The organism is Streptosporangium sp. NPDC053982 (assembly GCF_055585205.1).
In genome coordinates this window covers 1-57,671 of record NZ_JBVJKQ010000003.1, presented here as the reverse complement: position 1 = coordinate 57,671, position 57,671 = coordinate 1, and the positions used below count along the sequence as shown (strand labels likewise).

Below are 57,671 nucleotides of genomic sequence, written 5' to 3'. Positions count from 1 at the left end.
CTCCGGGACCTGCGCCTCCGCCAGCCCGGCGAGCTGCCCGCCGGGACCGCACTCGATCATGATCCACTCGCCGTCGGCGAGCAGGTTCGCCACGCAGTCGCCGAACCGCACCGGCTCCCGCAGGTGCCGCGCCCAGTACGACGGGTCGGTCGCCTCCTCCGCCGTGATCCACGTGCCGGTCACGTTCGACAGGAACGGCAGGCCAGGCGCCGACCGCTCCACCGAGGCCACCAGCTCACGGAACTCCCCCAGAACCGGCTCCATCATCGCCGAGTGGAAGGCGTGGGAGGTGCGCAGCACCACCCCGCCCACCCCCTCTTCCTCCAGCTCGGCCGCCAGCTCCTCGATCGACGCCGACGGCCCCGCCACCACGCACGTCCCCGGCCCGTTGACCCCCGCGACCGACACGTCGTCCGGCAGCAGCGGACCGATCTCCTCCGGCATCAGCCGGACCGCCAGCATCGACCCGCCCGGCAGCCCCTGCACCAGACGCCCCCTGGCCGCCACCAGCCGCAACGCGTCCGGCAGGCTGAACACCCCCGCCAGCGTCGCCGCGACGTACTCCCCGACGCTGTGGCCGATCATCGCCGCCGGCTCCACGCCCAGCGACCGCCACAGCACCGCCAGCGCGTACTCCACCGTGAACAACGCGGGCTGGGTCAGCTCGGTCCGCCGCAGCCGCTCCCCGGCCTCCTCACTCCCGTCGAAGACCAGATCCCGCAGATCCTCGCCCAGCACCGGCAGCAGGATCTCCGCGCACTCGTCCACCGCCTCGGCGAACACCCGCTCCGTGCGGTACAGCTCCGCGCCCATCCCCGCGTACTGCGAGCCCTGCCCGGAGAACAGGAACGCGACCCCCGGGGTGCGCCGCGACGCCGTACCGGAGATCACCCGCCGCGGATCGGCCAGCGCCGCCACCGCGTCCGCCACGTCGGACGCCACCACCGCCAGCCTGCGCGGCAGCTCCCTGCGCCCCACCCGCAACGTGTGCGCCACATCGCCCATCCGCAGGTCCGGATGCTCCGCCAGATGCCCGGCCAGCCGCTCGGCCGCCGCCGCCAGCGCCGTGTCGGTCCGCGCCGACAGACGCAGCAGATGCGCCGCCCGCGCCCCCTCCGGCCCGCCGGAGTCCTCACGCCCGGCGACGACCGGGGCCTCCTCCAGCACGATGTGCGCATTCGTGCCGCCGATCCCGAACGAGCTCACCCCCGCCCGCCGCGGGAAACCGTTGCGCTCCCACTTCGTCGGCGCCGCCGCCACGTAGAACGGGCTCGCCGCGAAATCGATCTTCGGGTTCGGGCTCTCGTAGTGCAACGTCGGCGGGATCAACCCGTTCTCCAGCGCCAGCACCGCCTTGATCAGGCTCGCGATGCCCGCCGACTGCCCCAGATGCCCGATGTTGCTCTTCACCGAGCCGATGCCGCACCACTGCCGGTCGGCCGTGTCCTGCTGGAACACGCTGCTCAGCGCCGCCACCTCGATCGGGTCGCCCAGCGCCGTACCCGTGCCGTGCGCCTCCACGTACGTCACCGTGCGCGGGTCCACCCCGCCCACCCCCAGCGCCTGCGCGACCACGGCCGCCTGACCGTCCATGCTCGGCGCGGAGAACCCGACCTTGCCCGCCCCGTCGTTGTTGATCGCGTTGCCCAGCACCACGGCCCGGACGTTGTCACCGTCGGCCAGCGCCTCCGACAGCCGCTTCAGCACCACCACCCCGCCGCCGCTGCCCCAGATCGTGCCCGCCGCCTTCGCGTCGAACGCCCGGCAGTGACCGTCGGGGGAGACGATGCCGTCCTCGTCGTAGACGTACCCCTGCCCCTGCGGCAGATCCAGCATCGCGCTGCCCGCCAGCGCCATGTCGCACTCGCCGTTGCGCAGCGCCTCCGCCGCGACGTGCACCGCCACCAGCGACGTCGAACACGCCGTGTGCAACGTGTAACTCGGCCCCCGCAGGTCCAGCTTGTACGACGCCAGCGTCGCGCAGTAGTCCACGTGGTTGCCCACCATCACCGCCAGCCAGCCCGCGTTCGCGTGCGCCTGGGCGTTGCTGCGGATGTTGATCCACTGGTAGAAGTCCGAACCCGACCCCGCGTAGACACCGATCTCACCCGGATACCGGAACGGGTCGTAACCCGCGTCCTCCAGCGCCGTGTGCGCCAGCTCCAGGAACAGCCGGTGCTGCGGATCCCGGATCTCCGCCTCCCGGATCGACATGCCGAAGAACGCCGCGTCGAAATCCTGGTGGTCGTCCAGCATCATCGCGGCCGGGACGAAGTTCGGATCCTCCAGCACCCGCTCCGACACGCCCAGCGCCCGCTGCTCCTCCAGGGTGAACCGCGTCAGCGACTCCACCCCGTCCGAGAGGTTGCGCCAGAACCGCCCGGCGTCCCCTGCTCCCGGCACCCGGCACGAAAGACCGATGATCGCGATCGGCTCCACCGTGGGTTCCTCGGCCATGCGTTGGGTCCCTTCCATCTCACTCACGAGCTCTCCTGCGGCCCGGCGGGCCTCACGTTCTCCGGGGCCCGCCGGCCCGGCGGTCCTCTCGGGGGCCCCTTCGGGATCTCTTCCGGGGCCCTGTTCGGGGATGTGGTCTCTCCTCCGGCCTGCTGCTGTGCCTTTCCTCTCCCGCCCCCGCGGCCGGACACGGGGAGCCGGAGGCGGGCGGCCCCGCCGTACGGCATCGGCGTACGGCGGGCCGCCCGGCTCAGTCAGGTCTGCGGGCCCGCCCCCTCATCCGGTCCCGCCGTACGGCCAGCCGCCGCGCGGCCCGGTCCAGGCCCGGACTGTCGCCCCCGCCGTCCAGATGCGCCGCCAGCGCCCGCACGGTCGGATGACGGAACAGGTCCACCACCGGAACCTCCCGGCCGAGCACCCCCGCCAGCCGCACCTGCACCGCCGCGATCGCCAGTGAATGGCCGCCGATCTCGAAGAAGTTGTCCGTCGCCCGCACCCGGGGGACGCCGAGCACGGCCCGCCACACCTCGGCCACCGCCCGCTCCGTCGGCCCCGAAGGCTCGGCGCCCGGACCGCCACCCGCACCGCGCCCCACGACACCGGCCGGACCACCGCCGGAGCCACCGACGGGTCCCTGGGAGCCGCCGGGGCCGCCGGGACCATCGGCCGGGCCGCCACCGGGACCACCGGCAGGACCGCCGGCCGCGCCGTGACCCCGCTGGTGGCCCCGTCCCGCGGACACCGCCGCCGGACCGGGCACCCGCAACCGCAACGCGGCACGGTCCACCTTGCCGTTCGGCGTCAACGGCAACGCCGCCAGCACCTCCACCCCGACCGGCACCGCGTGCTCCGGCAGCACCCCCCGCAGATGCTCCAGCAGCCGGGCGGACGACACCCCCGGCCTGACCGGAACGGCGTAGCCGTACAGCACCGCCTCCCGCCCACCACCGGAACCGGAGCCGCCACCGCCGCCGCCCACCGCCACGACCGCCGCCGACCGCACCGCCGGATGAGCCGCCAGAGCCGCCTCCACCTCGCCCGGCTCCACCCGGAACCCACGCACCTTCACCTGGTCGTCCCGCCGCCCGGCGAGCGTCACCGTCCCGTCCGGGTTCAACCGCCCCAGGTCACCGGTCCGGAAACCCTCCGCCGTGAACCGCGCCCGGGTCAGCTCGGGATCGAGGTAACCGTCCGCGAGGTTGGCGCTGCGCACCACCACCTCGCCCAGCTCACCCACCCCCGCCCGGCCACCGTGCCCGGCCAGCACCAGCAGCTCGCTGCCCTCGACCCCCCGCCCGGCCGGAACCGGCTCCGCGCTCTCCACCGCATCGGGCGGAACCTCGTACCACGCGTGCGCCTGCGGCGTCTCCGTCGTGCCGTAGAACGCCACCACCCGCGCGGAGGGCGCCAGACGGCGCAACCGCACCGCGTCGGCGAAGGTGAGACGATCACCTCCCGTCGCGACCAGCCGCACATCCGGCAGCACCGCGCCCGTCCCGCACAGCATCCGCGCCAGCTGCGGCGTCAGATGCAGCACGGTCACCCGGCGCTCACGCAGCCACCCCGCCAGCCGCAACGGATCACGCACCGTCGCCGTCTCGGGAACGCACAACCGCGCACCCGCCACCAGCGGCACGAACAGGTCCCGCAACGCCGGATCGTGCGCGAGCCCCGACAGCAACGCGAAACGGTCGGCCGGCGACACCGCGAACGTCCCCACGTACCAGTGCGCGAAGTGCGCCAGCGGCCGCTCACCCGTCACCACCGGCTTGGGCTCACCCGTCGTGCCCGACGTCAACGACAGATACCCTCGTGCCGGACCCGGACCCGGACCCGGACCCGGACCCGGACCCGGACCCGGCACGTCCGTCTCCGGTACGTCCCCCTCAGGCGACACCGCCGCCCACCCGGCAGGCGGCACGATCTCCCGCAGACCCGCGGGCATCGGCAGATCCGCGCCGTCCGGCACCCCCGGGCAGCGCAGCACCGCCACCGCACCCGCGGCCTCCGCCTGACGCGCCAGCACCGCCACCGGATACGCCGGATCGAGGACGACCCACCTCGCCCCGCTCACCAGCACGCCCAGCAACACACCCGGCAACTCCGGAACCCGCGACGCCAGCACCGCCACCGCCCGCCCCGGCTCCACACCCGCCTCGCGCACCGCCCCGGCCACCCGGTCCCGCAACGACGCCAGCGCCGCGCCGTCCAGCACCCGCCCCGAACCCTCCACGACCGCGTCCGCGCGCAACGACTCCGGCAGACCGGGCCCGTCCCACACCGGCGGCGATCCCGGCTCTCCAGGCTCCCCGCCCGCCGGATCCTCCGCGCTCTCCAGGCTCTCCGGGGGCTTCAGGGGCCCCCCGCCCTCCTCGTGCTTCCCGTCCTCCGCGTGCGCGGACTCCGTCCGCCCCGTCCGCTTCGAACGCGCCGCGCGCCCCGGGCCCTCCGTCATCCGCGCCAGCCGCACCGGCTCGTCCGGACGCACCAGCAGATCCGCGAGCAGCGACGCGTAGCCCTCCAGCAGGGCCTCCATCCGCGCCGCCGAGAACAGATCCGGGTTGTAGACCAGCTGCAGGGCGTAACCCCCGGCACACCCCGGCCCCGGCCCTGACTCCGGCTCCGGCCCCGGTTCGGGCCTCGACCCCGGCCCCGGCCCCGGCTCCTCCGCGACGTACAGCGTCAGGTCGAACAGCGAACCCGGCAGGCCCGCCGCCAGCGGCTCCGCCGTACATCCCGGCAGGTCCAGCTTCGCCTCCGCGAAGTCGTACATGTTGAACAACACCTGCGTCACCGGGTTCCGCCCCAGATCCCGGGGCACCCGCAACGCCTCCACCACGCGCTCCAGCGGCACGTCCCCCCGCGCCACCACCTCCGCCAGCTCGTCCCGGCACCGCAGCACGGACTCGGCGAAGGAGGCGTCGCCGTCCTGACGCAGCCGCAGCGGCAGCATCCGCACGCACATCCCCACCAGCTCCGCGAACGCCGCGTGCCCCCGATCGGCGTACGGCGTGCCGACCAGCAGATCCCGCTCACCGGTCAACCGGGCCACCAGCTCACCGAACGCCGCCAGCAGCACCGGGTACGGCGTCACCCCCAGCTCCGCCGCCAGCCGCCTGACCCGCCCGCCCAGCCCGCCGTCCAGCCCCGCCCGCCGTACGGCGCCGCGGAACGTCTGCACCGGCGGACGCGGCGCGTCCCTCGGCAGATCCAGCACCGTCGGCGCGCCCTCCAGGTGGGCACGCCACCACTCCAGCCCGCCCCCGGCTGCTCCACCCGCGGAAGCCCCGCTCCCGGCGGCGTCGCTCCCCGAAGCCCCGCTCCCGGCGGCATCGCTCCCGGAAGCCCCACTCCCGGAGGCGTCGCGCTCGGAGTCGCCGCTCCCGGAAGCGCCACCCGCGAGGAGCCCGGCGCCGGAGGCTCCGCCGTCCCGCGCCCGCGCCCACCGCACGTAGTCGCCGAACGAGACCCCCACCGGCTCCAGCGCCCCGCCCCGGTAGGCCACACCCAGATCCCGGAAGAACACATCCTGCGACCAGCCGTCGAACACGATGTGATGCACCGTCACCGCCACCACGTGCTCGTCCGCCGCCAGTCGCACCAGCCTGGCCCGCAACAGCGGCCCCGCCGCCAGGTCGAACCGCTCCCGCGCCTCACGGTCCAGCACCCGCGCCAGCGCCGCCTCCCGCGCGTCCGCCGCGAGACCGGACAGATCCTCCACGGGCAGCGGCACCGGCCCCGCCGGAGCCACCGACACCCGCGGCACACCGTCCTCCGCCGGGACCCGCCACCGCAACGCCTCGTGCCGGGCCGTCACCGCGCCCAGCGCCCGCTCCAGGGCACCCGCGTCCAGCGGCCCCCGCACCCGCTCCGCCATCGCGATGTTGTGCGCGGGAGTGTCCGGCGCCAGCCGCTCCACGAACCACATGCGCCGCTGCGCCGCCGACAGCATCGGCCCCACGGCCGCACCGGCGGCCGGCACGCGCGGCGCATCCGCCACCCTCGCCGCCAGCGCGCCGTACACCCGGGCCGAATGGACGTCCTCGACCGAGATCTCCCGTCCCAGCTCCGCCCTGACCGCCGCCACCAGCCGCATCGCACGCAGCGAATGCCCGCCGGCGGCGAGGAAGTCGTCGTCGGCCTCCGGCGGCGGAGCCTGCAGCACCCGCGACCAGATCGCCGCCAGCCCGTCGTCCCCCGCCGCCCCCGCGCGCTCGTCGGCATCCGCGCGCTCGTCAGAACCCGCGTGTCCGTCGGCATCCGCATACCCGTCGGAACCCGTGCGCCCGTCGGAACCCGTGCGCCCGTCGGAACCCGTGCGTCCGCCGGAGTCCGCGTGTCCGGCGGGTCCCGGAGCGCCGGGGGAGCCGGCCGTACCGTCCGGAAGCCCCGCCGCCGCACCGGCCCCGGCGGACACCGGGCCGTGCGCGGCCCGCAGCGCGCCCAGATCCACCTTCCCCGACGCGTTCAGCGGCAACGCCGCCACCCGCACCACCCTCGTCGGCACCATGTACAGCGGCAGCCTCGACGCGCAGTGCTCCCGCAACGCCACCAGATCCGGCCCGTCCAGCGGCGCCACGTACGCCACCAGCTCCCCGGGCGCGTCCACCACCGCCTGAAGCACCCCCGGGTGAGCCCGCACCACCGACTCGACCTCGCCGATCTCCACCCGCTGCCCCTGGACCTTCACCTGCCGGTCCAGCCGCCCCATGAACGCGATCCGGCCGTCCTCCTGCCAGGCCACCCGGTCACCCGTCCGGTACAGCCGCGCCCCCGGCTCCGCCGAGAACGGATCCGGCACGAACCGCTCGGCCGTCAGCCCCGGCCGGCCGAGGTACCCCCGGCTCACCTGCGGGCCGCCGATGTGCAGCTCACCCGGCACCCCCACCGGGCACTCCCGCATCTCCTCGTCCAGCACGTGCGCCCGGCAACCGGCCAGCGGACGGCCGATCGGCAGCGGCCTGTCCCACACCCCCGACAGTTCCGCCCCCACCACGCACACCGTCGTCTCCGTCGGCCCGTACCAGTTGTGGAACCGCGCGTACGCCGACCACCGCGCCACCTGCTCCGGCCCCGGAGGCTCCCCGGCCGTCACCAGATCCCGGAGACACGGCAGCCGCGCCGGATCCACCAGCGGAAGCAGGGCGGGCGGCACGAACCCCCACGTGACCTCGTGCTCCTCCAGGAACCGCTGCAACCGGCCCGGATCCACCCTGTCCTCGTCCGGCACGAGCTGCACACACCCGCCCGCCGTCAGTGGCGCGAACATGTCGAGCACCGACACGTCGAACCCCAGCGCCGAGAACGCGATCGACCGGCACGAGGCGTCCAGCCCGAAACGCGCCACCGCCGCCGTCACGAACGCCACCGCCGAGGCATGGTCCACTACCACGCCCTTGGGACGGCCCGTCGAACCCGAGGTGTACAGCACGTACGCGGCGTCGCCGGGCCGGGCGTCCCCGGAGACCGGAACCCGATCGAAGACCGGAACCCGATCGAAGACCGGAACCCCGTCGGAGACCGAAACCCCGGAATCGGGAACCCCGGAGGACGCTCCGGCGGGAGGCCGGCCGGCGAGGCTCGATCCGGAGGGAAGCGGACCGGAGGGAAGCGGTTCGGCGGGGAGCGACCCGGCGGGGAACGGTTCGGCGGGAGGAAAGCCGGCGGGGGACGGCTCGATGGGGGAGGACACGATCTCCGGAACGACCAGCGTTCGCCCGCACTCCCGCAACAGGGCACGGCCGTCGTCGTCGGCCACGACCACGCCGATCGCCGCGTCCTCGATCACCTCCTGGAGCCTGCGACGCGGATGCCCCGGATCCAGCGGGACGTAGGCGCCGCCCGCCAGCATCACGCCGAGCGCCGCCACCGGCATGAGCGGGGTGCGCCGCAGGCACAACCCCACCCGGACCTCGGGACCGACCCCGAGGGCCCGCAACCGGGCCGCCAGCGCGGCGGCCGAGGAAAGCAGGTCACGGTAGGGGAGAAGGGCGTCCCACTGGCGGACGGCCGTGGCGCCGGGGGAGCGGGCGGCCTGCGCGGCGACGAGATCGCACAGGGTGGTCCGAGGGGGGACATGGGGTGGTCCCGACGTCCACTCGACGGGAACCGGGGTCGCCGACGGTGCCCCCGCGGGCGTTCCCGCGGGCGTCTCCGCCGGAGACGAGACGTGCCGCGTACCTGGCAACGAGGCGGACGAGGGGTCCTCCCGCATCGCTTCGAGCATCCACCCCCCATAGTCCTAAACAGGGGTTTTGCCCCGTAAAGTATTAATAGCGGTAAGGCACGTTATTCCTACGTTTCCGGGGTAATCCGCGTCAAGAGATGAATCTTCAAGCGTGCTCGAATGCCGGTTTCGGCCCCGCGCGAAGACCCCGGCGCTCGCGAACGGCTTGACATAAGCGCAGGTCACAGCGGAGTAACGTGGAGAGCCGGGCCGGTCGGCCCCGTGGCATCACTCCACGTCTCACCTGTCGGACACCGAGCGCAGTAGTGGGCTACGAAGAGCAAGTGACCGAAACCCATATTTCGGACATAGCCATATTTCGCCATATTTCGGTCTTATGCCCCTGAGGTCCCTCCCGGCCCGCCGACCCCGCCGAACCCCGGATCGCCGGCCGACGGGCAGCCGGGAGCCGGGCAGGCGTAGAGCAGCGGCGAGCGAAGGCGAGGAAGACCCGTCCCGTGCTCGCCGCATACGACACACCGTCCGCCGGGGCGAGTCCCCGCCCCCTTGACGGGACTCGCCCCGGCGGACGCCTGGACCGGCGGCCGGCGGACGCCTAGACCGGCGGACAGCTCTGCGGGCCACCCGAGGCCAGGTCGGCGAGCGAGCAGACCGAGACCTTCGGGTGGTACGGGCCCATCACGGCGGCGGCGGAGGCCGGGTCACCGTCCTCGGGAACGTTCTGGACGGCCTCGGCGAAGTCCTCGTCCACCACCATGTTGCGGAGCAGGACGGTGTGCGCGGCCCTCGGCTGCGTCGTGGAGAACGGCAGGAAGGTCACCCCCGGAATCCTCTCGATCACCGCGCGCTGCGACTCCCTGCCGATCACGTACGTGTAGTGGCCGCTGGAGTCCAGCGCGGTCTCGTCATCGCTGCGGCACCCGTAACTGACCGTCCCGTTCGGCAGCTTGTTCACCACCACCGGGAGCAGCGGGAAGGTCAGGTTCGTGCACATGGACCAGTAGCGCACGTCCTTGTCCGTTCCCGGCCACGGCGAGGGATGGGAACCGGCGGAGGCGCGCGGCGCCCTGCCCCGGACGACGACGACCTCGCGGTCGGCCGGCGGGGGGACGGTTGCGCTGAGGTAGGCGGAGTCCGCGTTCGGGAAGCCGCCGACGCGCCGCGTGTCGAGCTTCACGCGGGCGAACCTCATCGGCTCCGGCTCGGTGAGCGGCGGATCCATACGGAGCCCTTCGAGCAACGCCATCTGCTCGTCCGTGGCGGTGTCGGTGCTCTCACACCGGGGCACCGGCTTGGAGACACCATCGCGCTCGAAGGTGACCGAAGGCAACGGCACCCGCGAGAAGTCACCGCCGGCCGGCAGGTAGGCCCTCAGGAGAACGTAGCCGTCCGCGCCCTCCGCGGTGCCCTCGGGAGCGAGGGGAAGCGTGTTGACCTGGCCAGGAGCCGCGTCGGAGCTCACGGTCACCGTGTAACGCCCGCCGGGCTCCGCCTGCTGCCGCCACGGATTGATACCGCCGGGGTCCGGATCGATGAGATGGTCGGGCAGCGACGAGCCGACACCGTTGAACGTGAACGACCCTCCGCCGTCCTTGTAGACGTTGAACGAGGTGTACCGGCTGTCCGCGTACTCACCCGAGAGCCTGATCCGCAGGCGGTCCTGAACCGTGAACGGCAGGACCCAGTACGACGCCGCGGTGTCGGGAAAGAAGACGTTGACGGTGTCCGCGCTCACCCGGAGCTTCCAGGAACAGTCCGGTGTCACCGGCGGTGCGGCGGTCGCGGCGGCGGCCTGCGGGAGCGGAGAGGCGACGAGTGCGCCGACCCCCAGTGCTGCGAACAGCCCTCGAAAACGAAGAGAGCCCCGAGGGCCGGATTTCGTGCTGGTCATGTGAGATGTCCCCCTGTTTGGCGATAGGTGTGTTCGACGGCACGGGAAAGCCGGAGGCCTGATGCCGGAACCCGGTGCCGGATCTTCGGTCCGGAGCGGGATGAACCGCTCGCGTACGGCGGGGAGCATGACGCACTTTCTTGGCAGATCTCTGGCACGCCCCACGGCGATCTCCGGCACGGTCTACGGCAGGGACCGGCAGGGACCGGCAGGGACCGCCGTGGGGCTCGGCGAGCCCGGAGCCGACATCGGAAGGACGCCCGCCGGGTCGCGTCGGTAAGCGGGCGGAGAGGGGAGCAGAGGCGGGCGGTCGCACCTCGACGCGCGTTTCGTGGCCCATCGACCACGAAGGGTGGGCCGCCCGCTCCCGGGGCGGAGGGCCGGCCGCGCGGCACCGGCCACGTGCGCTCCGGAGCTTCGGTCTTCCAGAGTTCTGGGGCTCCGGCATCTCGAACCACCGGAACCCCGGCCGCCCGGACACCGCCTCAGTGCTTCAGCCTCAGTACTTCGGCCCCACGAACTCGTCCAGTCGCGCGACGGCCTCCCGCCTGGCGACGGAGATGGTGTTTGGCTTCGAATAGCGCCACTTCACATCGAGGAGATCGAGCGCCTCCTCGCACAGCCGGAGGATGTCCCGCGACTCGTTGACGAAGAGGTAGCGGGGGTATTCGTAGTAACGCGTCTCGTTGCCAGACTTCCCCTTCACCCTGTTGACCAGACGGCAGCCATCGGAATGCATGAGGCCCCGGACGAGGCTGCCGGGATTCGCGTCGACGATCTGCTGCTGCCACTCTTCCAGCTTGATCAGCCGATCCTGCTTCTTCCCCGGGCCATGCTGCGGGAAGAGGTGAGGCCAGTGCTTGGAGAAAGAGTTGATCTCCGTGCAGCCCTGACGGGAGAGCCTGCGTACCTTGTTGTCGGGCCTGACGGCGAGAAGCGCCTCGGCGCATTCCTCTTGGAGCCCGGGCCAGGAATCTGCGCATATGATGCGTAACGACCAGACGCCTTTAGTCTTATCGCCGATTGGGCTGATATAGCCGTCCCCAAGGTAAAGGCCCAGAAGATAGGCGTACGCTTCGCGTGGTTCAGGAAGCGTAGGGACCGCCTCGCATCGGGGGCAGGAGGCCACTTTCATAGTGGGGCGGTCTGGATCGTCTCGCCAGCCTTTGACGGTGGAACGTGAGATGCCGGTCTGGCGACTGATCGCGCTGATCGTCTCTCCTGTCTCCAGGAGTTGGCGCACTCTTTCACGTACCGTGATGCTGTACATACCCACAGTGTTCCATCTGGGTACGACAAAACCCTCCGACTGCCTGAGTCGGAGGGTTTTCTGTGCCCCGAGTGGGATTCGAACCCACACTACACGCTGTTTGAGAGCGCTCTCTCTGCCGTTGGAGTACCGGGGCGTCCCGCTATGTCCGGATTGTTTGTGCGGCTCGTCAGCTTACTCGGAAACGAACAAACCGTGAGTACCGGCGTGGTCCCAATCTAGCGGACGTCGGTACCCTCTTGCTCGTGAGTACGCAGCGGCGAGTGGTGATCGCGGAAGACGAGGCCCTGATCCGCCTCGATCTCAAGGAGATGCTGGAAGAGGACGGTTACGCCGTGGTCGCCGAGGCGGCGGACGGTGAGGCCGCGGTGCAGCTGGCGGCTGAGCATCGGCCGGATCTGGTGATCTTGGATGTGAAGATGCCGGTGCTGGACGGTATCTCGGCGGCGGAGCAGATCGTGGCGCGGCGGATCGCGCCGTGTTTGATTCTGACGGCGTTCTCGCAGCGGGATCTGGTGGAGCGTGCGCGGGACGCGGGGGCGATGGCGTATCTGGTGAAGCCGTTCACGAAGTCGGATCTGGTGCCGGCGATCGAGATGGCGGTCAGCCGGCATGAGGAGATCGCGGCGCTGGAGCGTGAGGTCGGGACGCTGTCGGATCGGCTGGAGACGCGGAAGTTGGTGGAGCGGGCGAAGGGGTTGCTGATGGCGCAGCATGGCTGGTCCGAGCCGCAGGCGTTCCGGTGGATTCAGAAGGCGTCGATGGATCGGCGGTTGAGCATGCGTCAGGTGGCGCAGGTCGTGGTCGATGGTGTGTCTCAGGGGGCGGGGGAGGAGTCGGGGGCGTCGGAGGGTTGATCCGCCTGTGGTGGGTTCGCGGGTGGGGTGGTCGTCGTCGCGGGTGCCGGGTGCCGGGTGCGGGTCTGAGCTCGGGTCCGGGTCCGGGTCCGGCTCCAGGCCCGAATCCAGGCCCGAGTCCGGGTGCCGGGTCCGTGTCCTGGTGTGGGTGCCGGGTGCCGGGTGTCGGTTTCGGGGTGTGTTCGTGGGGTGTGGGGTCCGTGTGTCTTCCGGTTTCGGGGGGTGGGCGGGCCTTTCGCGTGCTCGGGGTGATCTTCTGGTGGGGTGGCGAGCCGGGGTGACCTCTGCTTTTGCCTGGTAGCCGTAAAGGATCGGTGTAATAACGAAACGGTTACGGGGGCGCTTCCTGTATCGACCCGTGACATGGGCTGGCTGTACTAACCGTCAACAACCCCCTGGCCACTCCGTCAGGGAGGGCATCTGTGAACCCGGTCCCGACACGGGGGTCCGGGCGAAAGGAAGGCAACTTTGCGGCCTAGGACTGCTCGCCTCGGTGGAGTGCTCGCTGCCGGTCTGGCGCTCTCTCTCGGTCTCGCTGCCTGTGGTGACGGTGGCTCGACCGCGGAGCCTTCGGAGGGCGGCTCCGGCGCGGCCTCCGGCTCGGTCAAGATCGGTTTCATGGGCGACCTGACCGGACCGAACTCCGGCATCGTCATTCCGCCGAAGAACGGCGCGAAGCTCGTGTTCGATGAGTACAACAAGACGAACCCGGCGACGAAGATCGAGCTGGTGGAGTACGACAGCCAGGGTGACGGCTCCAAGGCCGTCGGTCTGGCCCAGCAGGCGATCAAGAACGACAAGGTCGTGGGCATGATCGGCCCGGCCTTCTCGGGTGAGTCGGCGCAGGTGGGCCCGGTGCTGGAGGAGGCTCAGCTGCCCAGCGTCACGGCGTCGGCGACGAACACGAAGCTGGCGGCGAACGGCTGGAAGTACTGGCACCGCATCCTTCCGAACGACAGCGTTCAGGGTCCGGGCATCGCGGACTTCATGGCTGGTGCGGCGGCGTCGAAGAACGCGTTCGTGATCGACGACAAGTCGGACTACGGCAAGCCGCTGGCCGACGCGGTGAAGGCGCAGCTGGAGACCAAGGGTGTGAAGGTCACCACCGACTCGCTGGACCCGCAGGAGAGTGACTTCTCCTCGGTGGTGAACAAGGTCGCGGCGACCAAGCCGGATGCGATCTTCTTCGGTGGTTACTACGCGGCGGGCGGCAACCTGCTGAAGCAGCTGCGTGACAAGGGTGTGAAGGACGCGAAGTTCTTCTCCGGCGACGGTTCGCTGGACAAGGGCCTGATCGACGGCGCCGGTGCGCCGAACGCCGAGGGCGCGCTGGTGGGCTGCCCGTGCTACATCGCCACGGCGGATGTGACGGACGAGAAGGTGAAGAAGTTCGCGGACGCCTACAAGGCGGCTTACAGCGCGGACCCGGCGATCTACGCGGCGGAGGGTTACGACGCGGCGTCGGTCTTCGTGGAGGCGGTGAAGGCGGGCAACACCACCCCGGACAAGATCAACGAGTTCCTCAAGACCGTTGATCTGGCGGGTGTCTCCAAGCAGGTGAAGTTCGGGGACAACGGTGAGGTCGTGGCCAAGGACATCTACATGTACCAGGTGAAGGACGGCGCGATCACGCTGCTGGGCAAGGCGACCGAGGCGAAGCTGGGCTAGCGCCGGCGGACGAGAAGAGTAGGTAGTCGACGTGCGGGGAGCGGGAGCGCCGAAGTGCGGTCCCGCTCCTCTTGTGCGTCCGGCCGGGTTCACGAGGGCCGGGCCGGTGACGTGGGCTACCGGCAGTGCAGGCGACCCCCGCTGGAAGTGGTAACCCCCAAGTGTTCAGTGACTTCATCAATCAGTTCTGGCCGGCGTCGATCGACGGTCTGGCCTTCGGTTCGATTTATGCTTTGATCGCGCTGGGCTACACGATGGTGTACGGCGTGCTGCGGTTGATCAATTTCGCGCACTCCGAAGTGTTCATGATCGGTACGTTCGGTGCGATGTTCGTCCCGTTCACGTTGGGCATCGACTCGGCGCTCACGGGTGTGGCGCTGGTGGGTGTGATCCTGGCGATGATCGTGGCGGGCATGCTGGCGTCGGCGGGTACGGCGATCGCGCTGGAGCAGGTGGCCTACAAGCCGCTGCGTAAGCGTGGTGCGTCGCGGCTGGCGGCGCTCATTTCGGCGATCGGTGCTTCGATCTTTCTCCAGGAGCTGTTCGCCCTGGTGGTGATTCCAGGGGTGTTCGACCGTCCGGAGCGGGGCCGTATCCAGATGGGTCTGCCCCGGTTGATGGAGCGGTCGGAGCTTTTCTCGATCGCGGGTCACACGGTGCGGGTGGACCAGGTGGTGGTGATCGTCGCGGCGGTCGCCATGATGGTCGCGCTGGACTCGCTGGTGAACCGGACGAAGATCGGCCGTGGTATCCGTGCGACCGCGCAGAATCCGGAGGCGGCCACCCTGATGGGGGTGGACATCAACAACGTCGTCCGGATGACGTTCCTGATCGGCGGCGCGATGGCGGGTGTGGCCGGCGCGCTGTATTTGATCTCGTATGAGAACACGAATTACTACATCGGGTTCCTTTTCGGTATCAAGGCGTTCACCGCGGCGGTGCTGGGAGGTATCGGCAACCTGCGTGGTGCGCTGGTCGGCGGGATCGTGCTGGGTCTGGTGGAGAACTACGGTGCGATCCTCGTCGGTTCCGACTGGAAGCACGTGATCTCCTTCACGATCCTGATCCTGGTCCTGATGTTCCGTCCCACCGGAATCCTCGGTGAATCACTCCAGCAGGCGCGCGCATGAACAAGCAGACTTCCTCGGCGGGTTTCCGCCATCAGTTGAGCCATTTCGGTGACGTCGTGCACGACCGCTGGCTGCGGGCGCCGGGCTGGCAGCGGTGGATCGTGTATCTGCTGCTGATCGTCGCCGCGGTGCTGCTGCCGTCGGAGAGCATCGGCGCGTTCATGTCGCCCGGCACGGACTGGGCGACGATCCTGTTCTTCCCGATCGGCACGTACGTGGTGCTGGCGATCGGCCTGAACGTGGTGGTGGGCCAGGCGGGCCTGCTGGACCTGGGTTTCGTCGCGTTCTACGCGGTGGGCGGCTACGCGATGGCGTTGCTGGGCACCAGGATGGGCTGGGACTTCTGGGTGATCCTGGTGGTGGGCATCGGGATCTGTGCCCTGTCGGGCGTCACGCTGGGCGCTCCGACGCTGCGGCTGCGGGGTGACTATCTGGCGATCGTCACGCTGGGCTTCGGTGAGATCATCCGGATCACGGCCCGTAACACCGATTCGATCGGTGGCCCGACGGGCATCAGCGGCATCCCGCATCCGCCGAACCTCAGCGACACCTTCGAGCTGTTCGGCGTCAAGGTCTTCAAGTACGGCGTGCTGGACCCGAGGCCGTACTACTACCTGCTGGTGGCGCTGGCGGTCGTCGTGATCATCCTGGTGAAGCGGTGGGAGAAGAGCCGGGTCGGGCGTGCGTGGGCGGCGATCCGTGAGGACGAGGACGCGGCCGAGGTGATGGGCGTGCCGACGTTCCGGTTCAAGATGCTGGCGTTCGCGATCGGCGCGTCGATCGGCGGTGCGATGGGTGTGCTGTGGGCGGCGAAGTCGGTGTCGCTGAACCCGAACGACTTCCTGTTCCTGCTGTCGGCGACGATTCTGGCGGCGGTGGTCATGGGCGGCGCGGGCAACCTGCCGGGCGTGATGCTGGGGGCGTTCGTGGTGGCGTGGCTGCCGGAGCGTTTCCGGGAGCTGAAGGACTACCGCATGCTGATCTTCGGTGCGGTGCTCGTGGCATTGATGATCTTCCGTCCGGAGGGGCTGCTGCCGTCCCGGCAGCGTAAGGCGGAGCTGAAGGAGGGCTCCGGCGGGATGGGGACGCTCGGCGCCGAGGTGCCCGGGCCGGAGTCGCATGGTGAGGAGGTGGCCTCCAGGTGAGCACCGAGGTGAGCACTGGGGCGAACGCGGAGGCGGGCCGGGAGGGCCGTCGCGCGCTGCTGGAGCTGCGGGGCCTGACGATGCGGTTCGGCGGCGTCACGGCGCTGAAGGACGTGAACCTGACGGTCGGTGAGGGGGAGATCTTCGCCCTGATCGGCCCGAACGGCGCGGGCAAGACGACGGTCTTCAACGTGGTGACCGGGGTGTACCGGCCCACGGAGGGTCAGGTGCTGTTCGGGGGTGAGAGGATCAGCGGCCTCAAGCGCTTCAAGATCACGAAGCGTGGGGTCGCCCGGACGTTCCAGAACATCCGCCTGTTCCACAACATGACGGCGCTGGAGAACGTGATGGTGGGCTCCGACGTCCACCACCGCGCGGGCATGGTCAGTGTGGCGCTGGGCCTGCCGTGGCACCGGCAGGCCGAGCGGGAGGGCCGGGCGCTGGCGATGGAGCTGCTCGACTTCGTCGGGGTCTCCCATCGGGCGCACGACTACGCCAAGAACCTGCCCTACGGTGACCAGCGGCGGCTGGAGATCGCCCGCGCGCTGGCGACGGACCCGAAGCTGCTGCTGCTGGACGAGCCGGCCGCGGGCATGAACCCGGCGGAGAAGATCGCGTTGCAGCAGCTGATCCGGGACATCCGGGACGCCGGCCGGACGATTCTGATCATCGAGCACGACATGAGCCTCATCATGGGCATCAGCGACCGCATCGCGGTGCTGGACTTCGGCCAGAAGATCGCCGACGGGCTGCCGGATGAGGTGCGGAACGACCCTCGGGTCGTCGAGGCGTATTTGGGGGCTCCCGCAGATGCTTCTTGAAGTCAAGGACATCCACGTCCACTACGGCAAGATCGAGGCCCTCAAGGGCATCTCGGTCGAGGTGAACGAGGGCGAGATCGTCACGCTCATCGGGGCGAACGGGGCGGGCAAGACCACGACCCTGAAGACGATCTCGGGCCTGCGGGGCCTGACGTCGGGCAGCGTCGTCTTCGACGGCAAGGACATCTCCAGGATGCCGGGCCACAAGCGGGTCGCGGCGGGCCTGGGGCAGGCCCCCGAGGGCCGCGGCGTCTTCCCCGGCATGACGGTGCACGACAACCTGCTGATGGGCGCCTACACCCGCTCGGGTGACTTCTCCGCGGACCTGAAGGAGGTCTACGAGCTGTTCACCCGGCTGGCGGAGCGCCGCAACCAGATGGCGGGCACGATGTCCGGCGGTGAGCAGCAGATGCTCGCGATCGGCCGCGCGCTGATGGCCAAGCCGAAGGTGCTGCTGCTGGACGAGCCGTCGATGGGCCTGGCGCCGCTGATGGTCCAGCAGATCTTCTCCATCATCGAGGAGATCAACCGCCGGGGCACCACGGTGCTGCTGGTGGAGCAGAACGCCCAGCAGGCGCTGAAGCTGGCGCACCGGGCGTATGTGCTGGAGACCGGAAAGGTGGTCAAGAGCGCGCCCGCGGCCGATCTGCTGAACGACCCGGCGGTGCAGGCCGCCTACCTCGGTGGCGGTCTGGGGCACGACGCGGCGGAGGAGCCGGTCGTGTCCGGGGAGCCGGCGGCGGAGGAGCGGGCCGTGCCCGAGCGGACGTCCGGGGAGCCGGTCGTGCCCGGGGAGCGGCGCGACGCGCCGGAGGCGTGACGTCCCGCCGGGCCCGCGGTGCGGGCCCGGCCGTGGCTCGCTGAACCCCGGAGGTCTTCCGGGGTTCAGCGGAGCGGCACCTCGGCGCCCTCGGTGGTGCCGCCCACGCCGAGCGGCGGGTCGCCGTACAGGCGGATGCCGGTGACCCGGTCGTCCTTGGGGATGTCGAACCAGAGGTCCATCTCGATCCTGACCTCGGCGCCGAGGGGCAGGGTGTCGGGCTGGCGTTTGATGGCCTGGGCGAAGGCGTCGACGGTGTGGGCGGCGCCGTCCGCGGTGAGGAGCCGCTGGCGTTTGGCGTCGAACCGGGAGTTGGTGCGGCCGGGGTTCTCGGCGACGATCCGCACGACCACGTATTGGCCCTTGGCCTGCCACTCGCCGTGGCTGCCGACGAAGCCGGCGAGGCCGGTCTGCAGGCCGATGACCTGGAAGCGGGTGTCGCCGTCGGTGACCGGGGCGGCGTGCACGGCCCGTTCGCCCGGCCGTACGTGGCGGGGCGGCAGGTCGTAGGCGGGCGCGGGGGAGGCGCTTCGGGCGGCGGTCGCCGCCGGGGCGGCCGTGTCGGTCGTGGAGCAGCCGGAGAGCAGGAGCACGGCCAGCGCGGCACCGGTGAACGCGGTTGGGGGGTTGCGCACATCGGGCAACGTAACCGAGGCGGTCGCGGAGATCAATGCGTCTGGCGCGGGCGCGGAGAGCGGCGGCGGGGTCGTGGGTCCCGGCCCGCGTCCGCCGATCGGTCCGCCCGGTGGAGGTGTGTGAAGAGGGACACACCGCTCTGAAGTGCGAATATAGTTCGTTTACATTGTTCTGGGGCGCGGCCTGACCGGTCGCCGTCCTCGTAGGCCGGCGTGAAACCGGGCGTTGGCCATCGGATGAAGGAGGCGCCGGGGTCGATGTCCGGACAGGGCGGCGATCAGGCGGCTCCGAGCGTGACTGTTGTCCGAATTGTGTCGTATCAGTGATCTGCATGGCCATGCGGCTGGGAAAGCATTCCCAGCACTGAGGTATGTGTTTTCAGGATGCGACATCGATCCGTGAGGAGGCCGTTGTGGGCCTGAGTTCTGTTCTCCGCCGTCGGACGCTGGCGGTGGGCGCCATGGTCGTCGCCGGCGCGCTCGGCCTGTCGGCCTGTGGGAGTGACGGTGGCGACACCACCGCGTCGAGCGGGGGCGCCTCGTCGAACGCGTCCGCCGCGGGCGGCGGCGTCAAGGTGGTCAAGCCCGGCAAGCTGACCGTCTGCACCAACCTTCCCTATGAGCCCTTCCAGTTCAAGCAGGGCGACAAGACCGTCGGGTTCGACGTCGACATCATGGACCTGGCGGCCAAGAAGCTCGGCCTGACCCAGGACATCGTGGACATCGACTTCGCCGTCATCAAGAGCGGCGCGGCGATGGCGACCGGCAAGTGCGACGCGGCAGCGGCCGGCATGACGATCACGCCGGAGCGCAAGGCCAACATCGACTTCTCCGAGCCCTACTTCGACGCCACCCAGGCGCTGCTCGCCAAGAAGGGCGCCGGCGCCAAGACGCTGGAGGAGGTCAAGGCCAAGAACCTGCGGCTCGGCGCGCAGGCGTCCACCACGGGCCTCGACTACGTCAAGAAGCAGGGCCTCGACCCCAAGGAGTTCGCCGACTCGCCCAAGGAGCTGCTGGGCCTGCAGTCGGGCCAGGTCGATGTGATCGTCCAGGACCTGCCGGTCGTGCTGACCTGGCTGAAGAAGCCGGAGATCGCCGACAAGTTCGAGCTGGTCGCCAGCCTGGACACCGGCGAGCAGTACGGCATCGGCCTGAAGAAGGGCGCCGACCCGACCCTGCTGAAGACCATCAACGAGGCGATCGCCACCGCCAAGTCGGACGGCACCTACGACCAGATCTTCATGAAGTGGTTCGGCAAGAAGCCCGGAGAGCTCGGCTGATCCATGACCGACCATCTCACCACGGCTGAGCCGCCCCCTCCGGCCGGAACCCCCTCCGGCCGGACGGGCCTCAGCCCCCGTAAGAAGCAACGGATCAGCCGGGCCGTCCAGTACGTCGTGCTGGTGGCCCTGGTGGTCTTCCTCGCGCTGCGCATCGAGTGGGGTCCGCTCGGCCAGAACTTCGCCAAGGGCGAGGTCGCCCGGGAGATGTTCCCGGACCTGTTCACGGTCGCGCTGAAGAACACGATCATCTACTCGGTGGGCGGCTTCGTCTTCGCCTTCCTGCTGGGCCTGGTGTTCGCCCTGATGCGGATGTCGTCGGTGCGCCCCTACCGGTGGATCGCCGTCGCCTACATCGAGATCTTCCGTGGGCTGCCCGCACTGCTGATCTTCCTGCTCATCCTGTTCCTGCCGCTGGCGCTGCCGGGCTTCGAGGTCCCGGGCGGCACCTACGGCCAGGGCATCCTGGGCCTGACGATCGTCGGCTCGGCGTACATGGCCGAGACGCTCCGGGCGGGCCTGCAGGCCGTACCCAGGGGGCAGATGGAGGCGGCCCGCTCGCTGGGCATGTCGCACGCCAGGGCCATGGTCAGCATCGTCATCCCGCAGGCCGTGCGGATCGTGATCCCGCCGACGACCAACCAGTTCGTGTCCCTGCTCAAGGACTCCTCGCTGGTGCTGTTCCTCGGCGTGTCCGGCGAGTACGTCGAGCTGACGAAGTTCGGGAACGACACGGCCTCCACCTACGCCAACGCCACCCCCATCCTGGTGGTCGGCATCACGTACCTCCTGGTCACCATCCCGCTGGGCTACCTCGCCTCGCGGCTGGAGCATCGTCAGATGAAGGGACGGTGAGCGGGATGGAGCACGCGGTCGAGATCCGCGACCTGCACAAGTCGTTCGGCAGCCTTGAGGTCCTCAAGGGCATCGACTTCTCCGTCGAGCCCGGCCAGGTCGTCTGCGTCATCGGCCCCTCCGGGTCGGGCAAGTCGACGCTGCTGCGGTGCGTGAACCTCCTGGAGCAGCCCACCTCCGGCCGGGTGGTCCTGGAGGGCATCGAGATGACCGACCCCGACGTCGACCTCGACGCGGCCCGGCGCCGGGTCGGCATGGTCTTCCAGCAGTTCAACCTGTTCCCGCACATGACGGCGCTGCAGAACGTGATGATCGCCCAGCGGCGGGTGCTCAAGCGCGGCAGGGCCGAGGCCGAGCGGGTCGCCCGGGAGAACCTGGAGAAGGTCGGCATCGCCGAGAAGTGCGACGCCTACCCGGCGCAGTTGTCCGGCGGCCAGCAGCAGCGGGTGGCCATCGCCCGGGCGCTGGCCATGGACCCGGCGCTGATGCTCTTCGACGAGCCCACCTCGGCGCTGGACCCCGAGCTGGTGGGGGACGTGCTGACGGTCATGCGCAAGCTGGCCGAGGAGGGGATGACGATGCTCGTGGTCACCCACGAGATGGCGTTCGCCCGCGACGTCGCCGACCGGGTGGTCTTCATGGACGGCGGCGTGATCGTCGAGGACGGCCCGGCCGCCCAGGTGATCGGCGATCCGCAGCAGGAGCGCACCAAGTCGTTCCTGCGGCGGGTGCTGGACCCGACCCACACCGACGTCTGAGGGATCTCTCGCGGCCCGCACCCCGGGGTGCGGGCCGCGGGCCGTTCCCGGGGCCCGGGGGAGGCCTTTGGCGCCGTGCAGAGCTTCCCCGACCCTGCGCGTTTTCTACTCGGCCTCCCCGCGGGCACCGCTGTCACCCACCGTAGCGACCCATGTGCCGATAGTGCAAAGACGTGCGGCCCGGATCCGGCCTCGCAACGTAAAGGATCGGCGGTCTCCCGGCCTGGAACGAGGCGGAGGCCGTACCGGGGACGGCGCGGAGGCCGTATGGGGGGGCGGCGCGGAGGCCGTATGGGATCAGCGGTCGTCAGCGGTCGCGCAGCACGCAGGTCAGGCGTGAGGTGCACACCAGGCGGTCCTGCTCGTCGGTGATCCGGATGTCGTAGGTGGCCAGCGTGCGGCCGCCGTGGATCCGGGTGGCGACACCGGTGACGTGGCCGGAGGTGGCCGAGCGGTGGTGGGAGGCGTTGATCTCCACGCCCACCGCGTACCGGCCGGGCCCGGCGAACAGCGCCGCCCCGGTCGAGCCGAGGGTCTCGGCCAGCACGCAGGAGGCGCCGCCGTGCAGCAGGCCGTACGGCTGGACGTTGCCCTCGACCGGCATCCGCCCGATCACCCGGTCCGGGCCGGCCTCGGTGATCTCGATGCCCATCCGGTCGACCAGGGTGCCTGCGTGGTTCGCGCCGAGCTGCTCCCGCAGGCGGCGGGCGATCTCCTCGGGGTCTGTCAGGGTCAAGGGGATGTCTCCTGTCGTGCCGGCTCCGGTTTTCTGTCGCACCAGGAGACTAGGCTTCTGGTGTGCCGAAGAACGAAGCGACCCCCTCTCGTCCGTGTCTGCTGCTGCTGGACGGTCACTCCCTGGCCTACCGGGCGTTCTACGCCCTGCCGGAGGAGAACTTCTCCACGACGACCGGGCAGACGACCAACGCGGTCTACGGTTTCACGTCGATGCTGGTCAACGTGCTCCGTGACGAGCAGCCCACGCACGTGGCGGTCTGCTTCGACCGGTCGGAGCCGACGTTCCGGCACGAGGAGTACACCCCCTACAAGGCCAACCGCAGCGCGAGCCCCGACAGTTTCCGCAGTCAGATGAGCCTGATCCACGAGATGCTCGACGCGCTGCGGATCCCGCACCTGTCGCTGCCGGGATACGAGGCCGACGACCTGATCGCCACGCTCGCCGTCCGCGCCGCCGACCAGGGGATGAGCGTGCTGGTCGTCACCGGCGACCGTGACGCGCTGCAGCTCGTCGACGACCGGATCACGGTGCTGATGACCCGGGTCGGGATCAGCAACATGACGAGGTTCACGCCCGAGGTCGTCGAGGAGAAGTACGGCCTCACCCCGGTCCAGTACCCCGACTTCGCCGCGATCCGCGGCGACAACAGCGACAACCTCCCCAACATCCCGGGCGTGGGGGAGAAGACCGCCGCCAAGTGGATCCGCGAGTTCGGGTCGCTGGAGGAGCTGGTGAACCGGGTCGACGAGGTCGGCGGCAAGGTCGGCGAGAAGCTGCGGGCCCACCTCGACCAGGTGCTGCTCAACCGCCGTCTCACCCAGCTGCTGCGCGACGTGCCGCTGGAGCACGAGGTCGGGGCGCTGACGATCGGCCGGTGGGACCGCGAGGAGATCGACAAGATCCTCGACACGCTGGAGTTCCGCGGCGAGATCCGCGACCGGCTGTTCAAGACGCTCGGCGCGGCCGAGGCCGAGACCGCGGGCGGCGAGGCGTTCGAGGCCGACGTCGTACGGCTCGGCCCCGACGAGGTCGCCGCCTGGCTCGCGGGGCTGCCCGCCGGCCCGGGTCACCGCGCGGGCCTGGCCTTCACCGGCTCCTACGCCAAGGGCACCGGCCGCCTGGACGGCGTCGCGATCGCCGTTCCGGGCGACGGCGCGCCGGGCCGCGCGGCCTTCGTCGATCCGGCGGCGCTCACCGAGGCCGACGAGGCGGCGCTGCGGGCGTGGCTGGCCGACGAGTCGGCGGCCAAGGCCGTCCACGACGCCAAGGGGCCCATGCTGGCGCTGTGGGCGCAGGGGATGGAGCTGCGCGGCCTGACGTGCGACACGGCGCTGGCGGCCTACCTCGCCATGCCGGGCCAGCGGGCCTTCCCGCTGGAGGACCTGGCGCGCTCCTACCTCCACCGGGAGCTGCGCGGCCAGGCCGACGACGGCGGCCAGGCGAGCCTGTTCGACGACCAGGAGGAGGAGGCCGCCCGCGACCTGGGCCTGCGGGCGCTGGCCGTCGCCGAGCTGGCCGACGCGCTGGAGGCGTTCCTGGAGACGCGCGGCGGCGCCGGCCTGCTGCGCGACGTGGAGCTGCCGCTGGTGGGCGTGCTGGCCGAGATGGAGCGGGCCGGGATCGCCGCGGACGGCGCCCACCTCGGCCGGTTGGAGGCCGAGTTCGGCGCCGCGGTCAAGCAGGCCGTGGAGGCGGCGCACGCCTGCGTCGGCGAGCAGTTCAACCTCGGCTCGCCCAAGCAGCTGCAGGAGATCCTGTTCGTCAGGCTCGGGCTGCCCAAGACGAAGAAGACCAAGACGGGCTACACCACCGACGCCGACGCGCTGGCCTGGCTGGCCACCCAGACCGAGCACGAGCTGCCGACGATCATGCTCCGCCACCGCGACCAGGCCAAGCTCAAGGTCACCGTCGAGGGGCTGATCAAGGAGGTGGCCGATGACGGGCGGATCCACACCACCTTCAACCAGATCGTCGCGGCCACCGGGCGGCTCAGCTCCGAGAAGCCCAACCTGCAGAACATCCCGATCCGCACCGTGGAGGGCCGCCGGATCCGGCAGGGCTTCGTGGTCGGCTCCGGCTACGAGACGCTGCTGACGGCCGACTACAGCCAGATCGAGCTGCGGATCATGGCGCACCTGTCCGGCGACGAGTCGCTGATCGCGGCCTTCGAGTCGGGCCACGACTTCCACCAGGCCACCGCCGCGCGGGTGTTCGACATCGCCCCCGGCGAGGTCAACGGGGAGATGCGCGCCAAGATCAAGGCGATGAACTACGGCCTGGCCTACGGCCTGTCCGACTACGGGCTGTCGGCGCAGCTGAACATCCCGGTGGCCGAGGCCAGGGGCCTGAAGGAGGAGTACTTCCAGGAGTTCGGCGGCGTCCGCGACTTCCTCAACGCGATCGTCGCGCAGGCCCGGCACGACGGCTACACCGAGACCATCCTGGGCCGCCGCCGCTACCTCCCCGACCTCAACAGTGACAACCGCCAGCGTCGCGAGATGGCCGAGCGGATGGCGCTCAACGCCCCGATCCAGGGGTCGGCGGCCGACATCATCAAGGTCGCCATGCTGGGCGTGCACCGCGCGGTCGAGGAGGCCGGGCTGCGGTCGCGGATGCTGCTCCAGGTCCACGACGAGCTCGTGTTCGAGGTGGCCCCCGGAGAGCTCGACACGCTGCGCGAGCTGGTCGTCGGCCGGATGAACGCCGCCTACTCCCTGCGGGTGCCGCTGGAGGTCTCGGTGGGCGTCGGGCGCACCTGGGAGGACGCCGGCCACTGAGCCCCGGCCACTGAGCCCCGGCCACTGAGCCCCGGCCACTGAGCCCCGGCCACTGAGCCCCGGCCGCGAGGACGGCCCGGGCCGTGAAGCGGAGCCGATCGCCGTTCAGCGCGCCGGGCCCCGGCTGCGAGGATCGTCCGGCCCGCCCGGCCCGTCCGGATCTGCTCTAGGGTGGGTCGTCGAGCCGACATCTTCGACGTCACGGGGGTTTCGTGCGGAGTCTGACGCCGTTCGCACAGATCATCATGTTGGTGAACGTGCTGGTGGTGGCCGTCGCGGTGGTGGTGCTCCTGGTGCTGCCCCCGGCGCCCACCCCGGTCGCCGACTGGACGAGGGGCCGGGCCGCGGATTCGCCGTCCGCCACGCCCGGCCCCTCGGGGCCCCCGGGCTCCGCGAGCTCCGCGGAGTCCGCCCTGCCGTCGGTGGAGCTGCCGCCGCCCGTCCCGGCCACCCCGGAGTTCGCCCGGCAGGTCGGGGCGAACGAGGCCGGGATGGTCCCGGTGCTGATGTACCACCGGATCGTCGCCAAGCGCGCCGCCTCCATCGACCGCACGCCCGCCCAGCTGCGCAAGGAGCTGGAGAGGCTCGCCGCCGACGACTACGTGCCGGTCACCGCGCGCGAGTTCGTCGCCGGACGGATGGACATCCCGGCCGGCAAGCACCCGGTCGTGCTGACCTTCGACGACGGCCACGCCAGCCACTTCGCGCTGGACGGCTCCGGCATGCCGGCCAAGGACACCGCGGTCGGGGTCATCTACGACGTCGCCAGGAGGCACCCCGGCTTCCGCCCGGTGGCGACCTTCTGGGTCAACCGCGAGCCGTTCGGGCTGCGCGCGGAGAAGGACCAGAAGCGCGCGGTGGGCTGGCTGACCTCCCACGGGTTCGAGGTCGCCAACCACACCTGGCGCCACCCCTACCTGCCCGCCATGCCGAAGAAGAAGATCGCCGAGCAGCTCGCGCGGACCGAGCGGCTGCTCGGCCGGCTCGGCGCGGGGCCGTCGGAGACGATGGCGCTGCCCTACGGCGCGATGCCGCGCAAGAGGTCCCTCGTGCAGTCCGGCAAGTGGGACGGCGTCGAATACCGGTTCAAGGGCGTCTTCCTGGCCGGGGCGCAGCCGTCGGAGTCGCCGTTCACCAAGGGCTACGACCGGCGGGCCATCCAGCGGATCCAAAGCAACGGCAAAAAAGGCGAATGTCGTCGATGGTGCTCGCAGTACTGGCTGGAGTGGTTGCACGACCACCCCGGGCGGCGCTACACCGCCGACGGCGATCCGGCCCGCATCTCCGTTCCCAAGGGACTTCGCGGTAAGATCAGTTCTCCGAACAGGGGGCGGGTGATCGTCTACTGAGCGAGCCCGATCACGGTCCGGATCAGCTGATTTCCGGTCCTGACCCCCGGCGTGTCGTGCCCCCGGATTGACCGGGCTCGTCTGGTCTCATATGCTGATCGCTGCGCTGTGGGCTCGTGCGTGTCTCGGACCGAGTGGGCTCGCGCTCGATCAGACCGACGCCAGTTCGGCCGATCGATAAGAGGCCTGCTGCGTGTTCGCCACATCGACATCTGTCCGCGTTCGGAGCACTTCCACACATGACGAGCAGCACTGAGGCCACCTCGAGCACCCCGCAGGTAGCGGTCAACGACATCGGGTCCGAGGAAGAGTTCCTCGCAGCGATCGACCTGACCATCAAGTACTTCAACGACGGCGACATCGTCGAGGGCACCGTCGTCAAGGTCGATCGAGACGAAGTTTTGCTCGACATCGGCTACAAGACCGAGGGCGTCATCCCCTCGCGTGAGCTCTCGATCAAGCATGATGTCGATCCGGCGGATGTCGTCGAGGTTGGCGAGCACGTCGAGGCGCTCGTCCTCCAGAAGGAGGACAAGGAAGGCCGTCTGATCCTGTCCAAGAAGCGCGCTCAGTACGAGCGGGCCTGGGGCACGATCGAGAAGATCAAGGACGAGGACGGCATCGTCACCGGCACCGTCATCGAGGTCGTCAAGGGTGGTCTCATCCTCGACATCGGCCTCCGTGGCTTCCTGCCGGCGTCCCTGGTCGAGATGCGCCGTGTCCGCGACCTGCAGCCGTATGTCGGTCGCGAGCTCGAGGCGAAGATCATCGAGCTCGACAAGAACCGCAACAACGTGGTCCTGTCCCGCCGCGCCTGGCTGGAGCAGACCCAGTCCGAGGTTCGCCAGACGTTCCTCAACACCCTGCAGAAGGGTCAGGTCCGCAAGGGCGTCGTCTCCTCGATCGTCAACTTCGGTGCGTTCGTCGACCTCGGCGGCGTCGACGGTCTGGTGCACGTCTCGGAGCTGTCCTGGAAGCACATCGACCACCCCTCCGAGGTCGTCGAGGTCGGCCAGGAGGTCACCGTCGAGGTCCTCGACGTCGACATGGAGCGCGAGCGGGTCTCCCTGTCGCTCAAGGCGACGCAGGAGGACCCCTGGCAGCAGTTCGCCCGGACCCACCAGATCGGCCAGGTCGTTCCCGGCCGGGTCACCAAGCTGGTGCCGTTCGGTGCGTTCGTCCGGGTGGAGGAGGGCATCGAGGGCCTCGTCCACATCTCCGAGCTGGCCGAGCGTCACGTCGAGATCCCCGAGCAGGTCGTCACGGTCGGCGAGGAGATCTTCGTCAAGATCATCGACATCGACCTCGACCGTCGCCGGATCTCCCTGTCGCTCAAGCAGGCGAACGAGTCCGCGATGGGCGCCGACGTCGAGTTCGACCCCACGCTGTACGGCATGGCGGCGACCTACGACGACCAGGGCAACTACATCTACCCCGAGGGCTTCGACTCCGAGACCGGCGAGTGGCTCGAGGGCTACGACAAGCAGCGCGAGGAGTGGGAGCGGCAGTACGCCGAGGCCCAGAACCGCTTCGAGGCGCACAAGCGCCAGATCGAAGAGGCTCGCAAGGCCGACGCCGAGGCCGAGGCCGCTCCGACGACCTACACCGGTGAGACCCAGTCCGCCGGTTCGGGCGGCGGCAGCAGCAGCAGCTCCTCCGCTCCGGCGGCCGGCGCTCTCGCCTCCGACGAGGCTCTCGCCGCTCTGCGCGAGAAGCTCGCCGGCGGTCAGAGCTGACACCGGTCCCGCGGGGCGCACGCCCTGAGCGAGTGATGTGAGGAAGGACCCCGCTTCGGCGGGGTCCTTTTTCACGTTCCGGCCGCCTGATCCCGTTCCGGACCGGGGGAGGCCCGTGCCCGCCGTACGGTACGCGGTGCCGTAGGGTGGCGGCCGTGACCGTGATCGAACGGGCCGGGCCCGGGGACGCCGGAGAGATCCTGACCGTGCAGCGCGCCGCCTACGTCAGCGAGGCCCAGCTCTACGGCGATCCGTTCATCCCGCCGCTGGTGGAGTCGGCCGAGCAGGTCCGCGTGGCCGTCGAGACCGGTGTCGTCCTCGTCGCCCGCCGGGAGCGCAGGATCGTCGGCGCGGTCCGCGGGAGGATGTCCGGCACCACCTGCCTGGTCGGCCGCCTCGTGGTCGCCCCCGACGTCCAGAGGCGCGGCGTCGGAGGGTCCCTGCTCGCCGCGCTCCACGGCGACGCCTCTTCCGCCCTGGCGTTCGACCTGTTCACCGGGCACCTGTCCGAGGGCAACCTGCGGCTCTACCGCCGCCACGGCTACCGCGAGACCGGCAGGGAGCGGATGAGCGACCACCTGACCCTGGTCCACATGCGCCGCGAGCTCTGAGGCGCCGGACCGGAGTCCTGGCGGGCGGGCCGTACCGCGTATGCTGCGGATCATGCTGAAGGTGGGACTCACCGGTGGGATCGGATCCGGCAAGAGCGAGGTGGCGCGGCGGCTGGCGGCCCTGGGCGCCGTGGTGATCGACGCCGACCGGATCGCCCGGGAGGTGGTCGAGCCCGGCACGGAGGGACTCGCCCGGATCGTCGAGGTCTTCGGAACGGAGATCCTCCGCCGGGACGGCGCCCTCGATCGGGAGAGGCTCGGCTCCATCGTCTTCTCCGACTCAGGGAGGCTGGCCGCCCTCAACGGCATCGTGCACCCGCTGGTCGGCGCGCGCGTCGCCGAGCTGCAGGACCGGGCGGCGGAGGAGGCGATCGTGGTCTACGACGTCCCGCTGCTGGCGGAGAACGGCCTCGCCCCCATGTACGACGTGGTCATCGTGGTGGACGCCGCCGACGATGTGCGTCTCGCCCGCCTGCTGGAGCTCCGTGGCATGACCGAGCGGGACGCGCGGGCCCGCATCGCCGCCCAGGCGACCCGCGAGGACCGGCTGAAGATCGCCGACATCGTCGTGCCGAACGACGGGACGCTGGAAGAGCTGCAGGCCAGAGCCGAAGAGGTGTGGGCCGAGCTGTCGGCCCGCTCCGGCCGGGGCGTGCGTCCGAGATGAGCGGAGCCGATCGCCGGGGACCGGTGGCCGGGAAGAACAGGTCCGTGTGTGATCAGCCGGTGTCATTCCGCCTTCACCCGGCCCCCGGGCCAGGGGCGAAGTGTGATCTCGGCCCACTTCGTGGATCGTGGCCGCCGTGCTGCGGAGACTGAGTGTTCTGGACCGGATTCGGATCGGCCTGCTGGCGCTGGGCCTCCTGTCCGTCCTGACCGGCCTGCTGCCCGCCGGGGACGCCCGGGCCGAGCTGACGCGGATCGCACCCGTCCTGCTGTTCCTCGGCGCGGTGATCGTGATGGCCGAGCTCGTCAAGGAGGCCCAGGTCTTCGACGTGATCGCGGCGAGACTGGCGGCGGCCGGGCGCGGGAACCACGCGGCGCTGTTCCTGCTGTGCACCGCCTTCGCCGCCCTGGTCACCATGTTCCTCAACCTCGACACGACCGCCGTGCTGCTCACACCCGTCATGCTCGCCCTGGCGGCCAGGAGCGGCATCGCCGCGCTGCCACTGGCCATGACCACCGTCTGGCTGGCCAACACCGCGAGCCTGCTGCTGCCGGTGTCGAACCTCACGAACCTTCTCGCCATGGATCGCCTGGGCATGTCCACCAAGGAGTTCGCCGGGCGGCTCTGGCTGCCGCAGGCCGTCTCGATCGCGGTCACCATGGTCTTCCTGTGGGTGTTCTTCTGGCGGCGCGGCCGCCGCGGCGCCGACCGCTACGTCCCGCCCGGCCCCGTCCCGGTCGCCGACCCGCTGCTGTTCCGCATCGCGGCCACGGTGTGCGCGCTGTTCATCGCCGCGCTTCTGCTGGAACTGCCGATCCAGCTCGTCTCCCTCTCCGCGGCGGTGCTGATGGTCGCCGCCTTCGCCTGGCGCGACCGCTCCAAGCTCACCTTCGCCCTGTTCCCCTGGCAGCTCCTGGTCTTCGTCACCGGCCTGTTCCTGGTGGTGCCCACCCTGAGCCGGTACGGCCTGGCCGGCCTGATGGGCGCGCTGACCGGTACGGCGGGCGACGCCGCCGGCGCCTACCGGGCGGCGGCCACCGGCGGCGGGCTGGCCAACCTGATCAACAACCTGCCCGCCTACACCGCGGTGGAGAAGGTCATCCCGGCGGGCGACCGCGACCGGCTCCTCGCCCTGCTCATCGGCGCCGACGTCGGGCCGCTGATCACCCCCTGGGCGTCGCTGGCCACCCTGCTGTGGTTCGAGTGGTGCCGCCGCCGCGCGGTGCGGGTGCCACCGCTGACGTTCGTGCTGGCCGGGGCCGGACTGGCGGTGACCGGGGTGGCCGCCGCCGTGGCCGCGCTCCTGCTCACCGCCTGACGCCCGCGAACCGCCTGCCTCCCGCGAACCGCCCCCGGTGACGGACCACGATCGGGACCGCGGCCGCCGCGGCACTCACGGCGTTCAGGCTCGTTCCTGGTTTCCTCCGGACGGTCAGGACGTGACCCCGGGGACGGCCCCGACCTCCTCCAGCAGTTCCTCCTGCAGTCCGGCCCGCCCGGCGACGAAGTCACATACGCTCCCGTCCAGTGGAACGCGGTCGAACGGTGCGCCGTCGAAGCCGCTGACCACCGCCCCGGCCTCCTGAGCGATCAGCAGGCCGCCCGGCAGGTCGACGACCCCGGTCCGGTGGCCGACGATGCCGTCGATGTCCCCCCGGGCCAGCATCGCCCAGGCGAGCAGCGGGGCCCACAGCCGCAGTACCCGGCGGGCGCGCAGATCGAGCGCCGCCTTCAGCGCCGTGGCCACGGGGTCGCCGCGGCGCACGCCGTACCCCTGGATCCAGGCCAGCACTGGACCGGAACGACCGGGCCGGTAAGGCGGAGCCGCCAGCGGGCCCGCCGGGCCGACCGCGCCCCGGCCCCGCACGGCCGACCAGGTACGGCCGGTCACCGGCTCGTGCACGACCCCCAGCTCGGGACGCCCGCCGCGGCACAGAGCCAGGCCCACCGCGTACAGCGGCAGGCCGATCGCCACGTTGTTGGTGCCGTCGAGCGGGTCGATGACCCACGTCCACTCCGACCCGGCCTCACCCAGCGCGCCTGCCTCCTCTGAGATCACCGCGTGCCCGGGGAACGCCGAAAGGACCCGGCCGATCAGCAGCCTCTCCGACACCAGGTCCAGGTCGGTGACCACATCGCCGTCGTCTCCCTTGGGATTGACCACGAGGGCCGCCTGGGTGCCCTCGGTGATCAGCCGGCCGGCCGCCCCCGCGGCGTCGACGGCGACCCGGCGGGCGTGCTCCAGATCCGGCGGCGCGACGGCGCGGTCCTCGCCCCGCTCCGCGGTCTCGCCCGGTTCACCGCTCCGCGCGGCCGATGCCTCTGTCGTCATAGCAGGACCGTATCCCGCCGCCCTCCGGGCACGGAACGGTGCGGAACCCCCGGCTCCGGCCGGACATCGGCCCCCGCTCCGGCCTGACCGGCGCCCAACCGCCTACGACCCTCGCCGAGAGCGGACGCATCCGGGACGGTCGGCGTGAGACCGGTGCCCGGCCGGTCCCACGCCCCTCACCGGGCCGGACCTCAGCCGGTCGAGGGCGGGGACGGTTCGGCGTCGGTCCAGCCGGACTCCAGCACCACGGTGGCCCGGTCACCCTTCCGCGGCACTCCGGTGTCTTCGGCGGTCAGCACCTTGGAGGTGCCGGGATCGATGATCAATTTATTCCGGGAGGGCAGGCCCTCCCGGATCGGGAAGGTCACGGCGACCCCCGGCCGCCCCTGCGGGTCGGTGGCCCGGCCTTCGATCCGCACCGCGGGCAGTGTCGCCAGCGCCTGGTAGGCGGCACCGCGCACCTGCGGGGAGACGGGCAGGTGATACAGGAGTTCGGCCAGGACGGAGGGCAGGCCGTCCTCCACCGAACCGGCGAAGTCCTGATCACTGCGGATCGCGTCGGCGGCTCGCTTCTTCAGCGCCTCGGGATCCGCGGGAAGCGCCTCGATCTCCTTCAGCGTCAGGGGCAGGGCACTCCAGTAGAGCTTCCGCCGTCCCTTGAGCGGGGTGAGCGTGCCCTCGCCGGGCGAGGTGGAGTAGACGCCGCCATCCGGTCCCATCTCCCATTCGGCCGGCGAGCCGTCCCTGCGCCACGCCTCCGTGTCGAGAGGGGTGGCGGCCAGCTGCCTGCGGCCCATCCATCTGCGGCCGTCCTTGGCCACCCAATCCTCCGAGAGGTAGGTGGTTTTGAGCCGGTAGGCGTCGCCGCTTTCGCCGTACGGCCCCGCCGACCCCACGTATAGCTCCCGAAGGCGCCAGTAGGCCCCTTCCGGGGCGGCTTGGGCCTTGGCGGCGGCGGCCAGCAGAATCGACGTTCCCTGCAGGGCGGTGACACCGGTGACCGCAGGAGAGGGCGAGGAGGCGGGGACGGCCTGGCCGAGGAGGACCACCGCGGCGGCCGCGGCCGCCGCGAGCCCGAGGGCACCGGCCTGCCACCGCGGGCGCCTCCTCACCTTCGGGAACGTCATCGATACGCCGCCAGGCGGTGAGGAACGTCTCGGAGATGACGTCGGCCGTGTCGTCGGGGGAGCGGATACGACGGGCGGCGTACTGATGTATCGCCGGGTGGTACGCGTCATAGACCGCCTCGAAGCGATCTCGGTGTGTCACAGGATCTCCTTGCCGAAAGGTGCCGGACACCTGGTGAATGTCCGGCACCTTTTGGAATGTGGCAGATCACTGTGAGCGGTTCGCGCCACGGGCCCCGCCATCGAAAAGCCCCACCGGAGCCGATGACCTGGTGAGGCGCGGAATCCCGGACACGCGGGCCGCGCGATCGGAACGGCCTGCCTCGCGCCCCTCCCGGAGCCTCGGGCCGTAGCCGGTGTGGGCGGTCAGAACCAGCCGCGCCTGCGGGCCATCGCCTCCAGCCCCGCGCGCAGCGACTGCTCCACCTGGCCCGGATGGTCGCCGTGGCGGACCGTGAACCGGTCGTAGGTGTCGCCGCCGGACGACAGGAACCCGCCGCGCCTGTCGGCCTCCAGGATGACGTCCATCGAGTGCGGCCCGGTGATGAACGTCAGCTCCAGCTCGCTGAAGTGCCGGCCGTACTCGTGGCCCGCGTGGTACTCGATCTCCTGGAAGAACGGCATCCGCGAGCCGCGCAGCGTGCCGCGCTCCAGGTCGGCCTTCTTGAAGTGGAAGCCCATCCGGCTCAGCGCGCCGAGCACGTTGTCCTGGGCGGGCAGCGGGTTGACGAACAGCGGGTCGAGGTCGCCCTTGTCGAGCGCTCCGGCCAGGGCCAGCTCGGTGGCCACGCCGAGCCGCATGCCGCGCAGCGGGTGGCCGCCGACGGCGCTGATCGGGGTCTCCCACGGGACGGCGATCTCGAACGGCGCCGAGTGGGACGCGCCCGCCGCGAGCTGGAACGGCCCGGCCACCTGCTCGCGCAGGAAGCTGTAGGTCGCGTGGTGCTCATTGTCGCCGCTCTCGACCTCGACGACCGCGGTGAAGTCGATGAAGATGCCCTCGACCTGGTGGTCGGAGCCGCCGCCGCGGAAGTCGACCCGCCCGCGCAGGACCTCACCGGGACGGACGTGGGAGTTCTGCAGGATCGTGTCGACTTCGACGCCCGCGCCGAACGCGGCCATCAGCTTGCGGAAAACCATGGGGACTCCCCGGTTGGTGTCTGATCTGAGATGGGAAGCGCCCGTTCGGGCGCGTGGTCGGGATGGGTGCGGGGGGAACACGCCTGGCCGGGAGGCGTATGGCCGGGACGGGCGAGGGGCCGGACGCCCCGGCTGATCCCGGCCGGGCCGGGGCGGGGTCCGGCCGGGCCGGGCCTGCCGGGACGGGCTCAGCCGGGCCGGCCGGACGGCCAGGCCTGGCCGTCCGCGCCGTTCCCGTTCCCGTTTCCGTTCGCGCCGCCGCCGTCGCCGATGCCACCGAGCCGCGGCAGGAGCTGGGCCAGGAGCATCGTGGACAGCGCCGACGACTCGCCGGACGTGCCGTCGGTTCGGACCACCAGGGGACGCGGGGCGCTCTCGGCGAGCCTGGCCCCCACGTCGAGGCGGCGGCGGGCCAGCTCGTACTGGAGCACGGCCCGGTTGTCGCGGTAGGAGTCGGCCAGCCTGCGCAGCCCTCGGGCCTCGTTCTCGGCGGAGGTGAGCTCGGCCCGCCCCTTGGCCTCGATCTCCCAGCGCACCCGCTGCGCCTCGGTCTCGTGCTCCTCCAGCATGCGGGCGACGTCCTTGCGGGCGGTGTTGGCGGCGGCCCGCACCTCCACGATCCGCGCGTCCCGCGTCTTCTTGGCGCGCTCGATCTCCATCAGCAGCGTGTCGATCCGCCGCTTGCGGGTGAGCTCCCACTCCCGCTCGAACGCCGACAGCTCCTTGGCGACCTTCTCGCGGGTGGCCAAGTGCTGCTGGTAGGCGTCGGGCAGCTGCACGTCGGGGATGTTGGCGCCGGTGATCCGCACGCCGTACCGGCCGAGCTGACGGGTCAGCAGCTCCTGCATGTCACCGACGTCGGACCCGCGCAGGTCGTAGGCGCGCTCGGTGTGCACCCTGCGGCTGCGCTGACGGATGGCGTCCTGTACGGCGCTGCTCAGCACCAGGTCGAAGTTGCTCGCCCCGATCGTCCGGACGAAGGCCACCGGGTCGACGATGCGGAACTTCAGGAAGAACTCGATCGACTTCAGCGGCACGTTCTCCGCGGTCGGGCAGGCCACGATCGGCGCCGAGTAGGGGATCTCGGTGGAGGTGTCCACCACCGCGTCCACCCGGTCCCACGGCAGCCACAGGTAGTGGCGGCCCGGGGGCAGGGTGCCGGTGACCGCGCCCCAGCGGCTGCGCACGCCGGTGGTGCCCTCCTCGATCTCGATGATCGCCCGCCGCCACACCCACACCAGCGTGACCAGCAGCAGGACCACCGCGCCCACCGCGGCCAGGAAGGAGATCACCCCGTCGGCGAGCACCGCCGTGCCGGCGAGGTAGAGGGCGGCGAACAGCAGCGTCAGCCAGGCGAAACCGCGGCGGTCCTTGGGGATGACCACCGGGACCAGCCGGCCGGACTCGCCGCCGCGCAGCAGCTGGCGGATCTCCGACCAGGAGGCCAGGGATTCCTTGATCTTGGAGAACTCGGCGCTCATCGCACGTCCTCACCTTCCCGGGCCGCCGGCCCGTCCTGCGCCCCGGCCGCCCGGAGCGCCCGCCCCGGCGGTTCCGCCTGCTCAGGCCGCGCCGTCTGTACCGGCTGCGGTGTCTGTGGTGTCCCGCCGGTCGGTCCCGCCGTACCGATTCCGCCGGTCGTTCCGCCCGCACCGGCGCCGCCGGCCTCCGAGGCCGGGTTCAGCAGCGCGGCGATCTCCGAGCCGCGCTCCTCGACCCTCCTGCCGATCTCGGTGACGCGCGCCCTGATGGCCGCCATGTCCTCCTCGGAGAACAGCTGCGTCTCGCGGCTGCCGACGAGCTGCCTGGCCAGGGCCAGCAGGTCGATGTCGGGCCGCTCGCCCACCTGCACCATCCGGGGCAGGTGCGCCGCCACGGCCTCCAGCTTGTCGAGCAGGTCCTGCTGGAACCGGTAGTCCAGGATCTCCGGCGCCTGGGCCGCGCTCAGCGCCCGGATGTCCAGCGCCTGCGCCTCCAGCAGCGCCGCGTTGGCCTTGGCGGTGGACTCCGCCTCCACCAGCCGCTGGCCCGCCTGCGCCTTGGCCTGGTAGGAGGCGCGCTCCAGCGCGGTGTCCATCCGGGCCTGGTAGCCGGCGATCTCGGCCTGGATCGCCGACAGCTGCTCCTGCAGCCCGGCGAGCTCCCTGACGATGTCGCCCTCGTTCTGCTCCTTGCGCAGCTGCAGCTCGTACTCGTAGGTGTAGGCCTCCTTGGCCACCCTGATCATCTCGGGGGCGGCGAGGTCCATCCGGTATTCCTGGCTCGTCGGCTCGGCGTGCGTGATGTTCACGTCGGTGAGCCGTACGGCGGGCAGGAACTGCTGGTTGAGGGTGTCCAGCATGCCCAGGGTGCTCTCGCCGACCAGGTCGTAGATCTCCTCGGCGCGCTGGGAGTAGATGAGGGAGCGGGTGACCTCGCTGATGGCGTTCTGCAGCTTGGCCTGGAAGCCGCTGACCGAGCCGAGGACGAAGATGAACTCGGCCGGGTCCTCGATGCGGAACTGCAGGAACAGGTCGACGCTCGCCTTGACGCCCTGCTGCGTCGGGGCCTCGCTGATGGGCGCGTTGAAGGGGTACTCGCGGGTGGTGTTGACGATGTAGCTGACCCGCTTCCACGGGTTGAACAGCGTCACCCGGCCCGGCTCGGCGATCTGCACGAGCTTGCCGAACTTGGTGATCAGCGCCTTGGCGCCCTCGGGGACCATGACCACGCTGCGCCGCCACCACAGGAACGCGGCGGCCAGCACCAGGACCAGCCAGTAGTGCAGGCCGAACAGCACCCGTGCGCCGTCCGGCAGCCCGGTGGCCACCAGCCCGGCCAGGCCGAGGACGGCCAGGACCACCAGCGGAATGACCACCCGCGCCGTCGTCCCCTTGGGGATCACCACCGGCGAGATCACGTGGGCCGGCCGGCCGTCCGGTCCCGCCGCGGCGAAGCTCCGGCCGAGGATCTCACCGGCCTCTGTCAGTGAGGCGCTGCGGGCCTCGATGACCGTCCCCGTGGAGATGTCCTGGTCGCGGGCCGCGGCGAAGTCGGACGGGTCGAGCGCGAAGCCCTGCTCGCCGGGCCCCTGGCCGGTGAACCGGCCCGCGAGCCGGCCCACGGCCTGGCCGGCCATCTGGCGTGGGTCGCCTCCCTGTCCTATCGCCTGGGCGGCCGCCGTGGCGGTCCGCATGACCTGTTGTGACCGGGACATCTGACCTCCGGGAGGTAGTCGTACTAGATAGTCCGATATATCAGTCTTCGCGAGCTTTTGTCCGGCGCATTGAGCCGGGGAAGCCGGATGGCGAGGCCGTACCCGGAAGTGAAGTCCACCGGGCTTGACGTCGGCTTGCCGCCGGATTGAACCGGATCGAAGCCGCCCGGCCCACCCCGGAGGCCACCCGCCGACCCCGCGCCCCCGTCCCTCGCCCCCGCCCGTCCGGACGTTTTCTTTACACCTTCTTTACGCCCAACGTGCCCGGCGGGCCGAAGGTGCCCGTACGGCCGGACGGATTGCGCTCGTTCCGCCCGCGCGCCGGGATCCCCCCGTGCCGTGGAGGAGAACGCCGGGGAGCGAGGCCGGCCGTACGGCCGGACGGAAATGTCGGTGGGCCCGCCTACAGTGGGTGGAGTGAGGCCGGTAACTGATTTGCAGCGCAAGGTGGCGCCCTTCCAGGTGGTCACCGAGATGACCCCGTCGGGCGACCAGCCCGCAGCGATCGCCGAGCTGGAGCGGCGCGTGCGGGCGGAGGAGAAGGACACCGTCCTGCTGGGCGCCACCGGCACCGGCAAGACCGCCACGATCGCCTGGCTGATCGAGCGGCTGCAGCGGCCGACCCTGGTCATCCAGCCCAACAAGACGCTCGCCGCGCAGTTCGCCAACGAACTGCGCGAGATGATGCCGAACAACGCGGTCGAATACTTCGTCTCGTACTACGACTACTACCAGCCCGAGGCGTACGTCCCGCAGAGCGACACCTACATCGAGAAGGACTCCTCGATCAACGACGAGGTCGAGCGGCTGCGCCACTCCGCGACCAACTCGCTGCTGACCCGCCGCGACACGATCGTGGTGGCGTCGGTGTCGTGCATCTACGGCCTGGGCACCCCGCAGGAGTACGTCGACCGCATGGTCCGTCTCCAGACGGGCCAGGAGATCGAGCGCGACCGCCTGCTGCGCCGCCTGGTCGACATGCAGTACACCCGCAACGACCTGGCCTTCACCCGGGGCACCTTCCGGGTCCGCGGCGACACCATCGAGATCATCCCCAAGTACGAAGAGCTCGCCGTGCGCATCGAGATGTTCGGCGACGAGATCGAGAAGCTCTCCACGATGCACCCGCTGACCGGCGAGGTGATCACCGACGACGACGAGGTCTACATCTTCCCCGCCTCCCACTACGTCGCGGGCCCCGAGCGGATGGAGAAGGCCGTCAACGGCATCGAGGCCGAGCTGGCCGAGACGCTGGAGAGGATGGAGCGCCAGGGCAAGCTCCTGGAGGCCCAGCGGCTGCGCATGCGCACCACCTACGACCTGGAGATGCTGCGCCAGATCGGCACCTGCTCCGGCGTGGAGAACTACTCGCGCCACATGGACGGCCGCGCCCCCGGCAGCGCCCCCAACACCCTGCTCGACTACTTCCCCGAGGACTTCCTCCTCGTGCTGGACGAGTCGCACCAGACCGTCCCGCAGATCGGCGCGATGTACGAGGGCGACGCCTCCCGCAAGCGCACGCTCGTCGAGCACGGCTTCCGGCTGCCGTCCGCGATGGACAACCGCCCGCTGAAGTGGGAGGAGTTCCTGGAGCGGATCGGCCAGACCGTCTACCTCTCGGCCACCCCCGGCTCCTACGAGCTGGGTCGCTCCGGCGGCGACGTGGTCGAGCAGGTCATCCGGCCGACCGGCCTGGTCGACCCCGAGGTGATCGTCAAGCCCACGACGTCGCAGATCGACGACCTCGTCCACGAGATCAGGATCCGCGCCGAGAAGGACGAGCGGACCCTCGTCACCACGCTGACCAAGAAGATGGCCGAGGACCTCACCGACTATCTCCTGGAGCTCGGCATCCGGGTCCGCTACCTCCACAGCGAGGTCGACACCCTGCGCCGCATCGAGCTGCTCCGCGAGCTGCGCTCCGGCGAGTTCGACGTGCTGGTCGGCATCAACCTCCTGCGCGAGGGCCTCGACCTGCCCGAGGTGTCGCTGGTGGCCATCCTCGACGCCGACAAGGAGGGGTTCCTGCGCTCGGAGACCTCCCTGATCCAGACGATCGGCCGTGCCGCCCGGAACGTCTCCGGCCAGGTGCACATGTACGCCGACCGGATCACCCCCTCCATGGAGCGGGCGATCGAGGAGACCAACCGCCGCCGGGCCAAGCAGGTCGCCTACAACGAGGCCCGCGGCATCGACCCGCAGCCGCTCCGCAAGAAGATCGCCGACATCCTCGACTCGCTCAACCGCGAGGACGCCGACACCGAGCAGCTCCTCGGCGGCAACGGCCGCCAGCAGTCGCGCGGCAAGGCGCCGGTCCCCGGCTTCGCGTCCAAGGCCGCCAGCCAGCACGCCAAGGCCATCGCCGGGGAGATGCCCCGGGCCCAGCTGGAGGAGCTGGTCGCCTCGCTCACCGAGCAGATGCACCAGGCCGCAGCCGACCTGCAGTTCGAGGTCGCCGCCCGGCTCCGAGACGAGATCAAGGAGCTCAAGCGCGAGGTCCGCGACATGCGCGAGGCCGGCGTCTCCTGACCGCCGCCGGGGAGACCCGGCGGCCCGGCGACGATCGGGAGACCGGCGATCGGCCGCCCCGGGACCTGGGGCGGCCGGCGGGCGCCTCCGTGTACGACGCCGATGACGGCAGGCATCCGCGCGTGCGATGCCGATGACGACGATCCCGTGGCCGCGGCGCGACCCTTGATGCCAGAATGCCCGGCATGGGCCGAAAAGCGGTGCGCTCAGCTCTGGCGGGCCTGGCCATGGCCGCTCTGTCCGCTCTATCCGCTCTGTCCGCCGGATGCTCGGCCGCCCCCGGATCCGGCGCGACGGTTCCCTCCCCGGGGCCGCAGGCCGGGCCCTCTCCCGGCGCGGCGTGGACCCCTTCCGGCGCGGTGGCGACTTCCCCCGGGAACCGCTGCCACCTCCACCCGGACTCCACGCTGCCCCCCACCCCGCCGCCGCTCCCCTCCGGGGGTGGGATGCGCCTCGTGCACTACAACGCCTACCCCTACGGCGACGACTACCGCGCCGTGACGGCGCTGCCCGACGGCACGGTGTACGCCGTCGGGCAGCGCGAGTTCCCCGCGACGGGCGATCCCTGCGGGCCGCGCCGCACGCTGACGTACGCGATGCGATGGGACGGCCGGCGCTGGCACGGGCTGCCCGAACTCGACCGGGTGGTGGAGGTGGGCCGGATCGCGGCCTCCCGCGACGGCGCCCTGCGGGTGTTCGGCCGTTGCAGCGCCCCCACGATGAGCGGTGGCTCCGACGTCTGCACAGCCCGCTGGGACGGCACGTCATGGACGGTGTCCGTGCTGGACTCGGGGGTCACGGGGGCCGCCGCGATCGGCCGGGACGAGGTCTGGGCGGCGACCTCCGGCAGGATCCACCACTGGGACGGTGACCGCCGGCTCTCGCAGAGGCCGCCCTTCCGCGTGGGCGCCCTGCAGGCGACCGCGTCCGGTCAGGTGTGGATCGCCGGAGACGAGGGCGGGCACATCGCCGTCGCCCGCCGCAGCGGTCGCCGCTGGACTCCGGTCCCGCGCCCGCCGATCCCTCGCCTGTACGGGGAGCGGCAGCGGGAGACGGTGGTGGTCGCCCTCGCGGTGGGCGACGGGGGAGAGGTGTGGGTGCTCGGCTCGATGTACCGGATCTGCGGAGAGGAGGAGACGACGTGCGTCCGGCCCGTGCTCATGAGATGGAGCGGCGGCCGGTGGCTGGTCAGGGTCGTGCCCGAACGGCTCTCCATCGGCCGTGACATCGTCGCCGACGGCGCGGGCGGCCTGTGGACGACCGTCCCCCACGGCCTGGGCCGCCTCACCGGCGGGAGATGGCGGACGTACGAGGCCGACCGCGGCCCGCTCGGAGGGCGCTCGGTGGCGGCGCTCGCCCGCCGCCCCGGATCGGCCTCGGTCTGGGCGGTCGGCCGGGACCACACCGAGTCCGAGGAGATGCCGTTCACCAACGGCATGATCTGGCGCCTGGACTAGGTCTGTTCCGCGGGTCCCCGCCCGGCCGACCGCGGCAGGCGGGGTGATCCGTGAAACGGAACCTAACCGGGCCCGGTCGTCTCGGAGGGCTCCGCCGCGGCTCTCCCGTTGGGACGGTGGTCACCGGCGGACGCCTGCAGCTCATCGATCTTGGCGTGCAGGCGGGCCAGCTCCCCGGCGATGACGGCGAGCGTGTCCTCGACGCGCTGCTCCTCGGCCGAGGTGGTCTGGTCGTCCATGGCGGTGACGACGACGGCGATGAACAGGTTCAGCACCACGAACGTGGTCAGCGGGATGTAGCCGACGAAGAACACCCACGCCCAGGGCTTCTGCTCCATCACCTCGGAGGCGATGTCGGGCCACGCCTCGCCGGTCATGACCTGGAACAGGGTGAACAGCGAGGTGGGAAGCTCGGCGAAGTACTGCGGGGCGATGTCGCGGAACAGATGCGTGGCCAGCACCGCCGAGACGTACACCAGCAGGACGATCAGGCCGACGATCGAGAGCATGCCGGGAGCGGCCGCCATCAGGGCGTCGATGATCCTTCGCAGGCTGGGCACCGCCGACACCAGGCGCAGCGTCCGCACGATCCGCAGTGTGCGCAGCACCGAGGTGGAGGCCGACGCGGGGGCGAAGGAGACCGCCACGACGATCGTGTCGAACCAGCTCCACGGATCACGGAAGAACTTCTCACGGTAGGCGTACAGCCGGGCGGCGAGTTCGGCGGCGAAGACGGCCAGGGTGACCCGGTCGATCACGTGCAGCAGGCCGCCGACCCGGTCGGCGAGGACCGAGGAGGTCTCGCAGCCGATGGTGACCGCGTTGAGGACGATGACGAAAATGATGACCCGCTGCAGGCGGGGGGTTTCGAGGATGCGGCGCACACGTTCTCGTGTCGGCACCCGGCCGGCGTCCGTAGGGGGAGGGGTCACCGGTCGATCATCCCAAATCCGGCACGACACCTTTTCGGTGGACCAACGGACATCTCGTTCGAGCGGGAGAACCAGGACGCCGCGCGGGCGGAGGCGGGCGTGGAGCGGCTTCTACGGAGCCTTGCCTCCCATGTACGTGCTCAGGTCGAGGTCGATGTCCACGTCGAAGCCGGCGTACGTCCGCAGCCGCCCCCGGTGGATGCCGGTCGGCACGTACGCTCTGACGGAGGGCTCCAGCTCGAAGGTGTAGACGACGGCGCCCTCGTCCTCCTGCTCGACGCGCCAGAAGTATCTGATCCCGGCGTCGGAGTACTTGATCGGCTTGGTGGTGCGATCCCGCTCCATGGACTCGGCGGACACCACCTCGACGACGAGGTGGACGTCCTCCGGCTTGAAGGTGGTCGTGCTCAGGTTCTGCAGGGCCGACCGGTTGACGACGAGGACGTCGGGCTCCGGGCGCTGCCGCATGCCCAGGGTGACCGTCATCTCTCGGACGACCACGAGATCGGCCGGTGGGCGTATTCCTCGCTCCGAATCGATCAAAAGATTGACCATGAACATGTGGAACGCGGTCTGCGGTGACATCATGACGAGTGACCCATCGATCAGCTCGACGTGCCTGGGCGCGTCGGGGGGAAGACGGTCGAGCATGTCGGCCGTCCACCCGCCGGGTGGCCCCGGATAGAACCACTCGGGAAATGCCGTGGTCATATGCCGACCTCCTCGAACTGCCCCGCCTTTTCACGATGCGTGCTCATGATGACACGCTCCGCGTCCGTCAGCGGGGCTCTTCCCGCTGGGGGCGGCTGAGCATCGTGCGGCGGTAGAGCTCGTCGATCTGGTCCAGCGGGTCGGGGGCGCGGCGGCGGGCCTCGATCTCCAGGTCGGTGCGGTTGTGGAGGTCGGCGATGACCCCGGCCGAGTGCGTCATCTGGTCGTTGAGCAGATCTGCGCGGATGCGGGAGCAGGCCCCGGTCAGCTTGGCATGGTGGTCGCGCAGCAGGCCGAACGAGTGGGGGTCGGAGTGGGACGGCATGCGGGAGTGCCGGGCGTAGAGGCCGAGCTGGGCGTCGACCTGGTCGGCCTGCACGGCGATCTCCGCCATCAGGTGGGGCAGGTCGCCCAGGCCCCAGCCGTCGCGCAGCGCCTGCTCGACGGCCTGGCGGGTCAGGGAGACCTCCCGGCGGAGGTCGATGCGCATCCGCTCGGCCTCGGCGGCCTCGCCGGTGCCCATCGACGCCACGTGGGTGGCGACCCGGTCGCCGACCTTGCGGGCCTCCTTGGTGGCCTTCTTGCCGACCTTGACCAGGAGGTAGACACCGGCCGCCGAGGCGAGAAGGACGAACAGCAGGATCACCAGTGCGATGGTGATGAAAGTGCCGATGGGAGCCACCTCCTGGCGGGGGCGAGACGGGTTCTTCGAGCATATCCCCGGCGGCGCGGCCGGGGCGGAGCCGTGGGCGGGAGGGGCCGACGCTCCCGGGTGGGCCGGTGGGCCGAGGTCGTGAAGGCCCGGCCGCGGGGCCGTCATCCGGGTCGCCCGGCTCCCCGCTCCTCCCTGTGCGGGGCGGAGCCGTGGCGTCAGGCCGGACTTCGGCGTAGGGCGCGGCGGCGCCGTACCTTGCGGACCGCCCACCAGCCGAACAGGGCGAGGACCGCCACCCCAACGACCACCAGCACCGGCATGAAGACCGCGACCAGGCTCATGCCGAGCGAGCCGGCGTCCTCCAGGGTGCTGACCACGGGGGCGCCTACCCCGGCGGTCGAGACGTTGACGACCGGCCTGGCGGTGGACTTCATCAGGTGTACGGCCAGCGCGATCGCGATGCCCAGCACCCAGCTCAGCCAGGGGTTGTGGCTCATCCAGGTCGAGCCGTCGAGCCGGGCCGCCGCCTCGGTGGCGCTGAACACCACGCCGCCGGAGGCCGGGCGGACGACCGTCTGGATCATGTCGTTGACGCTGTCGACCGCCGGGACCTTGTCGAGCACGATCTCGGCGAGCAGCAGCACGCCGATGATCGCGAGCACCCAGCCGTTGGACAGCCAGGCGAACTCGCTCGGCAGCCGTACCTCGTCGGTGAGGTTGGCGAGGACGCCGACGACCAGCAGCGGGATGTAGGCGTTGAGCCCGGCCGCCGTGGAAAGCCCCAGACCGGTTAGTGCCGCGAGCATCGTGTCTCCTCCGTGTGTCGCCCTTCCCTCAACGAACGATCACGGGGCAAAGATCCCGCCCCGGCGGACCGCGGCGGCGGAGGAGGCCCCGGGAGGTACGGGGGTCACGGTGTCCCCGAGGTCACCGCGCCGTCGGACAGCACGGTGAGTCCGGGAGTCGTGAGGGCTCCGGGGGAGCCGTCGGCGGCGAGGTGAGGCGGGAGCCAGCCGTGGCCGGGGACGTGGCGGCGGACCACCCTGGCCGGGACGCCGGCGATCACGCTGTGGTCGGGGAACTCGCCGCGGACCACGGCCCCGGCGGCGACCACGCACTGCCGGCCGATCCGGGTGCCCGGCAGGATGATCGCGCCGGTGCCCAGCCAGGAGCCGGAGCCGATGACCACGGGGTTGTTGCGGGGCCACTGGCGGCCGATCGGCGTCTCGGGGTCGTCGTAGACGTGGTTCTGGTCGGTGATGTAGACGTAGGGGCCGGTGAAGACGTGGTCGCCGATGTCGATCGACTGGTGCCCGACGATGTGACCGCCCCGGCCGATGGAGCAGTGCCGGCCGATCCGCACGATGCCGTCGGGGCCGAGGTCCGCTCCCGGGGCCATGCCGGCGGAGAGGGAGACCCGCTCGCCGACGAGGGTCTCCTCGCCGATCTCGATCCACTGCTCGCCGAAGACCGCGCCGGGGGGGAAGGCCAGGCGGGCGCCCTCGCCCAGGCGGCGGAACCGGTAGCCACCGGGGCTGGCCGGGGTGACCTCGCCGGCGGCGCGGAGCGCGGACCAGCCGCGGTGGACGAGAGCGCTGAGGGTGCGCCTCAACACCCCATGTACTGACATAAGGGCATAAGTTACCGGTCAGGGGTTTACCTGGGGAATGCGGGGCAGGGGCAGGTGACGGGGCGGTTCGCGACGGTCGTTTGATATTCTGAGAGCCCGTGGACAGTAGGCCCCTATCAGGGGGTGCCTGCAGCTCTATCGCGACCACGGGAGACTTCTTGCGCAGCGCCGCACAAACCAAGCATCTGTTCGTCACCGGCGGCGTCGCCTCCAGTCTCGGTAAGGGACTGACGGCGTCGAGCCTCGGACGCCTCCTCAAGCTGCGTGGCCTGCGAGTCACCATGCAGAAGCTGGACCCCTATCTCAACGTCGACCCCGGGACGATGAACCCGTTCCAGCACGGTGAGGTGTTCGTCACCGACGACGGAGCCGAGACCGACCTCGACGTCGGCCACTACGAGCGCTTCCTCGACACCGAGCTGCACGGCTCAGCGAACGTGACCACCGGCCAGGTGTACTCCAACGTGATCGCCAAGGAGCGCCGCGGCGAGTACCTCGGAGACACCGTCCAGGTCATCCCGCACATCACCAACGAGATCAAGGACCGCATCCGGTCCATGGCAGGCCCCGACGTCGACGTGGTCATCACCGAGGTCGGCGGGACCGTCGGCGACATCGAGTCGCTGCCCTTCCTGGAGGCCGTCCGCCAGGTCCGCCACGAGGTCGGCCGCGACAACGTGTTCTTCCTCCACGTCTCGCTTCTCCCGTACATCGGGCCGAGCGGCGAGCTGAAGACCAAGCCGACCCAGCACTCCGTGGCCGCGCTGCGCAGCATCGGCATCCAGCCCGACGCCATCGTCCTGCGCTCGGACCGGCCGGTCGCCGCCCCGATCAAGCGCAAGATCAGCCTGATGTGCGACGTCGACGAGGACGCCGTCGTCTCGGCCGTGGACGCCGCGAGCATCTACGACATCCCCAAGGTCCTGCACTCCGAGGGCCTGGACGCCTACGTCGTCCGCCGCCTCGGCCTGCCCTTCCGCGACGTCGGCTGGAAGGAGTGGGAGCAGCTCCTGCGCCGGGTGCACCACCCGGCCAGGGAGGTCACGATCGCGCTCGTCGGCAAGTACATCGACCTGCCCGACGCCTACCTGTCGGTCACCGAGGCGATGCGCGCCGGCGGCTTCGCCAACGACGCCCGCGTCAACATCCGCTGGGTCAAGAGCGACGACTGCGAGACCCCCGAGGGCGCCGCCCGCGAGCTCGACGGCGTGGACGGCGTGCTCATCCCCGGCGGCTTCGGCGTGCGGGGCATCGAGGGCAAGCTCGGCGCGATCCGGCACGCCCGGGAGAACAAGGTCCCGCTGCTCGGCATCTGCCTGGGCATGCAGTGCATGGTCATCGAGGCCGCCCGCAACCTCGCGGGCATCGAGGACGCCGGCAGCACCGAGTTCGACCCCGAGACGCCGCACCCGGTGATCTCCACCATGGCCGACCAGAAGGACGTCGTCGCCGGCGACCGCGACATGGGCGGCACCATGCGGCTGGGCCTCTACCCCGCCAAGCTCACCGAGGGCTCGCTCGCCCGCCAGCTGTACGGCAAGGCCAGGGCCGAGGAGCGTCACCGTCACCGCTACGAGGTCAACAACTCCTACCGCGCCGACCTGGAGAAGATCGGCATGGTCTTCTCCGGCCTGTCGCCCGACGGGCGCCTGGTGGAGTACGCCGAGCTGCCCGCCGACGTCCACCCGTTCTTCATCGGCACCCAGGCGCACCCGGAGTTCCGCTCCCGGCCGACCCGCTCGCACCCGCTGTTCTCGGGCCTCGTCTCCGCCGCCCTGGCCTACGCCGAGGCCCGGAGCGACGCGGCGAAGACCGGGCGGGGCAAGTGAGCGCGCCCGAGCCGCGGGCGAGCCGTGCCGACGTCTCCAGGCCGGACGGGCCGGACGGGCCGGTGGCGGACCGGGCGGACGCCTCCGCCGGTCCCGGGGTCCCCGAGGTCGTCGACGCCCCGGCGGAGTGGAAGGTCGTCTCCTCGGCCGAGCACTTCTCCGGGCGGGTCATCACCGCGCTGACCGAACGGGTCGTCATGCCGGACGGGGACGGCGAGGACGAGGTCGTCGCGCGTGACTACGTCCGCCACCCCGGGTCGGTGGCCGTGGTGGCGCTCGACGATGAGGACCGGGTCCTGATGATCCGCCAGTACCGCCACCCGGCCCGGCGGCTGCTGTGGGAGCTGCCCGCCGGGCTGCGCGACGTCGACGGCGAGCCGCTGCACGCCGGGGCGGCGCGGGAGCTGGCCGAGGAGGCGGGCTATCGCGCGCGGACCTGGCACACGCTCGTCGACGCCTTCACCTCGCCGGGGATGACGGACGAGCGGACCCGGATCTTCCTCGCCAGGGACCTCAGCCCCATCCCCGACGGGGAGCTGGACTTCGTCCGGCGGCACGAGGAGGCCGACATGCCGGTGGTGTGGATTCCCCTGTCCGAAGCGGTTCGGCGTGCCCTGGCGGGAATGATCCACAATTCCCAGGCCGTGGCCGGTATTCTCGCCGCATACGCCGCTTCGGCGGACGCTTTCGCCTCTCTGCGGCCCGCCGACGCACCGGAGGCATGACGGGAGGACACCCTGAGCGAGACGGAGGCCGTCCTCGAGAGCTACCTCGCCCACCTCGCGGTGGAGCGGGGGCTGGCCGCCAACACACTGGCCTCCTACCGCCGTGACCTGCTGCGGTACACCGCGCATCTGAGGGACCGCGGCCGCGTCGCCCTCGGCGAGGTCGTCGAGGGCGACGTCACGGCCTTCCTGACCGCGCTCGGGGACGGCGACGAGGACCACCAGGCCCTCGTCGCCAGCTCCGTGGCGCGCGCCGCCTCCGCCGTACGCGGACTGCACCGCTTCGCGCTGCGCGAGGGCCTGTCCGGGCGGGACCCCGCGCACGCGGTGCGCCCGCCACGCCGCCTGCGGCGGCTGCCCAAGGCGATCAGCGTGGCGGAGGTGGAGCGCCTCATCGCCGCCGCCGGGCCCGAGGACGCGCCGCTCACCATCCGCAACCGGGCGCTGCTGGAGCTGCTGTACGGCACCGGCGCCCGCATCTCCGAGGCCGTCGGGCTCGCCGTGGACGACGTCGACCTGGACGCCGGGATCCAGCGGGTACGGCTGCGCGGCAAGGACGGGCGGGTCCGCGCGGTGCCGCTGGGCCGCTTCGCCAGGGAGGCGCTCGGCGCCTATCTCACCCGCGGGCGCCCTCGAATCGCCGCCCGGGGAAGGGGCGGCCAGGGGCTGTTCCTCAACGCCAGGGGCGGCAGGCTGACCAGGCAGGGAGCCTGGGAGGTGCTCCAGGCCGCCGCCGAGCGCGGGGGACTGGCCGGAATCTCCCCCCATATCTTGCGACATTCGTTCGCAACACACCTCCTGGACGGGGGTGTGGACGTTAGGGTGGTTCAGGAGCTGCTCGGCCACGCCTCGGTGACGACCACGCAGGTCTATACCCTGGTCACGGTCGACAAGCTCCGGGAGGCGTACGCCGCCGCGCGCCCCCGCGCGCGGCATTGAGCTTGCTTGTGTTCGGGCGTGCCGCCTTGCCGCATACGTGTTGACGCCATAGTGTCCGTCCGGACGGTCCGGTTCGAGGCCGTCAGGGAGGTTCAACTGGTGACTGTGACCACCGACGGTTCTGCTCGGGGAACGACCCCGGGAAACCCCGAGAATCCCTGGGGCGACACCAAGACCGCGGGGAGCCCTCACCCGGGGGGAGTCCTCGGCCCCACCGGGCGGCCCCGCCCGGTCTTCCCCGATCCGCCCCCGCGCACGGTACACGGACCGGCGCGCGTCGTGGCCATGGTGAACCAGAAGGGCGGGGTCGGCAAGACCACCACCACCATCAACCTGGGCGCGGCGCTGGCCGAGGCCGGGCTGAGGGTGCTGCTGGTCGACTTCGACCCGCAGGGCGCCCTCTCGGTCGGCCTGGGCATCAACCCCCACCAGCTCGACCTGACGGTCTACAACCTCCTGATGGACCCGCAGATCACCGCCAGGGAAGTCCTGATGGAGACCGGCGTCGAGGGCATGGACCTCCTGCCGAGCAACATCGACCTGTCCGCGGCCGAGGTCCAGCTCGTCACCGAGGTCGCCCGCGAACAGGTGCTCGGCCGGGTGATCAAGCCGCTGCTGCCCGAGTACGACGTCTGCCTGATCGACTGCCAGCCCTCGCTGGGCCTGCTCACGATCAACGCGCTGGCCTGCGCGCACGGCGTCATGGTCCCGCTGGAGTGCGAGTTCTTCGCGCTGCGAGGCGTCGCGCTGCTCATGGACACCATCGTGAAGGTCCAGCAGCGCATCAACGAGGACCTGGTCATCGAGGGCCTGCTCGCCACCATGTACGACGCGCGCACCCTGCACGGCCGTGAGGTGCTGGCCCGGGTGGTCGAGGCGTTCGACGAGAAGGTATTCCACACCGTGATCAACCGTACGGTCCGCTTCCCGGACGCCACGGTGGCCGGTGAGCCCATCACCAGCTTCGACTCCTCCTCACTGGGCGCCAGCGCCTACCGCGAGCTGGCCCGCGAGGTCCTGGCCAGGTGGAGCGCCGAGGAGCACGCCCAGGAACGCTGACCCGCCGCGGGAGAGGCGTCCGGGGGACGGGCGCGGTGGAGCGCCGGGGGTGACCCGGCGTGACGAGCGTGGACGGGCGCGGTGGCGCGCCGGGGGCGATGGGCGCGGCCGGGGTACGGGACAATGGCGGGATGACCGAGCAGCCGCTGCCGGCCGGGCAGGCAGAGCCGGCCGCCGACACCTTCCGGGTCCGCCTGGAGGTCTTCGAGGGTCCCTTCGACCTGCTGCTCGGCCTGATCGCCAAGCACAAGCTGGACATCACCGAGGTCTCCCTCAGCCAGGTCACCGACGAGTTCATCTCCTACATCCGCGCCAGGGGACCGGAGTGGGACCTCGACCAGACGAGCCACTTCCTGCTCGTCGCGGCGACCCTGCTCGACCTGAAGGCGGCCCGGCTGCTGCCGTCCGGCGAGGTGGACGACGAGGAGGACCTCGCCCTGCTGGAGGCTCGCGACCTGCTGTTCGCCCGCCTCCTGCAGTACCGGGCCTACAAGGAGGTCGCGAAGGTCTTCTCCGGCCGGATGGCAGAGGAGGCGCTGCGCTTCCCCCGGGTCGTCCCCATGGAGGCGCGGTTCGCGGGCCTGCTGCCCGAACTGGTGCTGGGCATCGGTCCCGAGCGCCTCGCGGAGATCGCGCGGCGGGCCTTCACCCCCAAGGCGCCGCCCTCGGTGTCGGTCTCCCACATCTACCAGCCGCTCGCCAATGTCCGCGAGCAGGCGGTTATCCTTGTCGAGCGGCTGAGGCGGATCCGCAGGGCGACGTTCCGGGCGCTCACCTCCGACTGCGCCGGCACCTTCGAGGTCGTCGCGCGTTTCCTGGCCGTCCTGGAGCTCTACCGGGAGGGGGCCGTCTCCTTCGAGCAGGTCGAGCCTCTGGGAGAGCTGCACGTGACCTGGACGGGCAGCGACGACGGCGATGTCGCCGTGGCGGACGACTACGACGAGAGCGGCGGGAAAGAGCCTTCATGACCGACGTGGCGCCCGAGGCCGGCCTGCGAGCCGGGCTTGAGGCCATCCTGCTCGTGGTGGACGAACCGGTCGCCGAGGTCACCCTGGCCCAGGTGCTCGAACGCCCCGTCCCGGAGATCGCCGCCGCCTTGCGCGCGCTGTCGGCGGAATACACCGCCGCCGGACGGGGTTTCGATCTGAGAGAGGTCGCGGGCGGCTGGCGGTTCTACACGCGGGCCGAGTGCGCGTCCCTCGTGGAGCGGTTCGTCCGCGACGGCCAGCAGGCGCGGCTCACCCAGGCCGCGCTGGAGACCCTGGCCGTCGTCGCCTACCGCCAGCCGGTCAGCCGGGCCAGGGTGGCGGCGATCCGGGGCGTCAACAGCGACGGCGTGATGCGCACGCTGGTGGCGAGGGGGCTGGTCGAGGAGGCCGGCACCGACTCCGACAGCCAGGCACTTCTTTACCGAACGACCTCGTACTTTCTCGAACGGATGGGCCTGCGGGACCTCGAGGAGCTTCCCGAGCTGGCACCGTTCCTTCCCGACGACGTGGAAAACCTAGAGGAGCAGAAGCAGTGAACGACAGGCGTAGCACCCCGTCCGGTGATGGACGCGGTCGAGGCCGCGGCGGAGCCCCGCGCGGCGGCGGCCCCCGCGGAGGCGGCGGCACCCGGGGAGGATCCGGGGCCGGCGGGTTCCGCGGCGGATCCCGGGGCGGCTTCCGCTCCGACGCGCCGCGCCGCGACGACCGCTCCGGCGGCCCGCGCCGCGACGACCGGTCCGACGCGCCCCGGCGTGACGACCGCGAGGGCTTCCGCGCCGAGCGCGGTGGTTCGCGTGGCGGGTACGGCTCCGGCCGCGACGACCGCTTCGGCGGTCCCCGCCGCGACGACGCCCCCCGGGGAGGCTCCGGCCGTGGCGAGCGTTTCGGCGGTCCGCGCCGTGACGATCGTTCGGGCGGTCCGCGCCGTGACGACCGTTCCGGCGGCTTCCGCCGCGATGACCGTGGCGGATCCCGTTCCGACGCGCCCCGATTCCGGTCCGACGCGCCGCGCCGTGACGACCGCTTCGGTGGTCCGCGCCGTGACGACCGTTCCGGCGCTCCGCGCCGCGATGACCGTTTCGGTGGTCCCCGGCGCGACGACCGTGAGGGCTTCCGCGCCGAGCGCGGCGGTTCGCGTGGCGGGTACGGCTCCGGCCGTGACGACCGTTCCGCCGGTCCCCGCCGTGACGACCGCTTCGGCGGTTCCGGCGGCGGCGAGCGCTTCGGTGGTCCCCGCCGTGATGACCGTTCCGCCGGTCCCCGCCGCGATGACCGTTTCGGTGGTCCCCGGCGTGACGACCGTGAGGGCTTCCGCGCCGAGCGCGGCGGTTCGCGCGACCGTTTCGGCGGTCCGCGCCGTGACGACGCCCCCCGGGGCAGCTCCGGCCGTGACGACCGCTTCGGCGGTTCCGGTCGTGAGGAGCGCTTCGACGCCCCCCGCCGTGACGACCGTTCCGGCGGCCCCCGCCGCGACGACGCCCCCCGGGGCGGCTCCCGCGGCCGATTCGGCAGGACCGGCCGCCGGGACGAGATCCAGACGATCGGCGGCGCGCGGTCCGGCTCGTACGGCGAGCGCCGGAGCCCGGCCGGCCGCGCCTCCGGGGCCCCTGCCGCGCGCAGGCCCGGCGGGACCGCGAACGACCGGTTCAAGACCGCCCGCCAGCCGCGCCGCGACCCCGACTTCTACGACGCCGACTACACCGACGAGCGCGACACCACCGAGGTCCCCGGCGGAGTTCGGCTGCAGAAGGTCCTCGCCCAGGCGGGCGTGGCCAGCCGCCGGGCCTGCGAGGAGATGATCGGCGAGGGCCGCGTGACGGTCGACGGTCAGGTCGTCCGCCGCTTCGGCGCCCGCGTCGACCCGGCCAAGCAGGTCATCCACGTGGACGGCAAGCGCCTGCCGACCATGCCCGACCTGGTCTACCTCGCGATCAACAAGCCCATCGGCGTCGTCAGCACCATGGCCGACCCCGAGGGCCGTCCCTCGCTGGCCGACTACGTCGCCGACCGCACCGAGCGGCTCTTCCACGTCGGCCGTCTCGACACCGAGACCGAGGGCCTGATCCTGCTCACCAACGACGGCGAGCTGGCCAACCGGCTCACCCACCCCAGCTACGGCGTGCAGAAGAAGTACTGGGCGAAGGTACCGGGCAAGATCGAGCGCGACCTCGGCCGCCGCCTGCAGAAGGGCATCGAGCTGGAGGACGGCATCGCCAAGGCCGACTCCTTCGGCGTGGTCCAGGAGCACGGCCAGCAGGCGCTGGTGGAGATCGTCCTGCACGAGGGCCGCAAGCACGTCGTGCGCCGCATGCTGGAGGAGGTCGGCCACCCGGTCATCGACCTCGCCCGCATCGAGTTCGGCCCGGTCAAGCTCGGCCGCCTCAAGCCGGGCACGGTCCGCGCGCTGACCCTCAAGGAAGTCGGCGAGCTCTACGCCGCCGTCGGCCTGTAATCTCGGATACACACGCGTTCGGGGCACACCGGACCCGTCCCGCTTCGGGCGGGTCCGGCGTGCACATGAAGGGGGAGCGGCGATGGTGCGGGCGATCCGCGGGGCGATCCAGGTCGACGGAAACGACCGGGAGTCCGTCCTGTCCGGTGTCACCGAGCTGGTCACCGAGGTGATGGAGCGCAACAGGCTCACCACCGACGACGTGATCAGCGTCATCTTCACCGCCACCCCCGATCTGACCGCGGAGTTCCCCGCCCTGGCCGCCCGCAAGCTCGGCTTCCACGACGTGCCGCTCATCTGCGCGTCCGAGATCGACGTCCCGGGCGCGCTGCCCCGCGTCGTCCGGCTGATGGCCCACGTGGAGACCGACCGACCGCGCCAGGAGATCCAGCACGTCTACCTGCGCGGCGCGGTCGCCCTGCGGGTGGACATCGCCCAGTGAGCCCAGCGAGCCCGGCGGCGGTCTGACCGGTGATTCCGGCGGTGATCCGGGCGGCGGTCCCGCCGCGGTCACCGCGGAGGATCGCTCCGGCCCCGCCACGAGCCCCAGCACCCTAAGGACAGACGTGAGCGGCCTCGAAAACGTCCTCGTCGTCGGCACCGGCCTGATCGGCACGTCGGTGGCCCTCGCCCTGCGCGGGCAGGACGTCACCGTCCACCTCGCCGACCGCGACCCGGCCTCCGTACGGCTGGCCCGCGAGCTGGGCGCCGGCGTCGAGTGGGCCGGTGGGACCGTGGACATGGCGGTCATCGCGGTCCCGCCGCAGGCGGTGGCGGGCCAGCTCGCGGAGCTGCAGCGGGCCGGGGCGGCCCGTTTCTACACCGACGTCGCCAGCGTCAAGGCGCTCCCGCTCCGGCAGGCCGCCGAGGTCGGCTGCGACCTGGCCACCTACGTCGCCGGGCACCCGCTCGCGGGCCGGGAGCGCTCCGGTCCCGCGGCGGCCCGCGCGGACCTGTTCCTGGGCCGCCCCTGGGCGCTGTGCCCCACGGACAAGACCTCGCCCGACGCGGTGGAGGCCCTGCGCCTGCTGATCAAGCTCTGCGGCGGTGAGGCCGTACAGGTCGAGGCGGCCGAGCACGACCGGGCCGTCGCGGTCGTCTCGCACGCCCCGCACGTGACCGCCTCCGCGGTGGCCGCCCGGCTCGCCGAGGCGCCGGCCACCGCGCTCGGCCTCGCCGGGCAGGGCGTCCGCGACGTCACGCGCATCGCGGCCGGGGACCCGAACCTGTGGACGGGCATCCTGTCGGGCAACGCGCTGCCGGTGGCCGACGTGCTGGAGGCGGTGGCGGCCGATCTCGCCGCCGCCGCGGCCTCGCTGCGCGCCTCGGCCGGCCCGGACGCCGAGGGCGCCCAGGGCGCTCCGGGCGCCGGGGACGCCCCGGCAGACCCGGAGGCCATGGGCAGGGTCACCGAACTGCTGCGCCGCGGTGTCGCGGGCACCGGCCTCATCCCCGGCAAGCACGGCGGCCCGGCGCGCGACTACGCGACCGTCCAGGTCATCATCGGCGACCGGCCGGGCGAGCTGGCCCGGCTGTTCCAGGTGGCCAGGGACGCGGGCGTCAACATCGAGGACGTCCGGCTGGAGCACGCCCCCGGTCTGCCGCTGGGCGCGGCGGATCTGCTCGTGCAGCCGGAGGCGGTGCCGGCGCTGACGGAGGCGCTGCGCGCCCACGGCTGGCACCTGCCCTGACCGGGGCGGGACGGTGGCCCGGAAGCCCGCCGTGGCACCCGCTCCGGCGCGGCGGAGACCGTGACGGGGCGGTGGGCCCGGTCTCCGATGCGAGGTTGCGGTCCCGCTGCCGGTAGCCTCGTACGGACAACTGAAGCGGGCTGTAAGGGAGAGGCGCCGTGGCCGGACTGGTCGTCGCCATGGACGGTCCTTCGGGGTCGGGCAAGTCGAGTGCGTCGCGCGGGGTCGCGCGGGCGCTGGGGCTGCGTTATCTCGACACCGGGGCGATGTACCGGGCGATCACGTGGTGGATGCTGCAGCGGGAGGTCGATCTCGCCGACCCCGCGGCGATCGCGGCCAGGGCGTCGGAGCCGGTCCTCTCGATGGGCACCGACCCCGACGCGCCCACGGTCGCCGTCGACGGCGCCGACGCCGCCGGGCCCATCCGGACGGCCGAGGTCACCGCGGCGGTCTCCGCCGTCAGCGCGGTTCCCGAGGTGCGACGGCGGCTGGTGACCGAGCAGCGTGAGATCATCGGGGCGGGCGACATCGTCGTCGAGGGCCGTGACATCGGCACGGTCGTGGCACCCGAGGCCCCGGTCAAGATCTACCTGACCGCGAGCGCGGACGCCCGCGCGCTCCGCCGTACGGCGGAGCTCGCCGGCACCACGGTGGAGGCGCAGAAGGCCGCGATGGCCCGGCGCGACACCCTGGACTCGACGCGGAAGACCGACCCGCTGGCGAAGGCGGCCGACGCCGTCGAAATCGACACCACGGCGCTGAACCTCGAAGAGGTCATCGCCGGGGTGCTGCGTCTGATTAAGGAAAAAGCGTGAGTGAAGACAGCGGCTGGATCGACGCTGAGCTGACCGATCCAGGCACCGAGAACAGCTCTCCGGAGGCGGGCCCCGACCTGGGACCGCAGCCGGTCGTGGCCGTGGTGGGCCGTCCCAACGTGGGCAAGTCCACCCTGGTCAACAGGATCATCGGCCGTCGTGAGGCGGTCGTGGAGGACGTGCCGGGTGTGACCCGCGACCGGGTCACCTACGACGCCGCCTGGCGCGGACGCAGGTTCACGGTGGTCGACACCGGCGGGTGGGACCCCGACGCGACCGGCATGGCGTTGCGGATCGCCGAGCAGGCGCAGATCGCAGCCGACCTGGCCGACGTGATCCTGTTCGTGGTGGACGCGACCGTGGGCGTGACCGACGCCGACGAGATCGTCGGCCACGTGCTGCGCGGTTCCGGCAAGCCGGTCATCCTCGCCGCCAACAAGGTCGACAACCAGCAGATGGAGCTGGAGGCCGCCGCGCTGTGGTCCCTCGGCCTGGGCGAGCCGCAGCCGGTCTCCGCCCTGCACGGCCGCTCCAGCGGCGACCTGCTCGACGTGATCCTCGACGCGCTGCCGGAGACGCCGAAGCAGAGCTTCGAGGCCGAGCGCGGGCCGCGCCGGGTGGCCCTGGTGGGCAAGCCCAACGTCGGCAAGTCCTCGCTGCTGAACAAGCTCGCGGGGGAGGAGCGCGTCCTCGTCGACCCGATGGCCGGCACCACCCGCGACCCGGTGGACGAGCTGATCCAGCTCGGCGGCCGGACGTGGCGCTTCGTGGACACCGCGGGCATCCGCCGCCGCGACCGCGAGCTGAAGGGCGCCGACTTCTACGCGAGCATGCGCACCCGGGCCGCACTGGAGCGGTCGGAGGTCGCGGTCGTGCTCATCGACGCCGGTGAGGTGCTGACCGAGCAGGACCTGCGGATCATCTCCCTGGTCATCGAGTCCGGCCGGGCCATGGTGGTGGCGTTCAACAAGTGGGACATCGTCGACGAGGACCGCCGCTACTACCTGGAGAAGGAGATCGACCGCCAGCTCGTCCGCGTCCCGTGGGCGCTGCGGGTCAACATCTCCGCCCTGACGGGCTGGCATGTCGACCGGCTCGTCCCGGCGCTGGAGAAGGCGCTGGACTCCTGGTCCACCCGCGTTCCCACGGCGCGGCTCAACGCCTTCCTCACCGAGCTGGTCGCGGCGACGCCGCCGCCGGTCCGGGGCGGCAAGCAGCCGAAGATCCTCTTCGCCACGCAGGCGTCGACGGAGCCGCCGAAGTTCGTGTTGTTCACCTCCGGCTTCCTGGAGGAGACCTACCGTCGCTTCGTCGAGCGGCGGATCCGCGAGGAGTTCGGCTTCGCCGGGTCCCCGATCGAGGTCACCATGAAGATCCGTGAGAAGCGGCAGTCCTCGGGGGCGAAGAGGAAGTAGCCGTCGAGGGAGAGAAGCCACGGGCGGCCCGGCGCGCGCGCCGGGCCGCCCGTCGTTCTTCGGGGGACGACGCCCGGGACGACGCCCGGTACGGCCCGGGCGGCCACGGGAGTTGACGCGTTCGCTCCGGCTGTGGCATCCTGAAGGTGGCACCGAGGTTGACATACCTAGTAGGTGTGGACATTCGTTTCCCATATGGGTTATGCTGCTCCCTCGCGCTGCCCTCCGACGCCCTGGATTTTCGCCGGGGCGTTTTGGCGTGCGCGCAGTTCGATTCCATCCGTGCTCCCCGGAAGGACGTCTGTTGGCAGCCTCGCGCAACGCCTCCGCCGTACCCGCTGGTCCCCGTCGTGTGTCGTTCGCACGCATCCAGGAACCGCTTGAGGTTCCCGACC

Annotated in this window: 44 protein-coding genes, 1 tRNA gene and 1 pseudogene (1 of these 46 running past the window's edge); 28 read left to right on the top strand and 18 right to left on the bottom strand. The window is 71.3% G+C overall.

What is annotated here, in order from left to right:
• From ACZ6W9_RS05625 to ACZ6W9_RS05605, 5 genes are all read right to left on the bottom strand, one after another.
• A protein-coding gene (locus ACZ6W9_RS05625) for a type I polyketide synthase (RefSeq protein WP_470116889.1) crosses the window boundary here: on the bottom strand, positions 1 to 2,475 show its 5' portion. 3,198 nt of this gene lie to the left of the window's left edge; the window shows 2,475 of its 5,673 coding nt (coding positions 1–2,475); it begins with the start codon at positions 2,473 to 2,475; the stop codon falls past the left edge of the window.
• 232 nt (positions 2,476 to 2,707) lie between these two features.
• The gene (locus ACZ6W9_RS05620) at positions 2,708 to 8,683 is read right to left on the bottom strand and encodes an amino acid adenylation domain-containing protein (RefSeq protein ID WP_470116780.1); all 5,976 of its coding nucleotides are present in this window, start codon (positions 8,681 to 8,683) and stop codon (positions 2,708 to 2,710) included.
• A gap of 556 nt (positions 8,684 to 9,239) precedes the next feature.
• Complete coding sequence (locus ACZ6W9_RS05615; protein WP_389954509.1) at positions 9,240 to 10,379, bottom strand: hypothetical protein; 1,140 nt, start codon at positions 10,377 to 10,379, stop codon at positions 9,240 to 9,242.
• 655 nt (positions 10,380 to 11,034) lie between these two features.
• On the bottom strand, positions 11,035 to 11,805 hold the full coding sequence (locus ACZ6W9_RS05610) for a helix-turn-helix domain-containing protein (protein ID WP_362943451.1): 771 nt from the start codon (positions 11,803 to 11,805) through the stop codon (positions 11,035 to 11,037).
• A 63-nt stretch (positions 11,806 to 11,868) separates the two neighbouring features.
• Positions 11,869 to 11,941, bottom strand: a tRNA-Leu gene (locus ACZ6W9_RS05605).
• 109 nt (positions 11,942 to 12,050) lie between these two features.
• Here ACZ6W9_RS05605 and ACZ6W9_RS05600 point away from each other — a divergent pair.
• From ACZ6W9_RS05600 to ACZ6W9_RS05575, 6 genes are all read left to right on the top strand, one after another.
• Positions 12,051 to 12,662 (top strand): ANTAR domain-containing response regulator, encoded by a 612-nt coding sequence (locus ACZ6W9_RS05600; RefSeq protein ID WP_389954506.1) that lies wholly within the window; start codon positions 12,051 to 12,053, stop codon positions 12,660 to 12,662.
• A 498-nt stretch (positions 12,663 to 13,160) separates the two neighbouring features.
• The gene (locus ACZ6W9_RS05595) at positions 13,161 to 14,330 is read left to right on the top strand and encodes a branched-chain amino acid ABC transporter substrate-binding protein (RefSeq protein ID WP_389954504.1); all 1,170 of its coding nucleotides are present in this window, start codon (positions 13,161 to 13,163) and stop codon (positions 14,328 to 14,330) included.
• Positions 14,331 to 14,491: 161 nt separating this feature from the next.
• Positions 14,492 to 15,460 carry a branched-chain amino acid ABC transporter permease gene (locus tag ACZ6W9_RS05590; protein ID WP_389954501.1) on the top strand — a complete coding sequence of 323 codons (969 nt, stop codon included), beginning with the start codon at positions 14,492 to 14,494 and terminating at the stop codon, positions 15,458 to 15,460.
• A complete protein-coding gene (locus tag ACZ6W9_RS05585; RefSeq protein ID WP_362943442.1) occupies positions 15,457 to 16,605 on the top strand; it encodes a branched-chain amino acid ABC transporter permease in 1,149 nt (382 codons plus the stop codon). Before ACZ6W9_RS05590 ends, ACZ6W9_RS05585 begins: the two co-directional genes overlap by 4 nt.
• Positions 16,602 to 17,426: an ABC transporter ATP-binding protein gene (locus tag ACZ6W9_RS05580; RefSeq protein WP_470116779.1), complete on the top strand. Its 825-nt coding sequence runs from the start codon at positions 16,602 to 16,604 to the stop codon at positions 17,424 to 17,426. Before ACZ6W9_RS05585 ends, ACZ6W9_RS05580 begins: the two co-directional genes overlap by 4 nt.
• Positions 17,416 to 18,246 carry an ABC transporter ATP-binding protein gene (locus ACZ6W9_RS05575; RefSeq protein WP_389954497.1) on the top strand — a complete coding sequence of 277 codons (831 nt, stop codon included), beginning with the start codon at positions 17,416 to 17,418 and terminating at the stop codon, positions 18,244 to 18,246. Before ACZ6W9_RS05580 ends, ACZ6W9_RS05575 begins: the two co-directional genes overlap by 11 nt.
• Before the next feature lie 65 nt (positions 18,247 to 18,311).
• Here ACZ6W9_RS05575 and ACZ6W9_RS05570 read toward each other — a convergent pair whose 3' ends face one another.
• Positions 18,312 to 18,881: a DUF4352 domain-containing protein gene (locus ACZ6W9_RS05570; protein WP_389954494.1), complete on the bottom strand. Its 570-nt coding sequence runs from the start codon at positions 18,879 to 18,881 to the stop codon at positions 18,312 to 18,314.
• 413 nt (positions 18,882 to 19,294) lie between these two features.
• Here ACZ6W9_RS05570 and ACZ6W9_RS05565 point away from each other — a divergent pair, with 413 nt between their 5' ends.
• From ACZ6W9_RS05565 to ACZ6W9_RS05555, 3 genes are read left to right on the top strand one after another with little or no spacing between them, the layout of a single operon-like run.
• A complete protein-coding gene (locus tag ACZ6W9_RS05565; protein WP_389954491.1) occupies positions 19,295 to 20,161 on the top strand; it encodes an ABC transporter substrate-binding protein in 867 nt (288 codons plus the stop codon).
• 3 nt (positions 20,162 to 20,164) lie between these two features.
• Positions 20,165 to 21,016, top strand: coding sequence for an amino acid ABC transporter permease (locus tag ACZ6W9_RS05560; RefSeq protein WP_389954488.1), 852 nt, complete (start codon positions 20,165 to 20,167; stop codon positions 21,014 to 21,016).
• A 5-nt stretch (positions 21,017 to 21,021) separates the two neighbouring features.
• Positions 21,022 to 21,774 (top strand): amino acid ABC transporter ATP-binding protein, encoded by a 753-nt coding sequence (locus ACZ6W9_RS05555; RefSeq protein WP_362945374.1) that lies wholly within the window; start codon positions 21,022 to 21,024, stop codon positions 21,772 to 21,774.
• Positions 21,775 to 22,081: 307 nt separating this feature from the next.
• Here the strand turns inward: ACZ6W9_RS05555 and ACZ6W9_RS05550 are convergent, their stop codons facing one another.
• Positions 22,082 to 22,426 (bottom strand): PaaI family thioesterase, encoded by a 345-nt coding sequence (locus ACZ6W9_RS05550; protein WP_389956258.1) that lies wholly within the window; start codon positions 22,424 to 22,426, stop codon positions 22,082 to 22,084.
• Between the two features lie 146 nt (positions 22,427 to 22,572).
• Here ACZ6W9_RS05550 and polA point away from each other — a divergent pair, with 146 nt between their 5' ends.
• From polA to ACZ6W9_RS05520, 6 genes are all read left to right on the top strand, one after another.
• Complete coding sequence (gene polA / locus ACZ6W9_RS05545; protein ID WP_389954485.1) at positions 22,573 to 25,290, top strand: DNA polymerase I; 2,718 nt, start codon at positions 22,573 to 22,575, stop codon at positions 25,288 to 25,290.
• Between the two features lie 245 nt (positions 25,291 to 25,535).
• Positions 25,536 to 26,639 (top strand): polysaccharide deacetylase family protein, encoded by a 1,104-nt coding sequence (locus ACZ6W9_RS05540; RefSeq protein ID WP_389956255.1) that lies wholly within the window; start codon positions 25,536 to 25,538, stop codon positions 26,637 to 26,639.
• A gap of 239 nt (positions 26,640 to 26,878) precedes the next feature.
• Entirely contained in the window at positions 26,879 to 28,375 is a 1,497-nt protein-coding gene (gene rpsA, locus ACZ6W9_RS05535) for a 30S ribosomal protein S1 (protein WP_389954483.1), read from the top strand.
• A 155-nt stretch (positions 28,376 to 28,530) separates the two neighbouring features.
• A complete protein-coding gene (locus ACZ6W9_RS05530) occupies positions 28,531 to 28,986 on the top strand; it encodes a GNAT family N-acetyltransferase (protein WP_389954481.1) in 456 nt (151 codons plus the stop codon).
• Positions 28,987 to 29,038: 52 nt separating this feature from the next.
• Entirely contained in the window at positions 29,039 to 29,653 is a 615-nt protein-coding gene (gene coaE, locus ACZ6W9_RS05525; protein ID WP_389954478.1) for a dephospho-CoA kinase, read from the top strand.
• A 136-nt stretch (positions 29,654 to 29,789) separates the two neighbouring features.
• Positions 29,790 to 30,971: an ArsB/NhaD family transporter gene (locus ACZ6W9_RS05520; protein WP_389954475.1), complete on the top strand. Its 1,182-nt coding sequence runs from the start codon at positions 29,790 to 29,792 to the stop codon at positions 30,969 to 30,971.
• Between the two features lie 114 nt (positions 30,972 to 31,085).
• Here the strand turns inward: ACZ6W9_RS05520 and ACZ6W9_RS05515 are convergent, their stop codons facing one another.
• The 6 genes and pseudogenes from ACZ6W9_RS05515 to ACZ6W9_RS05490 form a co-directional block, all read right to left on the bottom strand.
• Entirely contained in the window at positions 31,086 to 31,985 is a 900-nt protein-coding gene (locus ACZ6W9_RS05515; protein WP_389954472.1) for an inositol monophosphatase family protein, read from the bottom strand.
• Between the two features lie 191 nt (positions 31,986 to 32,176).
• Positions 32,177 to 33,097 (bottom strand): CU044_5270 family protein, encoded by a 921-nt coding sequence (locus ACZ6W9_RS05510; RefSeq protein WP_389954469.1) that lies wholly within the window; start codon positions 33,095 to 33,097, stop codon positions 32,177 to 32,179.
• A 22-nt stretch (positions 33,098 to 33,119) separates the two neighbouring features.
• Positions 33,120 to 33,254, bottom strand: a pseudogene (locus ACZ6W9_RS05505) (RNA polymerase sigma factor); the annotation flags it as partial.
• Positions 33,255 to 33,478: 224 nt separating this feature from the next.
• Positions 33,479 to 34,252, bottom strand: coding sequence for a sporulation protein (locus ACZ6W9_RS05500; protein WP_389954466.1), 774 nt, complete (start codon positions 34,250 to 34,252; stop codon positions 33,479 to 33,481).
• A 188-nt stretch (positions 34,253 to 34,440) separates the two neighbouring features.
• Positions 34,441 to 35,733, bottom strand: coding sequence for an SPFH domain-containing protein (locus tag ACZ6W9_RS05495; RefSeq protein ID WP_389954463.1), 1,293 nt, complete (start codon positions 35,731 to 35,733; stop codon positions 34,441 to 34,443).
• Entirely contained in the window at positions 35,730 to 37,448 is a 1,719-nt protein-coding gene (locus tag ACZ6W9_RS05490) for an SPFH domain-containing protein (protein ID WP_470116778.1), read from the bottom strand. The genes ACZ6W9_RS05495 and ACZ6W9_RS05490 overlap by 4 nt, the downstream gene beginning before the upstream one ends.
• Before the next feature lie 417 nt (positions 37,449 to 37,865).
• On the opposite strand from ACZ6W9_RS05490, the gene uvrB reads away from it, so the two are divergent.
• Complete coding sequence (uvrB, locus tag ACZ6W9_RS05485; protein WP_470116777.1) at positions 37,866 to 39,977, top strand: excinuclease ABC subunit UvrB; 2,112 nt, start codon at positions 37,866 to 37,868, stop codon at positions 39,975 to 39,977.
• Between the two features lie 185 nt (positions 39,978 to 40,162).
• Complete coding sequence (locus ACZ6W9_RS05480; RefSeq protein WP_470116776.1) at positions 40,163 to 41,434, top strand: hypothetical protein; 1,272 nt, start codon at positions 40,163 to 40,165, stop codon at positions 41,432 to 41,434.
• A 62-nt stretch (positions 41,435 to 41,496) separates the two neighbouring features.
• Here ACZ6W9_RS05480 and ACZ6W9_RS05475 read toward each other — a convergent pair whose 3' ends face one another.
• The 5 genes from ACZ6W9_RS05475 to ACZ6W9_RS05455 form a co-directional block, all read right to left on the bottom strand.
• On the bottom strand, positions 41,497 to 42,366 hold the full coding sequence (locus tag ACZ6W9_RS05475) for an ion transporter (protein WP_389954453.1): 870 nt from the start codon (positions 42,364 to 42,366) through the stop codon (positions 41,497 to 41,499).
• Between the two features lie 111 nt (positions 42,367 to 42,477).
• On the bottom strand, positions 42,478 to 43,077 hold the full coding sequence (locus ACZ6W9_RS05470) for a Uma2 family endonuclease (RefSeq protein ID WP_470116775.1): 600 nt from the start codon (positions 43,075 to 43,077) through the stop codon (positions 42,478 to 42,480).
• A gap of 67 nt (positions 43,078 to 43,144) precedes the next feature.
• On the bottom strand, positions 43,145 to 43,759 hold the full coding sequence (locus ACZ6W9_RS05465; protein ID WP_470116774.1) for a hypothetical protein: 615 nt from the start codon (positions 43,757 to 43,759) through the stop codon (positions 43,145 to 43,147).
• A 188-nt stretch (positions 43,760 to 43,947) separates the two neighbouring features.
• A complete protein-coding gene (locus ACZ6W9_RS05460; protein WP_470116773.1) occupies positions 43,948 to 44,538 on the bottom strand; it encodes a DUF4126 domain-containing protein in 591 nt (196 codons plus the stop codon).
• Positions 44,539 to 44,642: 104 nt separating this feature from the next.
• Positions 44,643 to 45,347 carry an acyltransferase gene (locus ACZ6W9_RS05455; RefSeq protein ID WP_470116772.1) on the bottom strand — a complete coding sequence of 235 codons (705 nt, stop codon included), beginning with the start codon at positions 45,345 to 45,347 and terminating at the stop codon, positions 44,643 to 44,645.
• A gap of 173 nt (positions 45,348 to 45,520) precedes the next feature.
• On the opposite strand from ACZ6W9_RS05455, the gene ACZ6W9_RS05450 reads away from it, so the two are divergent.
• From ACZ6W9_RS05450 to der, 11 genes are all read left to right on the top strand, one after another.
• On the top strand, positions 45,521 to 47,191 hold the full coding sequence (locus ACZ6W9_RS05450; protein ID WP_470116771.1) for a CTP synthase: 1,671 nt from the start codon (positions 45,521 to 45,523) through the stop codon (positions 47,189 to 47,191).
• Between the two features lie 62 nt (positions 47,192 to 47,253).
• Positions 47,254 to 47,916 (top strand): NUDIX hydrolase, encoded by a 663-nt coding sequence (locus ACZ6W9_RS05445; protein WP_362945319.1) that lies wholly within the window; start codon positions 47,254 to 47,256, stop codon positions 47,914 to 47,916.
• Positions 47,917 to 47,928: 12 nt separating this feature from the next.
• Entirely contained in the window at positions 47,929 to 48,855 is a 927-nt protein-coding gene (locus ACZ6W9_RS05440; RefSeq protein ID WP_470116888.1) for a tyrosine recombinase, read from the top strand.
• A 99-nt stretch (positions 48,856 to 48,954) separates the two neighbouring features.
• Positions 48,955 to 49,914 (top strand): ParA family protein, encoded by a 960-nt coding sequence (locus ACZ6W9_RS05435; protein WP_362945317.1) that lies wholly within the window; start codon positions 48,955 to 48,957, stop codon positions 49,912 to 49,914.
• A gap of 131 nt (positions 49,915 to 50,045) precedes the next feature.
• Positions 50,046 to 50,882, top strand: a complete 837-nt coding sequence (locus ACZ6W9_RS05430; RefSeq protein ID WP_389954434.1) for a segregation and condensation protein A — start codon at positions 50,046 to 50,048, stop codon at positions 50,880 to 50,882.
• Positions 50,879 to 51,439, top strand: coding sequence for an SMC-Scp complex subunit ScpB (gene scpB, locus ACZ6W9_RS05425; protein ID WP_362945313.1), 561 nt, complete (start codon positions 50,879 to 50,881; stop codon positions 51,437 to 51,439). Before ACZ6W9_RS05430 ends, scpB begins: the two co-directional genes overlap by 4 nt.
• Complete coding sequence (locus tag ACZ6W9_RS05420; protein WP_389954429.1) at positions 51,436 to 53,355, top strand: pseudouridine synthase; 1,920 nt, start codon at positions 51,436 to 51,438, stop codon at positions 53,353 to 53,355. The genes scpB and ACZ6W9_RS05420 overlap by 4 nt, the downstream gene beginning before the upstream one ends.
• Positions 53,356 to 53,437: 82 nt before the next feature.
• Positions 53,438 to 53,797, top strand: coding sequence for a chorismate mutase (aroH, locus tag ACZ6W9_RS05415; RefSeq protein WP_389954426.1), 360 nt, complete (start codon positions 53,438 to 53,440; stop codon positions 53,795 to 53,797).
• Between the two features lie 124 nt (positions 53,798 to 53,921).
• The gene (locus ACZ6W9_RS05410) at positions 53,922 to 55,046 is read left to right on the top strand and encodes a prephenate dehydrogenase (protein WP_389954424.1); all 1,125 of its coding nucleotides are present in this window, start codon (positions 53,922 to 53,924) and stop codon (positions 55,044 to 55,046) included.
• Positions 55,047 to 55,204: 158 nt separating this feature from the next.
• Positions 55,205 to 55,861: a (d)CMP kinase gene (cmk, locus tag ACZ6W9_RS05405; protein WP_389954422.1), complete on the top strand. Its 657-nt coding sequence runs from the start codon at positions 55,205 to 55,207 to the stop codon at positions 55,859 to 55,861.
• Between the two features lie 29 nt (positions 55,862 to 55,890).
• Entirely contained in the window at positions 55,891 to 57,276 is a 1,386-nt protein-coding gene (der, locus tag ACZ6W9_RS05400) for a ribosome biogenesis GTPase Der (protein ID WP_389956250.1), read from the top strand.
• Positions 57,277 to 57,671: the final 395 nt, after the last annotated feature.

Bases quoted from the DNA above. Each gene is read 5' to 3' on its own strand.
- ACZ6W9_RS05490 (WP_470116778.1), bottom strand. From the start codon at position 37,448: ATGTCCCGGTCACAACAGGTCATGCGGACCGCCACGGCGGCCGCCCAG.
- ACZ6W9_RS05480 (WP_470116776.1), top strand. From the start codon at position 40,163: ATGGGCCGAAAAGCGGTGCGCTCAGCTCTGGCGGGCCTGGCCATGGCC.
- rpsA (WP_389954483.1), top strand. From the start codon at position 26,879: ATGACGAGCAGCACTGAGGCCACCTCGAGCACCCCGCAGGTAGCGGTC.
- ACZ6W9_RS05515 (WP_389954472.1), bottom strand. From the start codon at position 31,985: ATGACGACAGAGGCATCGGCCGCGCGGAGCGGTGAACCGGGCGAGACC.
- ACZ6W9_RS05470 (WP_470116775.1), bottom strand. From the start codon at position 43,077: ATGACCACGGCATTTCCCGAGTGGTTCTATCCGGGGCCACCCGGCGGG.
- ACZ6W9_RS05550 (WP_389956258.1), bottom strand. From the start codon at position 22,426: ATGGGCATCGAGATCACCGAGGCCGGCCCGGACCGGGTGATCGGGCGG.
- ACZ6W9_RS05575 (WP_389954497.1), top strand. From the start codon at position 17,416: ATGCTTCTTGAAGTCAAGGACATCCACGTCCACTACGGCAAGATCGAG.
- coaE (WP_389954478.1), top strand. From the start codon at position 29,039: ATGCTGAAGGTGGGACTCACCGGTGGGATCGGATCCGGCAAGAGCGAG.
- aroH (WP_389954426.1), top strand. From the start codon at position 53,438: ATGGTGCGGGCGATCCGCGGGGCGATCCAGGTCGACGGAAACGACCGG.
- ACZ6W9_RS05560 (WP_389954488.1), top strand. From the start codon at position 20,165: ATGACCGACCATCTCACCACGGCTGAGCCGCCCCCTCCGGCCGGAACC.
- ACZ6W9_RS05430 (WP_389954434.1), top strand. From the start codon at position 50,046: ATGACCGAGCAGCCGCTGCCGGCCGGGCAGGCAGAGCCGGCCGCCGAC.
- ACZ6W9_RS05610 (WP_362943451.1), bottom strand. From the start codon at position 11,805: ATGTACAGCATCACGGTACGTGAAAGAGTGCGCCAACTCCTGGAGACA.
- ACZ6W9_RS05500 (WP_389954466.1), bottom strand. From the start codon at position 34,252: ATGGTTTTCCGCAAGCTGATGGCCGCGTTCGGCGCGGGCGTCGAAGTC.
- ACZ6W9_RS05495 (WP_389954463.1), bottom strand. From the start codon at position 35,733: ATGAGCGCCGAGTTCTCCAAGATCAAGGAATCCCTGGCCTCCTGGTCG.
- ACZ6W9_RS05620 (WP_470116780.1), bottom strand. From the start codon at position 8,683: ATGCTCGAAGCGATGCGGGAGGACCCCTCGTCCGCCTCGTTGCCAGGT.
- ACZ6W9_RS05460 (WP_470116773.1), bottom strand. From the start codon at position 44,538: ATGCTCGCGGCACTAACCGGTCTGGGGCTTTCCACGGCGGCCGGGCTC.
- ACZ6W9_RS05585 (WP_362943442.1), top strand. From the start codon at position 15,457: ATGAACAAGCAGACTTCCTCGGCGGGTTTCCGCCATCAGTTGAGCCAT.
- scpB (WP_362945313.1), top strand. From the start codon at position 50,879: ATGACCGACGTGGCGCCCGAGGCCGGCCTGCGAGCCGGGCTTGAGGCC.
- ACZ6W9_RS05555 (WP_362945374.1), top strand. From the start codon at position 21,022: ATGGAGCACGCGGTCGAGATCCGCGACCTGCACAAGTCGTTCGGCAGC.
- ACZ6W9_RS05540 (WP_389956255.1), top strand. From the start codon at position 25,536: ATGTTGGTGAACGTGCTGGTGGTGGCCGTCGCGGTGGTGGTGCTCCTG.